This window comes from Pseudomonadota bacterium, assembly GCA_039815145.1.
Classification (GTDB): domain Bacteria; phylum Pseudomonadota; class Gammaproteobacteria; order Steroidobacterales; family JBCBZW01; genus JBCBZW01.
Genome location: JBCBZW010000012.1, coordinates 1 through 57671 on the forward strand (window position 1 = coordinate 1; position 57671 = coordinate 57671).

Consider the following 57671-nt stretch of genomic DNA (forward strand, 5'->3'; position numbering starts at 1 on the left):
CAGCAGCGCATCCGGCCCGAAGCCAATCGCGGCGCGCGGTAGGCACGCGCAGCGACCGGAGCAGGACTTACACCAGGGCGTGCAGCAGACTATCGATCGACGCCTTCGCATCCCCATAGAACATCCGCGTGTTCTCCTTGAAGAACAACGGATTCTCAATCCCCGAGTACCCCGTCCCGCGCCCACGCTTACACACGAACACGTTACGAGACTTCCAAACCTCCAACACCGGCATCCCCGCAATAGGGCTACCCGGATCATCCTGTGCTGCAGGGTTCACAATGTCGTTCGCACCAATCACGATCACCACATCATTGGTGGGGAAATCATCGTTGATCTCCTCCATCTCCAACACGATGTCGTAAGGCACTTTGGCCTCCGCGAGCAGCACGTTCATGTGCCCCGGCAAGCGCCCGGCCACCGGGTGAATCGCAAAGCGCACCGTCTTGCCTTGCTCGCGCAGCTTGCGCGTGAGCTCGGACACCGACCCCTGCGCCTGCGCCACCGCCATGCCGTAGCCCGGCACGATGATCACGCTGTCCGCATCGGTGAGCGCCGAAGCAACCGCGTCCGCATCGGCAGCAATCATCTCGCCCTCCACGGCCTGCGCGGAGGTGGTCTCACCGCCCCAACCGCCGAGGATCACGCTCACGAAGGAGCGGTTCATGCCCTTACACATGATGTAGGACAGGATCGCACCGGAGGAGCCCACGAGTGCCCCCGTCACGATCAGCAGGTCATTGCCCAGGGTGAAGCCGATAGCCGCCGCGGCCCACCCCGAGTAGGAGTTGAGCATCGACACCACCACCGGCATGTCCGCGCCACCGATCGCCATGATCAGGTGCCAGCCGATGGCGCCGGAGATCACGGTGACCGCCAGCATGGTCCACAGTCCGGCGCCCTGCAGGTACAGGAAGCCGAGGACGAGGCAGGTGATCAGTGCCAGAGCATTGATCTGATGGCGCCCCGGCAACGTCAGCGCCGACGAGCTGATCTTCCCCGCCAACTTGCCGTACGCGACGATCGAGCCGGTGAAGGTGATCGCACCGATAAGAATGCCGAGGAACAGCTCCACCTTGAGGATGCTGAGCTCCACGCCGGTCTTCTTGGCGATCGTGGCCGCAAAGCCCGCCAGCTCGGCGACGGTGCCCGCTTCCTTCGCCGCCAGCGCAGCGTTCATCTCGAGATCGGCGTTGATGCCGATGAACACCGCCGCCAGGCCGACGAGGCTGTGGAAGCCCGCGACCAGCTCCGGCATCTGCGTCATCTGCACGCGGTTGGCGACGATCCAACCGCCGACGCCGCCGAGGGCGATCATCAGGGTGATGGTGCCGTAGGAGCCGACGCCCGGCGTGCCGACGGTGGCGCCCACGGCCAGCACCATGCCGATGATGCCGTACCAGATCGCGCGCTTGGCCTTCTCCATGTTGGAGAGACCGCCGAGGGCGAGGATGAAGAGAATCGCGGCGACAACGTAGGCCGCGGTGACCAAACCAGTACTCATCCCTGACCCCTCAACTGCGCTGGAACATGGCGAGCATGCGACGGGTGACCAAGAACCCGCCGAAGATGTTCACCGATGCCATCAAGATTGCTAACGCCGCCATGACCACCACGGCGCTGGTCCCGGACGCCACCTGCAGGAGCGCGCCGACGATGATGATCGAAGAGATGGCGTTGGTGATGGCCATCAACGGGGTGTGCAGGGCGTGGGCCACGCCCCAGATCACGTGGAAGCCCACGAACACGGAGAGCACGAACACGATGAAGTGCTGCATGAAGCTGGCCGGCGCCACGCTGCCCACCAGCAGGGCGGCCGCGCCGCCGATGCCGAGCATCCAGCCCGTACGGTTGAGGGACTTCTTGAGCTCCTCCGCCTCGCGCGCGGCCTTCTCCTCGGGCGTCTCCTCGACCACCTTGGCCTTGGGCTGGGCCGCGATCGCCGCGATCTTCGGCGGCGGTGGCGGCCAGGTGACCTCGCCCTCGTGGCACACGGTGGCGCCGCGGATCACGTCGTCCTCCATGTTGATGACCGGGTTACCGTCCTTCTCCGGCGTCAGGTCATCGAGCATGTGGCGGATGTTGGTGCTGTAGAGGTTGGACGACTGGGTGGCCATGCGGCTGGGGAAGTCCGTATAGCCGACGATGGTCACGCCGTTGTCGGTCACGAACTTCTCGTCCTTCCGCGTCAGGGCGCAGTTGCCGCCGCGCTCGGCCGCAAGGTCCACGATCACCGAGCCGGGCTTCATCGCCGCGACCATGTCCTCGGTCCACAGCTCCGGCGCCGGGCGGTTGGGGATCAGGGCCGTGGTGATGACGATGTCCACCTCCGGCGCCAGCTCGCGGAACTTCTCCAGCTGCTTCTCGCGGAACTCGGGGCTGGACGGTGCGGCGTAACCGCCGGTGGCGGCGCCGTCCTGCTGGGCCTCTTCGAAGTCGAGGAAGACGAACTCGGCGCCCATGGATTCGATCTGCTCGGCCACTTCCGGGCGCACGTCGAAGGCCATGGTGATGGCGCCGAGGGCGACGGACGTACCGATAGCGGCGAGACCGGCAACGCCGGCGCCCACCACCAGCACCTTGGCCGGGGTGACCTTACCGGCGGCGGTCATCTGGCCCATGAAGAAGCGGCCGAAGTTGTTGCCGGCCTCGACCACCGCGCGGTAGCCGGCGATGTTGGCCATGGAGGACAGGGCGTCCATCTTCTGCGCGCGGCTGATGCGCGGGACCATGTCCATGGCGATCGCCGTCATGCCCTTCGCATTCAGGCGCTCCAGGAGCGCCTCGTTGGCGGCGGGCCAAACGAAGGAGATGAGGGTCTTGCCGTCGGGCGCGGCGTCGAGTTCGTCGAGCGACGGCTCGCGCACCTTGACGATGACGTCGGCGCTGGACCAGAGGTCCGCGGCGGAGGCCACCACCTCGACGCCCGCGGCCTGGTAGGCCTCATCCGTGATCGATGCCGCCACGCCGGCGCCGGCCTGCACTACGCACTCGTAGCCTAGCTTGCGCAGCCGACCGGCACTCTCCGGCGTCAGCGCGACGCGCGCCTCGCCAGATGCGGTCTCCTTCAGGGCCCCTACCTTCATCTATACGCTCCTCACAACCTCATCATCGGCCGGGCTGCCACAGCAGGCCGTTGTATTCGCTATTGATCTGGACGATCCCGCGGGCAAGCGGGACACCGGCGCTAGCATGCGCCGCACCATCTACGGCGGGCTCGCATCGTCGCATAGAAATCCATTGCGGTCAGGGGGCTGGCCCGGGAGCGATCGCAAGGAGCACTCTCAACAAAAGATTTGCCGCTCAGCCGTGCGCGGTGTGTGGGGAGTCGGCTCGTCGCTGGCGCCGACCTAGCGCTGCGCGTCGAGGGGCAGGTTGATCGTCAGCCTGGCACCGCCCTCTGGCTGGTTGGATGCCCGGATCGCGCCGCCGTGAGCGGCGATGATGCGATGGGCGACCTGCAGGCCGAGGCCTGCCGAATCGCGCCTTTGGGGATCGGCGCCGATACCGTCGAGCGCGACCTCGCCATCTTGCCCGGGCAAACCTGGGCCGTCGTCCTCCACCAGGATGCGCACCTCGCCGTCGCGGGCAGACACCGAGAGTCGCACCGCCGAGGCCGCGTGCTGCAGCGAATTCATGGTGATGTTCTCGACCGCACGAATGAGGCGTCGCCCATCCGCCCACAGCTCAATCGACTCCGCTGGGCATGTGTACTCCAGGCGCACGCCGCGATGGTCTGCGATCGGTTGAAGCTCCTGCGTTACCAGACGCAACAGCTCCCCGGGCGGAACGCTCTCGAGCGCTAACGCCGCATCGATGTCCAATCTGGCCATCTCGAGCAGATCTTCCGCCAGGTCTCGAACACGACGCGTGTCGAGCTCCGCGGCGTCGAGTAGGGGTCCTAGCCCTTCGGCGAGGCGTTCGGGCGGCGCATCGAGCAGAGATCGCGCTCGGTTGAACACGCCCGTAAGCGCCATCAACGGTGTTCGCAGATCGTGGGAGACGTGACTCACCCACTCGCCCCTGACCCGGTCGCGATCGCGGATCTGCTCGATCAGCTCGGCGATTCGATGACGCATAGCATTCATGCCGTCGGCCAGCAGGCGGATCTCATCGCGTCCACCCACCTCGAAAGGCCCGGGGATGCTCGTTTCATCGTCCAACGGCTGAGTGACCTGATTCGTTAGCTTTCGCAAACGCCGAGTTGCCAGCAGCGACACCAGGACGGCGAACACCGATGCGCTCAGACCGAAGTAGATCAAGGCAGCCATGACGTAGACGGGATCGGTCAACACAGCAAGGGCGGAGAAGCGCTCAGGCTTCTCCACAGGCTTGCCCTCGAGGTAATCCGCATAGTCACGCACATGCTCCGGGTTGCCCCACTCCGAGATACGCGGGGAGAGCGAGTCCCAGACCGGCGTGAGCATCGTGTCGCCTGCCAGAAAGACAAAAAAGACGACGACGCCAATCCGAACGCCAAGTTGGTTCCTTAGAGGAAGCTGCGACCTAGTTTGCATCTCGCATCCGGTAGCCGACCCCGTAGATCGTCTTGATCCAGTGGGGGTCGTTTGTATTGTGCTCGATCCGCGCGCGAAGGCGCCGCACGCAGAGATCGACGGTTCTCGTGGTACCCATGAAATCCTCGCCCCACACATGACGCAGGAGCTGATCGCGTGTCCAGGCACGGCCTGGGTGCTGCAGCAAGAAGTACAGCAAGTCGAACTCTCGGCGGCGCAATTCGAACACTTCGGCGCCCGCGCCCGCTGTGTAGTTCGATGGATCCGCCCACAGCCCGTCCAGCTCTAGTCGCTCTGCCGCCGGGGCTGGATTCGCTCGGCGCAACGCGGCGCGCACGCGCGCCGTGAGCTCTGCCGGATCGCAGGGCTTTACGATGTAGTCCGCCGCTCCAAGGTCTAGTCCACGAACGATCTGGCTCACAGCATCGCGCGCAGTGAGGATCACGATGGGCATCGAGGGGTGTTGCGCCGTCAAGCGCTTGCACAACGTGAGGCCATCGCCATCGGGCAGGCCAAGATCGAGCAGGACTAGATCGAAGGGCCGTTCAATCGCCTTCGCCGCGTCGCGTAGGGAGCCGGCGAGTTCGGTGATGAAGCCCGCTTCGCGCAGCAAGCGAGCGAGTTCTTCGCGTATGCGCGCCTCATCCTCTACCACCAATACTGTGTTTGGTCCCATCCCCAAGCGTCGTCTCCCTCGAATCACGGTGAGCGTAGCAGCTGCCCGCGAGGTACGCGCCGTAGGAAATTCTGAGGACACATTGTTCTGTTACGTTGCCCCCGTCGCCTCCCGTGCGCGCCGCGCTCGGGCCGTATACCAGAAGAATAGCCAAGGAGCAGACGATGGGGTCGATCACCCACCAGGGCCGACGTAGCTTTTTGAAGTCCACCGGGACGGTAGCGGCGGTGGCACCATGGCTACCCACCTTCGCTAGCCCGAGTGACCCCGACGTGGTCATCGTCGGCGCCGGCGCGGCCGGCCTCGCGGCCGCGCGCACGTTGGCACACTTGGGCAAAAGCTTCGTGGTTCTCGAGGCGGCCGATCGCATCGGCGGGCGCGCCTACACAGACACCAACACCTTTGGCGTTCCTTACGACCCGGGCGCCCATTGGCTGCACAACGGCAACCGCAATCCTTTCAACGCCTACGCTCGCCAACGGGGCTTCGATCTGTACCTGCCTAACTCTGATCTTGCGCTGTACGTCGGCGACCAACCGGCGGGCGCCGCCGACTGGCTACAGTTCACCGCATCGCTCAACCAAACCTCCTTCGCCATCGAGGAAGCGGGGCAAGCCGGACTCGACGTGAGCATCGACTCTATCGCGCCACAGGTGAACAGCTGGGACCCGACGACGGAGTTCCTCCTCGCCCAAGTGTCGGGGGCTCAGTTCGAAGACCTCTCTACCCAGGAAGCGGTGAGTTTCGCGGGTGGTCGGGATTGGTTATGTGCGCAGGGCTACGGCGCCGTACTTGCTGACTACGGCGCCAGCGTACCCGTTGAGCTGCAGCGCTCGGTCGAGCGCATCGACTGGTCCGGCACCGGCGTTGAAGTGCACACCTCGGATGGGGTGATTCGCGCAGGCGCAGTGCTAGTTACCGTGTCCACTAACGTGCTCGCAAGCGGCGCGATCGAATTCACCCCTGCCCTACCGGTCGATTTGGAGGAGGCCATCTCGCGGATCGGGATGTCGGCGTACATCCGCGTCGGGTTGCAGTTCTCGGAGAATGTCTTCGGCACTGGGCCTGACAGCTTCGCTTACTACAAGACGGATACGGGGAACGCCGTGAGCATTCTCGCCAACCAAGGAGGTGGCCCGGTCTCCACGGCAGACCTCGGCGGGGACAACGCCCGTGCCATGGCGCAGGCGTCGGACGAGGCGATCATCGACTACGCCCTCGGGGAGCTCGAGGCCATCTACGGCAGCAGCGTGCGGGATCGACTGATCAAGGCTCACGTGGCGAACTGGGAGCAGTATCCACTGGCCCAGGGGGCTTGGTCCCAGGTGCAACCTGGTTTCTATTCGGCACGGCAGGCCTTCCGTGAGCAAGCCGCGATCGGCAATCGTGTGTTCTTTGCCGGCGAGGCGCTGCATCCCGATATGTTCGCGACTGTGGCGGGCGCTGGGATCACAGGGCGCTATGCGGCGCTTCAGATCGCAAATGCGCGCGCCGGCGGGCGCTTCGAACCGCTTCCCTCAACGCCATCGGAAGGCGCATCGCGTATCCTGAGCACAGCGAAGGAGCGCCTACGAGGGTCTGCCCAAGCCAACTCAGGGCTGCGTTGACGAAAAACAGCGCCACTACCTAAGCCGTAGTTGCGCCGTGTAGCGCCAACAGCTGTCGGCGTTGGAGATAACCTACTCGTTCGGCACCCAATGATCGACGGACGCTGAGCTGAGTCCGGCGCTATCGGGAGGGCGGTTGCCCTCCCGTCAGCCAAGTCGCCGCTAGGTTGGCAACGACCCGAGGGAACCGCTCGCCGACGGCGACGCACTCGCTGCCGACACCTCGCGCGTCCCCTCCCCCTCCATCCGCCCGTAGCGCCTCCCCAGGTCGACCCCAACCCACGCCCACAGCGCCGCCACCGCACTGCCAATCAACGCGATCGCCCCCAGGCTCAGTGCCAGCCCCTCACTCAGCAACGCAAACGCGCTGCCACTGATGGCATCGCCACCGCGATACACCACCACATCCAGCACCGGCTTGGCCTTGAACCGCTGATCGGCACTCACCTGGGTGAACAGCATCTCGCGTGCGGGACGCGTCACCGCGTAGTTACCCACCCGCCGCGCCACGTCTGCCGCCAGGAGCAGGACGATCAGCGGTGCGAAGGCGAGCGCCGCCATCGCCACCACCAATGTGACCGGTAGGCAGGCCAAGGTCACCGCCATGCCGCAGCGGCGCACCAATCGGCCCGTCACGAGCAGTGCGCACGCGAACGTGAGCGTGTTCACCAACCAGCTGATGCCGCCCAGAATCTGGGTGCGCTCCACTCGCGTGAACTCGGCGAGCAGGTTCTTCTGAATGAAATACATGAAGGAGCCGATGAACACGTAGAGCAGGATGAACAGCGCGATCGCCAACAGGTAGCGGTTGCGCAGCACATCGTGAAAGCCGCTCCACCAGCGCCCCTCGAGCTTGCCCTGCAGCTGCTCGGCGCTGAGCGCGTGCTGGGCGTTGTCCAAATGCGTGAGCTTCAGGTGCTGCAGGCGCAGGATGATCGGCACGACAGCGAACAGCCCACTGGCGGCGATCAGGAGCAAGGTCTCGAGTCCCACCGCCTGGGCGAAGAGCGCGGGTAAGGCCGGGCCTACGATCGCCCCGGCGCTGGCGCCCGCACCGATGGTGGCGAATAAGCGCTTTGACTGGTCCTGGGTGAAGGTGTCGGCCATGAAGGACCAGAACACCGACACGTTGAAGAGACTGAAGGCGGAGACCCACATGTAGAAGGCCTTCTCCAGCAAGGTGGGATCGCTGACCGCTGGCGTGATCAGGCGGAACGCCATGAAGCTGATCGCGAACACGGCGTAGACGCCGGGCACCACGCGCTTCAGGGGCACTCGAGACACGGCGAAGCTGTAGAGCGCCACCAGGCCTGTGCTCAGAAAGAACTGCAGGTTCCACAACAGACTCACTTCCGCGTCGCTCCAGTCGCTGGCCATCGCATCGCGCACCGGGCGCAGCACGAAGTAGGCCGCCATGAGCAGGAAGACGAGCAGGAAGGACAGGACGGTCGCCTGGCGCTCGTTGGGGCGAATCAAGGTGATGCCCTCGAACCAACCGCGGGCCTGGCTCACCGACTCACCGCCTTGGCGTCCAGGAGATCATCGAGGATGGCGACGAGCTCATCACGGCTCTTGGCAAAGCGGTGATCGCCATTGAGCTCCAGCACCTTGGCAAGCGACCGGGAGATCGCCAGCGTAGCCTCGCGCTCGTTAGGCACGACGAGGTAGCGCATCTTCGGATCCTGCGCCGTGAGGAAATGCAGTACCGCGTCGGCCACGGGCTGTGGGTCGGCATGATGCGAACGATCCTGCTGGGCGAAGGAGGCGAAGCGGGCGATCTCCTCGCGGAACGCGGACGTGCGCTCCCCCCGATCCAACTGCTCCAGGCGCCGGTGCATGTTCTTCATGATGTTGGAGCGGAAGTTGCCGGGCTCGACGATGCTCACCTCCACATCGAACTTGGCCATCTCGCCCGCCAGGGCGTCCGTGTAGGCCTCCATCGCGTGCTTGGACATGCCGTAGGGGCCGAACAGGGTGGCGGAGAACAACCCGGCGACGGAACCGGTGGTGGTGATGCGTCCTTCGCTCTCGATGATGAGCGGCGCGAACGCCTTGGTGACGCGGTAGGGGCCCATCACGTTGACGTCCATGATGAACTGCATGTCGTCTTCGCTCACCTCGATCAGGGGATCGAAGAGGAACACGCCGGCGTTATTGACCAGGCCGTACAGGCCACGGCCGCGCGCACGAATGGTGGCGACGGCGGCATCGATCTCGTCCTGGCGGGTAACGTCCAGGCGGATACCCTCCATGTTCGGGTGGGCACTCAGGGCGTCGATGTCGCGGGCCTTGCGCGCGCCCGCGTAGACGTAGAAGCCCTCGTCGGCCAGGGTGGTGGCGATGCGGTGGCCGAGACCCGAGCTCGCACCGGTGACGAGCACGGCCCGTGGCGAAGGGGCGTTATGGTCATCGGCGTACGCGCTGGAAGCACCAAGGGCGAGCAAGGTCATTAGGGCAACGAGTCGTCTCACGGGGGTTCTCCGGGATAGGGTGTGAGCGCCACACGCTAGCCGGCGACCGGGATCGATCGACCCTTCCTCGACCAATGCGAGGAAACTATCGACGAGGAATTTGGTCGACGAGGGTGGGGCGTTGGTCGACGACAAGGCCCGCTCCGCCGACGCCACCCCGACTTCCGCCGACACCCGTCCCCGCGACCGGGGACGCTGGGCTACGATCGACTACCCCACCACCCCCTGGGTCACGATGACGCCAACAAGCAGTTCGCCCCCCTTCTCCCAGAGATCCGCAGTGCTGATAGCCGGCCTGTTCTGGGCGGTGGTGGTGCTCGTCAATCTGGGGCCGGACTGGCAGCGCTTTGCCACGGCCCGCGAGGCGCTGGAGGTGATCGGCCTCACCACAGTGCTGCAAATGGCGGTGGCCGCCGTCACCATCGCTTACCTCGTGCCGCGGTGGCTCGATAAGGGCGCCACTGGCCGCTTCCTGCTACTGCTGCTGCTCGCCGTGCTATGCGCAGCAGAGGTAAACATCCTCGTCAGCTACTTCTATCTGGAGCCCACCCACACGGAGGGCTACGGCGCCCGCTACCAGGAGATCCTCGGCGACCTCACCCTCGTCGAACGTCTCGGATTCTCCTGGGTCAGCCGCTACATCCTGCTCTCGAAGCTGCCCCACCTCGTGCTGCCGGCGGCCGTACTCATCGCCGTGCGCTACTACCGGCGCCAGCAGTCCCTCCTGCAGCTGCGCGAGCAGCAGCAGGCGGCTGAGCTGAATGCGCTGAAGAGCCAGCTGAACCCCCACTTCATCTTCAACACGCTCAACAACATCTACGCCCTCGCCCTCAAGCGCTCCACGCTGACCGCGGAAGCGGTGGCGCGGCTGTCGAGCATCCTCGACTACGTGTTGTACCGAGGCAGCGAGCGCGTCGTCTCCCTGCGCGATGAGGTGGCGATGATCGAGGCCTACATCGCCCTCGAGCAGCTGCGCTTTGGCGATCGGCTCACGGTGCACTTCTCCCAGCACGCCTCGCCCGACCACCAGGTGCCGCCCCTGCTGTTCCTGACCCTGCTGGAGAACGCCTTCAAGCACGGCGTGGCCACGTCCCTCGATGCGGCGGTGATCGAGATCAGCCTCGTGGAGGAGGCGGGTGCGCTACGCTTTGCGATCAGCAACAGCCGCCCGCCCGCGTCCGCCCCGGCTCGACGCGACGCTGGTGAACAAGCCATCGGGCTTCGCAATCTGCAGCGCCAGCTCGCCCTGCAGTGCCCGGACACGCACGAACTCACCCTGGTGGACGGCGACGACCGCTACACCGCCACCCTGACGCTGACGGACACATGCCCAATCGATACCGCTGCCTGATCGTCGACGACGAGGCCCTCGGCCGCGAACTCATCAGCACGCACCTGGAGCAGTTCCCCCAGTTCGAGGTGGTGGCATCGTGCGCGAGCGCGGTGGAGGCGAGTCGCGTGCTGGCCGAGGAATCCGTGGACCTGCTGTTCCTCGACATCGAGATGCCGGTGATGAAGGGCACGGACTTCTACCAGGGGCTGCGCGAGCGCCCCGCGGTGATCTTCACCACGGCCTATCGCGACTATGCGGTGGAAGGTTTTGAGTTGGAGGCCGTCGACTACCTGCTGAAACCGATCGTCTTCGCACGGTTCTTCACGGCCATCCAGCGGTTCCTTGCCTCACGGGAGGGAGCGAATCTCGCGGAAGATGCCACCCCAACGGCCGGCGACGCGGCTGGCGGCACCATCTTCGTGCGCAAAGACCGCAAGCACCTGCGCTTATGGCTGGACGAGATCCTCTACGTGCACAGCGCGAAGGACTATCTCGAGGTGTACACCAAGACCCAGATGCACATGATCAAGGGCACGATGAACGCCTTCTCGACCAAGCTCGGGTCCGCGTTCCTGCGCATTCACCGTTCTTACCTGGTGAACCACCGGCACATCACGGCGATCACGGCGCACGACGTGGAGGTGGGGAGTGTCGAGCTGCCGATCAGCGATCAGTACCGTGCTGCCGTCATGGCGGTGATAGAAGCACGGTAGACCGCCGCCTAGGTAAGGCGCTGGAACTCCCCCTGCCAGGCCAGGTTCTTCGGCGGCTGGGTGCTGCGCAAGGCCAAGGAACGCTCATCGATGGCCCGTTGGGTGGCGAGCACGCCGTCGAGGTGATCGACCTCATGCTGGAGCAGCGCGGCGTAGTCGCCGGTCAGCCACACGCGATGTTCCCGCCACTCGGCGTCCCGATAGGTCAGTCGACACGCCTTGGGCATCCGCACGCGCACCAGCAGGTTGGGGAAGCTCATGCAGTCTTCCCAGTACTCCATCTGATCGTGATCGTGATCGTCCAGCACCGGGTTGTAGAAGGTCTGCGGCGCATCGCCCCCCACCCTCATGGCGACGATGCGCCACGGCACGCCAATCTGCGGGGCGGCGATGGCACGCCCCCAGCCGTGCTCGGCCTGAAAGGCGCGCATCGTGTCGTGGAGATCTTGCACCTGCGCGGATAGCCGCGGCACGTCGCCCGCGGTGAGCGCTTGGCAGGGTTCGAACAAGCTCGGGGTACCGAGCTGAAGGATCGGTTGCACTGACATACGCTGACGATAGCGCATCGCTCGGCTCGAATGGAGCACGTCACCATCGATCGCAAAGTGCGAGGGGACAGATGCCCCCTCGCATTCAACCGGTCGCCTAGCGATCAGTCCTGCAGCTGCGGGATCGCCTTGCAGTTGGCGTAGAAAGTGGTGGTTGCAGGCCAGTCGTCGAACAGACCGAAGATGCCCACCTGCTGCACCAGCACGTCCAGCGTGCGCAGGATGTCGCCGTCGTTCTGGAGCGCATCCACCGTGGTGTTGTAGTAGAAGGCACCGCCCGAGGGGATGATGTCCTCGTTCACGCGGCCCGAACGCTCGATGGTCCAGCCGATCAGCTTCAGGCCCGCCTCGCGAGCGCGGCGCGCGTACTCCGACGGCAGGATCTCATCCGCCTCCGCATCCACGGTGACCATCGCCGGCATCGGCGGGGCCAGGATGTTGACGCCCTGGTCCACGAGGTCCGTGAACTCCTTGAGCGCCGGCGGGTTGCTGACCAGATCCACCGGGTCACGGCCCTCGAGGTACACGGCCTGCTCACCGAAGTCCGGCGTGTTCTGCACCCAGTACAGCACGTCCGGCAGGTTGAAGGATTGCACCCACACGTCCTCGGCGGGCACGTTGGCGGCGCGATACTCGTCGATCACCTTCTGGCGAATGACATCGTAAGGCAGGAAGCCCTTGTCCTCGTCGTAGGTCTTGAGCTCCGGCGTCATCTTGCGGCCGAGGGACTGGAACAGCGCGATGCTCTCGGCGTGGGAGAGGAGCGTGCCGCCGGTGGCGTAGAGATCCGTGCGGAAGTCGGCGGTGCCGCCGAGGTACTCTTCCGCCGTGGTGGCACGCGAGTCCGCGGCATCCATCTTGCCGACCAGAGACTTGTATTCCTGCAGGCTGATGTCGCTCGTGCAGCAGCGCGCCGTGGCGCCCTGCACCAGCTCGCCGTTCTCATCGAACTGGGCCGGCTGGAAGGGCGCTTCGCACTTGGCGGCGAGGTTCGTGACCAGGATGTTGGTGGTGGTGTGCAGGTCACACTCGGAGTGGCGGCAGACCAGCTCGCCGTCGTTGGTCACGGCGATGTCGCACTCGAGGATGCCGGCGCCCATGCGAGCGGCCGCGAGGTAAGACTCCTTCGTGTGCTCGGGGAACTGCAGCGGGGCGCCGCGGTGGCCGATGGAGAAGTCGCTCGGGAAGTAGCGCGCACGACGTTGGGCGCAGCGGGCGAGCTCTTCCTTGAGCGGACCGTCCTCGAGTTGATCCAGGAGGTAGAACGGACGCGGACCGAGCTGCGCCGTGCGCGGCAGCACCTCGTCGGCAAACGAAGCACTGGCGCCGAGGGTGATGCAAAGGGTGGTGACGGCTAACAAAAGCGATCGCATGAGGTGAAGCTCCCTTAATGGCCATTCGCGAAATGCGATGGCGAGTGTAGGAGCCGAAAAGCGACGCGCTGGTGAACCTTATGTGAAGTTAGTGAGACTGTCCGTGGTCACTCCCGTGACAGGCGCGCGGGCCCGAGGGCACCGCGATCACCCGACCCCCGCAAAGCGAATACCGGCGAGACCTGCCACCTCCCGCTTCCAGCTGGTGATATCCCGGGCGCTGAAGCTGGAGAGCTTGTCGTGGCCACAGGCACGGGCAAGCACCTGCATGAGCGCGGTGCTGGCACTGAAGAACCGGGCCAGACGTTCCGCCCCCACCTGCACGTCGAGGCGCTTGCGCAGCTCAGGCTTCTGAGTGGCGATGCCCACCGGACAGTTGTTGGAGTTGCACATGCGCGCCGCGACACACCCCACCGCCTGCATGGCGGAGTTACTGACCGCCACCGCATCCGCGCCCAGGGCCATCGCCTTGGCAAAGTCCTCAGCCACTCGCAGCCCACCGGTGATCACCAGCGTGACCTCAGACCCGGCCCGCGCGTCCAGATGACGACGCGCCCGTGCCAGGGCGGGAATCGTGGGCACGGAGATGTGGTCGCGGAAGATTAGGGGGGCCGCGCCCGTGCCGCCACCGCGGCCATCCAGGATGATGTAGTCGGCGCTCGCCGCCAGGGCGAAGTCGATATCGTCCTCGATGTGGTTGGCCGAGAGCTTGAAGCCGATGGGAATGCCGCCGGTGCGCTCGCGCACTTGATCGGCCAGGCGCTTGAAGTCGGCCGGCGTGCTCAACTCGGCGAAGGTGGCCGGCGAGATCGCTGCCTGCCCCGGCGCGAGGCCGCGCACCTCGGCGATCTTGCCCAGCACCTTATCGCCTGGCAGGTGGCCACCGGTCCCGGTCTTCGCCCCCTGCCCGCCCTTGAAATGAAAGGCCTGCACGTTGTCCACGCGATCGAGTGACCAGCCGAACTGGGCGGAGGCGAGCTCGTAGAAGTAGCGTCCGTTCTCCGCCTGCTCCTCGGGCAGCATGCCCCCTTCACCGGAGCAGATCCCGGTACCGGCCAGCTGCGCGCCACGGGCGAGGGCGATCTTCGCCTCCTCCGAGAGCGCGCCGTAGCTCATGTCGGACACGAACAGGGGAATGTCCAGCTGCAGGGGCTTCGCGGCGCGCGGCCCGATCGTCACCGACGTGTCGACCGCCACCTCATCAAGAAGCGGCTTGCGCGCCATCTGCGCGGGTAGCACCTGAATGTCATCCCATTCGGGCAGCTGCCGGCGCGGTACGCCCATGGCACCCATCTCGCCGTGATGACCGAGCTTGCTGAGGCCATCGCGCGCCAACGCGTGGATGCGGGCAACGGTCGGCTCCTCCGGCGTCACCTTCGCTTGCGGTATGTCGCTCTCGGGCGCCGGAGCCGGATCGCCGGCACGCTTGTCGCCAAGGCGCGCATGGGAGCCATCGCAGAACGGGGCATTCGCGCTCGCCTTACACTGGCAAAGCGCCACCGATCCGTCCTGCTCGGCCGTGAACTTCAGCGGCGCGATGCCCGTCCCCGCATGAGAGCCGTCGCAAAAGGGTTGGGTCTTGGAGAAGCCACAGCGGCACCAGTAGTAGTCCTTCCCCTTCTCGACGGTAACGGACGCAGGCGTCTTGGCGGCGATAATCGGCGTAGTCATCGTTCGGTCAACTCCTGCGATAGGTGCTCACGACCGTGGGGAGCCTCCAGATCCAACACGGGGCCTACGGGCACCACGCGAGTAGGATTGATGGTCTCGTGGCTGGCGTAGTAGTGCTTCTTGATGTAGGGGATATCCACCGTCTGCGCCACGCCCGGGTGCTGGTAGAGGTCTCGCACGTAGGCCGACAGATTTGGGTAGTCGGCGATGCGCCGCAGGTTGCACTTGAAGTGACCGACGTACACGGGGTCGAAGCGAAGCAAGGTGGTGAACAGGCGCCAGTCCGCTTCAGTCACCTGAGCGCCGACCAGATAGCGTTGCGACGCGAGGCGGGCGTCGAGCCAATCGAGGGACTCGAACAGCGGCCCTAGCGCCTCCTCGTAGGCTTGTTGCGTCGTGGCGAAGCCTGCCTTGTAAACGCCGTTGTTGACCGTGTCGTAGATGCGTTCGTTGAGGGTGTCGATCTCGGCTCGGTGGGCCTTGGGGTAGTAGTCGCCCGGGGTCGCACCCAGTGCGTCGAAGGCCTCGTTGAACATGCGGATGATCTCCGCCGATTCGTTGGAGACGATCGTGCCCTGGGCCTTATCCCAGAGCACCGGCACGGTGACGCGCCCCGAGTAGTGGGGATCTGCCGCGGTGTAGACCTGGTGCATGAATTCAGCGCCGTGGATGTGATCCGCCGTGGCCCCATCACCCGGGGCAAGGGTCCAGCCGTCCTGGCCCATGAACCAATGCACCACCGACACGCTGATCATGTCCTCGAGCCCCTTCAGGGCGCGAAAGATCAACGCCCGATGGGCCCACGGGCAGGCCAGGGAGACGTAGAGGTGGTAGCGCCCTGCCTCGGCCTTGAAACCACCCTCGCCGGTGGGTCCGGGGGCGCCATCGGCGGTCACCCAGTGCCGAAAGGCGGAGGCCTTGCGCACGAAGCGGCCACCGCTCGAGGCCGTGTCATACCATTTGTCGACCCAGCGGCCGTCCTGCAGCAATCCCATCTCGTGGTCTCTCCTGAAGGCCCAGCGGCGGGGCCGTAAATCGTTGCGCAGGGAGTGTAGGGGTTGCCCTATTTCGCATAAAGAACGAGATTTAGGCCCTGATGTTCACAAAAAAAGAACGCCATAATGGGTCAACTGGAAGATCTTCGCCTTTTCGTGTCCGTCGTCGAGAACGGCAGCATCTCGCGCGCCGCTGAGGATCTCTACGTGGCCAAGTCCGCGGTCAGTCGCCGACTCGGCCAGTTGGAGGAGCGCTACGGCGCGCGCTTGATCGAGCGTCAACCACGCCTTTGGAAGGTCACCGCTGCCGGCGAGGAGCTTTACCAGCGCGCGACGAACCTGGTCACCGACGCCGACGATCTGGATGCCGACTTCAAGCATGCCGGCTACATGCTGCGGGGGCCGCTCTCCATCACGGTAGCCCGCGAGTTTGGTCTCTCCTACTTGAGGCCCACGCTCTTCGCCTTCGCCAAGGAGCACCCGGAGATCGATCTAACCCTCGACTTCGATGATCGAACGGTGGACCTCGACAGCGAGAACTACGACCTCGCCGTGCGCATCACCGCGAGCCATCTGAGCGGATTGAAGCGACGCCGCCTGGGCGTAATGCGCCATGGGTTGTTCGCTAGCCGCTCCTACGCCGAACGAGTCGCGCTGCCGGAGGACCCGAAGGCGCTGAGCGAGCACCCGCTCCTGCACTACGGCTCAGCCAAGCGCGCCCGCTGGGAGTATCTCCTCGAGGGCAAGAAACGCTCGATCACCTTTCGGCCGGCGCTCAACTCGAACAACGGGACCTTCCTCGTCGACGCCGCCCTGGAGGACCTCGGCATCATCCACCTGCCCTACTTCATCGTGTCCGATGCGTTGCGCGACGGTACGTTGGTGCCCGTGCTGCCGGCGCTCACCTTCGAGGAGTTCGGCATCTACGTCGTGCACAGCGAGAAGCGACGCCTCAACAAGCGCATGCGCACGCTCATGGATTACCTGGAAGCGAGATGCGCCTCGCTAGCCGATCAGTACACCTGACCGACGAGGACTCGGGGCTCAGCCCAACCGGCTGGGGGTGTAATCGCTGGCAGACACGACCGGGGGCCGCCCCAGCATCACATCCGCCAACAGGCGCGCCGACCCCGCCGCCAAGGTCCATCCCGTGTGGCCGTGGCCCGTGTTTAGGTAGAGACCCTCGACGGCGCTGGCGCCGATCAGTGGTACGCCGTCGGGACACATCGGGCGCAGGCCCGTCCAGCCGTTCGGATCTGCGCCGTTCAAGGCCGCGACGTACTCGGGGTAGAGCTGGCCGAGCAGGCGCTGCAGGTTGGTCACGCGGGTGGGGGTGATGCGCCGATCGAAGCCGGTGAACTCCGCCGTGCCCGCCACGCGAATGCGATCCTCCCCCACGGGCACCACGGCCAGGTGCAGGAACGAGTCCGAGGCCGGCACGTTAGGCGCCATGCCGGAATCGCCCCTCGGCAAGGTGAGCGAGTACCCCTTCACGGGGCGCACGGGCAACTTCATACCTAACATCGCCGCTAGAGGTGTGGAGTAGCTGCCCGCCGCCAGCACCACCCGGTCCGCACGCAACTCCTCCCCATCGGCGAGGCGCACGCCGCGCACTCGCCCGCCCTCGCGGAGGAAGTCGGTGACCGTCTCCTCGAAGCGAAAGCGCACGCCGTGTTCGGCGAGGTGGGCGTGCAGGCCCGCGCAGAAGGCGAAGGGGTCGCCGCTCTCATCGCCGGGCGCGAAGGTCGCGCCCACCAGGCGATCTGCGACGGGCGCGAGCGCCGGATCCATCGCCACCGCCTGCTGCGGGTCGAGCACGTCCGTGCCGAGGCCGTGGCGGCCCAGCTCTTCGTACCAGCGCAAGGCTGCGTCGAAGGTGGGCTGCTCTCGGTAGAGGGCCAGGGAGCCACGCTGGTAGTAGGCGTACTCCACCCCCGTCTGCTCGCGCACCACGCGCATGCAGTCGATGCTGTGCTGGGCCAGGCGCACGTTGCGCAGGGCGTTGGCGAGGTGTCGCTCAGGCGTGGAGTTGCGCAGGAAGCCGATGCCCCAACCGATCAGGGCGGGCAGCGCCTTCAGACGCAGGAGCACCGCCGCGTCTTCGCGGCCGAGGTTGCGGAACAGCACCTTCAAGATGCCGGGCGAGTTCCACGGCTCCACCAGAGACGGGTGGAGCAAGGATCCGTTGGCGCGACTGGTCTCGCTGCCGGGCGCTGGACAGCGTTCGACCACGAGCACCTCTTCGCCCTCGGCGTGCAGGGCTTGGGCCGTGGTCATGCCGACCAGGCCCGCGCCGATGATCAGTGTGCTCATACGCTCGCGGATCCGCCTCTTGGTGGGCGCTATCCTCGCAGGTGCATTGCCTCGCGTGAAGCGTGACCGGCGCTTCGCCGGTGGCTCGGCCGCTTCGCCAGGGCTGTGAACGATTTCATCAGCGCGCCGTCGCCTCCCGGTGCACTCGCGGCAGGGCGAAGGCCAGGAGGTAGTCGCCCCTGCCCTCCCCGTCCACCCGCGTACCGCCCGCGGCGATCACCACGTACTGACGCCCCCCGAAGGCGTAGGACATGGGCGTGGCGTAGGGCTGCGCCGGCAGGGTCGTCGACCACACCTCCTGCCCCGTCGCCGCCTCGAAGGCGGCCAGTCCGTAGTTGTGAGGCGTCGCCAGGAACACGAGCCCACCGCCAACGGCCACCGGCCCGCCGGCGGCGAGGTAACCCCACTTGGCGACGGCTGCCGCTGGATCGACGCCAGGCGCTCGACTCACGGGCGTTTCCCAGCGCACCTCGCCGGTGGACGGATCCAACGCGACCAACGTCGACCACGGCCCGCGTTGGCAGGGCAGGCCCGTCTGCCGATCGTAGACGTCGTAGCGCGCCATGCCGTAGGGCGTACCGGCCTGGGCCGTGAACTGCGCGGGAACGCCGCCCATCTCCCCCTTGCGCGCGGCCGCACGGAACTGCGCCCGGGGAATCAGCCGCACCACGGTGGGGATGCGGTTGATGGCGACGAAGGCCAGGCCGTCGGACGGGGCGTAGGCCATCGACCCCCAATTGGCACCGCCGAAGTTGCCGGGGTAGAGGAGCGCGCCCCGGTCGACGCTCGGCGGGGTAAAGATGCCCCTGTAGTCGACGCCATCGAGCTGACGATCGCAGCGCTCGCGATGCCCGTCATCCGATGCCCAGCGAACGAATTCATCAGGCGTTGTGGGATGCAGGCGGAGCGCCGGGAAGGGCTGCGTCTTGGCGGCCTCCTCGCCCGGTGCGCTGGACGCGGGCACGGGTCGCTCCTGGATCTCGTGCAGCGCCTCCCCAGTCTCGCGATCGAAGACGAAAACGAAGCCCATCTTGGTGGCGAGGACGACGGCGGCGACCGCCTCCCCCTCGTGGGTCACGTCGATGAGCATCGGCTGGGACGCGAGGTCGTAGTCCCACAGGTCGTGGTGCACGAGCTGCCGCGCCCACACGAGCTCGCCGGTGCTTGCGCGCAAAGCAACGAGGGAGTTGGCGTACTTGCCGTCGCCCAGACGGGCGCCGCCGTAGAAGTCCGGCGAGGGCGAGGTGGTGGGCAGGAAGACGAGGTCGCGATCAGGGTCGGCAGCCATGGCGGACCACACGTTCGCCGCCCCCGTATCGCCGGCAGTCCCCGCCACCCAGCTCTGCGCGCCCGGGGCGTCCTCAGAACGCGGCAGGGGATCGAAGGCCCAGCGTTGGCGACCGCTGCGCACGTCGAAGGCGCGCACGGTGCCGCGATCCAGACGCACCCCGCCGTTGTCGCCCACGGAGGACCCGACCACCACCACGTCGCCCACCACCGTGGGCGGCGTCGTCACCGAGTACTCGCCGCGACGGTAGTTGGCGACACCTCGCGACAGGTCGACCTCGCCCTTGGCGCCGAAGTCCTGGCACGGTGTGCCGGTGTCGCCGTCGAGGGCGATCAAGCGCGCGTCGAGGGTGCCGAGGAAGATGCGCGTGCTGCAGTGGCTCGCCGCGTCCGTGACGGGCGTCGCCGGCGCCTGCCAGGCACTCACGCCTCGCGAGGTGTACATCTCCGAGAAGCGCACCTCGAAGTTCACTTCCGGGTCGTACTGCCACAGCGCCTCGCCGCTCGCCGGATCGAGAGCGACGACGCGGTTGAAGCCCGTGCTGATCACGAGCTTGCCGTCCACCAACACGGGGGTGGCCTTGAAGTGGGAGGCCGGGTCGACGCCCTCACCCGTGGCATCCCCCGTGCGAAAGCGCCAGGCCTCGGCCAGGTGAGTGACGTTGGCGGGCGTGATCTGGGAGACATCCGCGTAGCGCGTGCCCGCGGCGGTGCCTCCGTATTGCGGCCAGGGAGAGGCTGCGAAGGGAGGGCCCTCGGCCGCAGTCAGCGAGGTCGCCAGCCACAGCAGCGGCAAGGTCGTCCAAGCGCGATTGTCCATGCGTCGATCCTGAGTGTTCCAACACGAGGCGCAGAGCCTAAGCGCCCGATTCGGATCCCCACAGGGCTTTGTGACGAACGCCGCAATGATGATGCGAAGGGATGAGGGGATGAGCGGAAAATTTGCTGGGAAATCAGCATCTGGCCCGTATAGAGGCCGGCGATAGCACGGTCCAAATTCGTACTTGCGCGCCACTTTCTCGGTTGGTCAGCAAGCGTACGTCCCCGGTAAACTGCGAGTTCACCGTTTCGGAGGGCCCAGCGCATGGGACTATCTTTGAGCGAGCTTCGGCAAGAAATTCAAGCTCTTAAGCCTGAGGAGCGCGAGGAGCTTCTGCGCGGACTCATCGAAGATCTCGAGGGCCGTCCAGACGCGGATGTCGCCGAGGCCTGGGAGACCGAGATCAAGCAGCGAATCGCCGACATCGACGCAGGCCGCGTGGAGATGGTACCCGGCGAGGTGGCTCTTAAACGGCTTCGCTCGGAGGTGGGCTGATCCGCTTCGAGTTTCACCCGGACGCCGACGCAGAGCTTCGAGCGGCGGCGGCGGAGTATGAAACCGAGCAAGCAGGCCTTGGCAAGCAGTTCCGGGAAGAGTTCGAGAGGGTGCTCGGGCTTGCCCTAGACAACCCAGAGCTTGGTACCCCTAGCGCTTTTCGAGTGCGCCGCCTCGCTCTGCGACGCTTCCCCTACCTGTTGGTGTACGAAGCGACCGAAGGGGGTCTGCGAATCGTGGCTGTGGCCCACGGCAAGCGAAAACCCGGGTACTGGTCAAGCAGAACCTGACATCGCCGGCAGGGCTTCGCGCAGCTGCGCCGACAACCGCCGACTCACGGCGATGCGCTCCCCCGAGCGCAGTTCGAGGACGCCGCCACCGCCCGCATCACTGCGCCAATGCGCCACCTGGTCGAGGTTGACGATGGCGGAGCGATGCACGCGCAGGAAGGCCGCCCCTTCGAGGCGCGCTTCGAGGGCCTTCAGGGTGGAGCGCATCATGAAGTTGCCCTCCCCCGTGTGCAGGATGACGTAATTGCCAGCGGCCTCGATCCAATGCACGGCGCCGTGGGCGAGCTGCGTATCCCGTCCGCGACGGGTGACGCGGAAGACCGCCTCCTCCACCGCCGCCCCCGACTCCTTCGGGGACACGTAGTTCGCCTCGCCCTCCGCGCGCTCGCGGAACACCCGGTAAGCGTTGACGATGAAGAGGATGGCGCCGTAGGTCATGAGGTCCTTACGCCATTCGTACACCAACTCCAGCGCCAGCTGGCCGCCACCGAAATCGTAGAAGCTGCCCGCGAACGCGTAAGCCAGCTTACGCAGGCCCACCATCAGCCCCACATGCAGCAGGGAGAACGGCACGGTCGCCAGCAGATGTACGCCCAGATGCCGCCGCCAGCGCTCCGCCGTGAAGGGATAGCGCCGCTCCAGCAGGAGCACCAGGGGCAGCAACACCAAAGTGCTGATGCCACTCGAGAACTCCCACACGAAGGGCTCCCACACGCCTACCTGGCGGCCGATGCGATGGAACTCGATGAGCACGGAGGTGGCGCCGACCGCGTTCGAGAGCGCGAGGTAAGCGATCCAGAGGCCGGCTTCGCGCCGGCGCCGATAGGCGGCTTGCATCAGGGTGCTGAGCGGCACGAGACCTCGCCTGCTTGGAACTCGATGATCGATGAGGCGCTTAGGATCGGCGGCCTTGGCCTCAAACGCAACGCGCAAAGCGTCGCAGTGCGCCGTTCGTTGCCTTGACAAGCACCAAGAGAATTCGTAAGGTCCCGCGCCTCATCCACCGGCCGCCTGGAGGGCGCCATGTTCGATCTTCAACGCTGCGTCAAGAGAGCATTCCCTTGATTGCACCTGCGGACGAGACAACACGCTAGCAGAGCGGCTGCCAGGCCATCGGTGCGAAAGCGCCTCGCTATACCCGGCAGTTGCCGGGTTTTTTGTGCCCGTTTTTCGTGGACGGGCCCCACAGCGAAGGCACCCTCATGGACCTGGATATCGTGGAGGAGATCATCGCGTGCCTGCCCGATGATCGTACGCTGTTTCATTACTACCCCCAGCGTTATGCGCTGGTGTTGCTATCGCATTTGATCGGCGAGCGAACGCCTGTGAGCGATCTGCGCCGGCGCGCCTATCGCAAGCTTCTCGAGCAGCCGGCCGTGAAGGCGGCGATGGCGATGCGCGGAGACGGCCACGTCGACCCCGATACGTTCCGCGCCTACTGGCCCGCCGAGCGACCGCACGGCTTCGTGCTGACGCTCGGCACGTGGGGCGAGCGGGGGCACCACTCGTGGTACCAAACCACGCGCGGCGGCTACAACCTCGTGGTGCAGCTGAACATCAACGCTGGCGACATGGCCTGCCTGAAGCGCTTCACGGACGATCCGACGTGGTTCAACTGCTGGGGACATCCCTCGCGACGCCCCCACCAGCGCCACTATCGGGAGACCCTGGCGTGGGCACGCCTGGACGTGGACTTCGACACCAACGAGGCGCTCATCGAGGAGGTGCAAAGCGATTTCGTTCGCGACTTACAGCGCTACGTAAGCCGAGACGACGAGCCCGCGCCGCCCCTCGCCCGGCTCCTGAGGGAACTGCGCGGCCTGTGGCAGGAAGCGATGCTCACGGCGACGATCGACTTCGTGTGGCGCGAACTCGGCATCGACCACGTGTACTACCACGAGTTCGAGACCGGCAACTGGCTGAAGGACCTGCGCTACAGCCAGCCGCCCCGCTCGCTATACGATCGCTTGCCGCGACGCTTCTGCATGACGCTCACCGGCGACGCGCCGCGAATGCTGCGCGAGCATCGCGCCTGCGCCAAGCGCCTGCGACGCCTGCCGGATGCGAAGTTCTTCCAGCTCTCGCGAGCGGCAGCTTAAGGACCGGGTGCGGCGCGGCTGCGCAACTCCTCCAGCAGGGCAGTCTGTTCGCCCAGCCCGAGCATGATCACCAGATCACCGGGCTGGGCCCAGGCGAGGGCATCGCGCAGGGATGCCACCTCGGTCTGGTGGTAGGCGAGTTGCTCAGTGCTGGCGCCGACGTCGAGGAGCGCTTGGCTAATGATCTGATTCACCTCGCCCGGCGCTCGCCCGCGACGGTAGTCGGGCAGCTCGGACACCACCACCCGTTCGAGGCCGATGCGCCACGCGGCGTGGGCCAGGGCGCGGATATCCTGATCGGGGCGATCCCCCGCCTGGCAGAAGCAGAGGGCGCGGCGCTTCGCCGTGCGTGCCTGGGCGATGTCGAAGATCGCCTGCATCGCATCGACGTTGTGGGCGAAGTCGAGGAGCACTTCCACGCCGTCGTCCACCGTGAAGAGATTGCAGCGTCCGGGGTTGTGATCGGCGGTGAAGTGTCGCAGCCCGGACTCCACGGCTAACGTGTCCAGTCCCAGCGCCTTGCCCATGGCGATGGCGGCCAGGGCGTTGGCCACGTTGTGCCTGGCGGCGCCGCCGAGGGTGATCGGCACATCGTCGACGTCGATGATCTCGCTCTCCGCCTCCCCTTCCGCGAAGCACAAGGTCTTGCCGTTGCGCGCGTAGGCTGCGCTACCGCCGGCGGCCAGGTGCATGTGGATGAATGGCGTGTCGCCGAAGAGCGTGAACCACGTGATCGGCGAGGCGGGTGGGTGAGAAGCGGCACGCGCCACCAGGCGGGCGTCATCAGCGTTCAACACCGCATGACCCGCGGCGTCGAGGGCGTGAGTAACCACCCACTTCACCGCCAGCAATTCATCGACGCTGCGCGAGCCGAAGTCGCCGAGGTGGTCCTCGCCGATATTGGTGATCAGCGCCGCATCAGCGCGCTGCACGCCTAAGCCACGGCGTAGCAAGCCGCCGCGCGCGGTCTCCAGCACCGCGATGTCGACCTCGCGTTGGCGGGCGATCGCGCGGGCGCCACCGGGACCCGCGTAGTCGCCGCGATCGATGATCTGGTCGTCGACGCCGATCCAATCGGTCGAGCTGAGCCCCGCCTTCAGGCCCGCCGCGCGGATCATCTGCGTGAGCAAGCGCACCGTGGTGGTCTTGCCGTTGGTGCCGGTGACCAGCCCGACGGGGATGTCGAAGGTGTTCTCCGGAACCTCCGTAGGCAGGTCGGTCACCGGCCAGGTGTGGGAGCCCCGACCGATCCCCGCGGAGACTTCGTCGTCGTCGCTGAAGAACGCGACGCCGCGCGCGCCGGCCGCGTCGCGCAGGGTGAGCAGGGCCGGATTGCGCTCTTCCTCGATGACCTGCCGCAGGCGCGCGACGGCATCCTCAGTCGCCTCCTCCAGGGTCGTGCCCGCGTAGCGCTCCAGCAGCAGCGCCACCGAGTGCTCGATCAGGTCCACGGCGGCGTAGAGCGCATCGATCGGCGCCGACACGGCCAGGCACAGCCCACCCATCACCTGGTAGGTGGTCGCCCGCTCCGCGGTCCACCCCACGGCGTTGAGGACTTCGCGGGCGATGGCCCGCCAAGCCCCGGCGATCGCCTCGGCGTCTTCGCCCTCGTCGAGGCAGAGGTTGGCCGTGGCACCCGGGTGCGCCCAGACCAGGTTCTTGCCGGTGAGCCGTCGCGCGTCGAGCAGTTCCATGAGGGATCAGCCTTTTAGCGATGATGGGCCTGGCGATATGGTCGCGACCGGAGGCCGCTCATCAGTCGCTGTCCTCGTCCTGCACGGCCGCCAGGCGCACGCCGCGCTCGTCGCGGATCACTTCCACTTCGGCGTCCATCTCGAAGCCCGGCGACTTCGGCAGGGAACGACGCGCAGGCTCGTCCGTGGCCGGTTTGCTCGCCTCGCGCTTGGCCACGCTGTCGAAGTAGATGATCTGCTTCCAGCAACGCTTGATGTTGTCACCCAACACCAGCACCAGGTCGCCGGCACTCGCCACGCTCATGCCGCGCAGGGTCGCCTCCTGCTCGTCGGGCACGATCTCGATCGTGTCCTCGGCGACGCCCTCTTCGATCAGGGTCGCCTTGAGCATCTTCGGCACCTCGTCCGGCTCACGGCCGCGAGGGTTGTCGTCTGACTTACAGATGTAGCGATCGAATCCCTTAGCGGCCGCGCGTGCCACGCTGATGATGTCCTCATCGCGCCGGTCGCCCGGCGCGGCCAGGACCAGGATGCGCTTACCGCTCACGTCGAGCTGCTGCACCAGATCGCAGATGGCGCCGACCGCCGCCTCATTGTGGGCGTAGTCGAGGATCACCTTGAACTCGTGCTCGTCGAACACGTTCATGCGCCCCGGCGCCTGGAAGAAGGACGAGCCGAAGGTGCGCAGACCCTGGCGGATGTCGTCGAGGGCCACGTTCATGTTGTAGGCCATGGCGGCGGCGAACATCGCATTTTGCACGTTGTGCATGGCGCGGCCTTCCATCGTGGCCGGGATCAGGTGGGTCCACAGGAGCGGGATGTGATTCTCCTGATCGTAGAGGGTGATCATGTGGCCGTTGATGCCCTCCTCCAGGGCCACCGCCTGGCCGCCGGCGCGGATGTGCTCCTTCACCAGCGGATGCTGCGGGTTCATCGTGGCGTAGCAGATGCGCTTGGCTTGCGTGTGATCCGCCATGGCGAGGCAGTTCGGATCATCCGCGTTCAGCACCACCGCGTCGCGCGCCACCTCGATGGGGATGCGCTTGATCTCCGCCAGCTGCTCGATCGTGTCGATGCCCTTCATGCCTAAGTGATCGCCGGAGACGTTGAGGCAGCAGGAGACGTTGCACTCGCTGTAGCCCATACCGCCGCGCAGGAGGCCGCCGCGGGCCGTCTCCATCACGGCGACGTCGATGGTGGGGTCGCGCAGCACCATCTGGGCGGACACGGGGCCCGTCATGTCGCCGGTCACGCTGAGCTGACCGTTGATGTACACGCCGTCCGTGGAGGTCATGCCCACCGTGTGGCCCGCGAACTTGAGCACGTGGGCGAGCATGCGCGAGGTGGTGGTCTTGCCGTTGGTGCCGGTGACCGACGCGATGGGGATACGCGCCGGCGTGCCCGGCGGGAACAGCATGTCGATGACGGGGCCCGCGACGTCGCGCGCCTTACCTTCACTCGGCGCCACGTGCATGCGGAAGCCAGGACCTGCATTGACCTCGCAGATGGCCCCGCCCACCTCGCGATAGGACTGGGTGATGTCCGTGGTGAGGAAGTCGACACCGCCGACGTCCAGGCCGACGGCGAGGATGGTCTTGATCGCCATCTCGCGGTTGTCGGGGTGGATCACGTCCGTCACGTCGATGGCCGTGCCGCCGGTGGAGAGATTGGCGGTGGTACGCAGGTAGACGGTCTCACCCGCCGGCGGCACCGTATCCGCCGTGTAACCCAACTCTTTCAGCAGGCGCTCAGCCTGGTGGTCGAACTCCAGGCGCGTGAGCACCTTCTCGTGGCCGACGCCCCGGCGCGGGTCTTCGTTGACGATGTCCACGAGTTGGCGAATCGTGTGCTCGCCATCGCCCACCACGTGACCCGGCACACGCTTGGCCGCTGCCACCAGCTCGCCGTTCACCACAAGCAAGCGGTGATCGAGCCCTTGGATGAAGCTCTCGACCAGGATGTGGCGGCCGTGCTCGGCGGCCTTCTCGAAGGCCACCTCCACATCTTCCGGCGTAAAGAGATTGGTGGAGACGCCGCGCCCGTGGTTGGCCGAGAGCGGCTTGACCACCACCGGGTAGCCGATGCGCTCGGCGGCACGCACGGCACGGGCCGCGGACTGCACGGTGAACTGCTGCGGCACCGGCAAGCCGAGGTCGCGCAGGATGGCGTTGGTCTCTTCCTTGTCCGAGGCCAGCTCCACGGCGATGTTGCTGGTGCGGCCCGTGCACGTGGCCTGAATGCGTTCCTGGTAACGCCCGTGACCGAACTGCACCAGGCTGTAGCGGTTGAGGCGAATCCAGGGGATGCCGCGTTCCTCCGCCGCCTCGACCAAAGACGCCGTGGACGGCCCCAGGGCTCGGCGCTGGGCGAAGCGGATGAAGTCGTCGCGCTCCTCATCGAAGTTCCAGTCCTCACCGGGCGCATCGCTCGGCTTCACCTCGGCGGGCAGCAGGTAGTGCAACAGGTTCAGGGCCAGGCGGCTGGACTCCCGCCCCACGTCGCGGTCCTTGTACTGGAACACCATGGTGTAGTGACCCGGCTGGTTCGGCACGGAGCGGGTGCGCCCGAAGGTCACGGACTGCCCCGCCACCGACTGCAGCTCCAGCGCCACGTGCTCCATCACGTGGCCGAGCCAGGTGCCCTCGTCCTCGCGCAGACGACGCACGAAGCCCCCTGGCTCGCGGTAGGAACACCCGTGCTCATCAAGGCCCGGCAAGGCCTTCAGCAAGCCGTCCACGAAGGTGGGCCCGAGGCGTCCGGTCGGCCATTCCTCGAGCTCGCCCAGATCGAGCACGTGACGGATCACGGGGAAGTGGGCGTACTGGTTCGGGCCGACGTAGACGTTGGTGGAGAGAATCCGCATGGGTACCTTCCATTGGTGAGCCGGGACTTCGAGCTCACCATGATAGGCGCGGGAGACGGCGAGGATGCAAGGGGCCGGCCGGACGCCAGCCTAGAACACCACGCTACGGCATTCGGCGGGCACGAACTTGATGTTCTGCTCCGAGGTGTTGCCGTCCTGGCCGCACTGCCAGCGCACCGCACTGCCGCTCGGCACAGGTCGCAGGCCGAGTTCCAGCTGCCCGCCGATGCCGAGGGCGGCCTCGTCGAACTCGATCTCGATACGCTGGTCGGGATGCCAGTCGATGGACTCGATGTAGGGGCTCTCGCTCTCGGCGCGAAGGCCAGCGCCCTCGTTGTCGCCGCCGGGGGGGAGCTCGGCGAAGACGGAGTAGTACTCGCCGATGACGTTCTTGGCCGAGGCGGCGGCCAGCACGCCGTCGGTGACCTTGGCCCGCACGGCGTAGTCCAGGTAAGCGGGGATCGCGATGGACGCGAGGATGCCGACGATCGCCACCACGATCATCAACTCCAATAAGGTAAACCCGGCTTCTGGTGTCGAACGCATAAGCAAGACGGTAGCACCGGGATGGGACACGCCACACTAGCCCCTACGGGGGTTTGGCCTGACCAAAACGCCAAACTGTGAAGCACGTCACAAGTTTGACCCGGCGGCATCGGGCGTGGCGCAACCGGTAGCGGTGGATACCGGCGCGAGGCCACCGATGGCGCCTGAACGGCAAACTATGCTGAAATCTTGGCCATGTGGTGCAGCACAACACATCGCAGGACGCGCTGGCTGGCGGTTGCCGCATTCCTTTGTGCCCTGGCGCTCTCGGTGGGCCACGCGTCCACCCACGGCGCCCTTGACCACGATCACGACGGCTCCATGTGCGTCATCGGCGCGTGGGACGATGACGTCGAGCACTCTCCCCTCGGCCCCCGACGCACAGCCACGCGCTGCCGCCTGAACCCCACCCACAGGGCGAGCCTCCCGCGCGACGGCAGGCCGCACCCCCTGTCCCGCGTCGTCTCGCCACCCCCCACCGGCCCGCCCGGCATCTAGCGCTCCCCACGCGCGCCGGAGCCACGGCTCGTGCCGGGGGCGATGCATGCGCGTTCCCTGCGAAATTCCAAGATCACCTTGCTGGCCGACGGCACGACGCCCGGTCCCCGTTCTCCCCGTTCAGGAATTGAAGATGCCCTCATCCCCAGCCCCCGGCCCCGCGGACCCCGCCCTGCGCGCCCGGCAACTCACCGTCGAGCGCGGCGGCCACCTGGCCCTCGAAGGCCTCGATCTGGACGTCGCCCCCGGGGAGGTGTTTGCCCTGCTTGGCGGCAATGGCGCCGGCAAGACCACCACACTGCTCACCTTCCTCGGCTTCTGCGCGCCGCAGGGCGGCGAAGCCTGGGTCAAGGGCGTGTCCGTCGCCGACGACCCGGACGCCGTACGGCGCCTCGCGGCGTATCTGCCAGAGACCGCCTCGCTCTACCCGCACCTCGATGCGTACGAGAACCTACGCTACTTCTTAGCTATCGCCGGTGTGAAACCGAGCGCACAGACCATCGATACCGCCCTGGATCGGGTACGCCTGGACGCCGCGGCCCGCTCGCGGCGCCTGGACGGTTACTCCAAGGGCATGCGTCAGAAGGTGGCGATCGCCCTCGCCATCCTCCGCGAAACCCCGGTGCTGCTACTCGATGAGCCCACCTCCGGCCTCGATCCGGTGGCCATCGACGAATTCAACGCCCTCATCGGCCAGCTCTCCGCCGGTGGCACCACCGTGTTCATGGTCACCCACGATGTGTACGGCGCGTGTCAGGTGGCCAAGCGCATCGGCTTGCTGCAGAAGGGACAGCTCGTGGGCACCTTTAGGGCGACGGACGAGGAAGCGATCTCCGTCGACGCCGTGCACGAGGCGTTCGCCGCGGGAGCCGCCTCATGATGGCCGCAGCCCGCCTCATCGCGCGCGACGAATGGCGCTATTGGCAACGCTCGAAGCTGCTGCGGGCAGCCGCGGTCCTGAGTCTCATCCTCCTCGTGAGCGCCATCGCCGTCACCTATGATCGCGTGCAGGCCCAGGCCGCCCAGCGCAGCGAGCTGCAAGCGGCGGCCGAGACCGCGTTCACCACGCAGCCGGATCGCCACCCCCACCGGATGGTGCACTACGGCCACTACGTGTTCCGCGCGCCGCCACCGCTGGCGGTGATCGACCCGGGCGTCGATCGCGTTACCGGCACCGCCCTCTTCCTGGAAGGCCATCGGCAGAACTCCGCCGCCTTCCCACCGGCTCACGCGGACGCCCGCTCGGGAGCCCTCGGCCACCTAACCCCAGCGTTCGTCTACCAGATCATCCTGCCCCTGCTGCTGGTGCTGATGGCCCACGGCGCCCTGACCCGCGAACGGGAGGGCGGCACGGGCATCGCCCTGGTGAGCAGCGGCGTCTCGGCCTCGACCCTGTGGGCGGGCAAGGCACTGGCGCTGCTCAGCGCCGTCGGCTTGCTGCTGGTCCCGCTCCTGCTGGTGTCCCTTGGCGCGGCCCTCGCCGGCGAATCGCTGCCCCTGGTCGGCGTCTACTTCCTGGCCTATGCGCTCTACCTCTCGATCTGGGCCCTGGGCACCCTCGCCCTCTCCGCCGCGGTGACGCGCAGCGCGGTCAGCCTGGCGCTCGCCCTCGGCGCCTGGGCGCTGGTGACCTTGGTGCTGCCGCCGACCACGTCCTCGCTCGTGCGCGCCACGCTGCCGACGGCGAGTCGCCTGGCGGATGATGTGGCCCTCGCCCAAGAGCTGCGATCGCTCGGCGATGGCCACAACGAAAACGACCCCGCCTTCTCCCGCCTGCGCGCCAACCTGCTCGAGGAGTACGAGGTCGAGCGCGTCGAGGACTTGCCCGTCAACTTCCGGGGTGTGGTGGCGCAATCCGCCGAGGCCGATTTGACCGAGCTCATGAATCGCTACGCCGACCAACGTCATGCCTACGAGCAACGTCAGGCAAGGCGCCTCAGCACCTTCGGGCTCCTGTCGCCGCAGCTGGCCCTGCGCCAGTTCTCCCGCGTGGGCGCCGGTACGGATCTCGCCACTCACCATCGCTTCCTGCAAGAGGGCGAAGCCGCGCGCTTCGCGCTGGTTCAGCAGCTGAACGGCCTGCACGCGAACGAGCTGCGCTACACCGACGACATCAACCGCAGCCGCAACGCGGCCGCCGAGCGGCGCTCGCGCATCAGCGCGCACCACTGGCGTGATCTCGAGAGCTTTCACTTCGAGGTGGCGAGCGCCCCGGCACGACTCGCGAGCGCCGCCCCGTCACTGTTGGCGCTGATCCTGTGGGGCGCCCTCACCGCCTTCGCCAGCCTGACCGTCACGAGGCGCTCCTATGGGTGATCTACGACGCGAACTGTGGTGGCTGGGCCGCGACGGCGCCGCCCTCGTCATCCTCGCCCTGGCAGCGCTGCTCGCGGTCCTCGCGGTGACCCTGGGTACGCAGGAGGTGCAACTGCAACGCGAGCACATCGCGGCCCTGCGCAGCGACGATGCGCGCGAACGGGCCGCCTCGCTGGAGGCCCACGCGGAGGATCCGGGGAGCGTCGCGTACTACAGCTTCCACCTCACCTACTCGCCACCGTCTCCCCTCGCCTTCGCCGCCCTCGGCACGAGGGCCACGCACCCCTGGCAACACCGGGTGCGCATGCTGGCCATCGAGGGGCAGATCTACGAGACGGACCCCGGCAATCCGGAGCTCGTGGAAACGGGACGCCTGGACTACGCCTTCGTCGCCGCCATCGTGTTACCGCTGCTGGTGATCGGACTGCTGCACGACCTCTTCGCGCGCGAGCGACGCCATGGCCGACTGGAGTGGTTACTCGCCACCGCCCGGGATGGCCTCGGCGTGTTTCGCCGGCGCGCGCTGGTGCGCGCGGGGCTGCTGTGGATCGCCCTCGGCGTTCCCCTGGTCGGCGGCGCCGTGATCAATGGCACCCCCCTGACACCCACGTTGGGTGTGCTCGGATGGGTCGGCGTGCACATCGCGTTCTGGGCGCTCGTCTGCTGGTTCGTGGCGCGACGGGTCGACCCCGCCGCCACCGTGGCCACGGTGCTCGTGGGCCTCTGGGCGCTGACCGTGATCTGCCTGCCGCCGGTGGGGGCTTTGATCGGCGAGCGCGCCGTGAGCGTGCCGAGCGGCGGCGCCTTGCTCCTCGCCCAACGCGAGAAGGTGAACGACGCCTGGGATCTGCCGAAGGACGCCACCATGACGCCCTTCCTCGAGCAACACCCCGAGTGGACCGACTTCGCTCAGGTGGAGCGGCCCTTCGAATGGAAGTGGTACTACGCGTTTCAGCAGGTAGGTGACCAGGCGGTGGCGGACGACTCCCAGGCCCTGCGCACGGCCCTGCGCAAGCGAGACCGCATCATGGCGGGGATCGCCCTGCTCTCACCGCCCCTGCTGGTCGAGCGGGGCCTCGAACGCCTGGCGCTGACCAACGTCGACGGCTACCTGCGCTACGAGCTGTGCGTGCGAGACTTCCATGCCGACCTGCGCGAACACTACTACCCCGCGCTGTTCCGCGAGGCCCCGCGAGGCCCTACGCCGAACTACACCCCTTGCGACACCCTGCCCCAGGAGCCGCCCGCGTGATCCGTCGCCAGCGCCTGTTGGTCCTGCTGACTGCAGCCCTTGGAATGCTCTCGAGTGCCGTGGCGAGCCCCAACGCCGACCTGCTCGCGAACGCCCTGGCCCGCCACGGTGAACGCACCACCCTCACGCTCACGGTGGATGCGGGCAGCATCGCCACCACCATCCCCATCACGGTGGTGGCAGGCAGTCGGCCAGGGAAGACGCTCCTCGCCCTCGCCGGCGTGCACGGCTCCGAGTACTCGCCCATCATCGCCACCCAGCGCCTCGCCCCTCGCCTCGACCCAACGCAGCTGCAAGGTGCGGTGATCTTCGTGCACACGGCCAACGTGCCGGCGTACTTCGGTCGCACCATCTACTCGAGCCCGGCGGACGGCAAGAACCTCAACCGCGTCTTCCCAGGACGCGCCGACGGCACACTCACCGAACGCATCGCCCACACCCTGACCAGCGTCGTCTACCCCCACGCCGACGCCGCCCTCGACCTGCACTCGGGCGACGGCAACGAGCAGCTGCGGCCCTCGTGGGTGGGTTACTACGCCAAGTCCGGCACGGCGCAGACCATCGCCGCCTCGCGCGCCATGGCCCTCGCCTTCGGCCTGCCGAGCATCGTGGAGTTCCAGTCCACCTTTAGCGGGCCGGAGGAGGCGATCTGGGGTGGATCGGCCGCCGTGATGCAGGGCATCCCCTCCATCGACGTGGAGGCGGGCGGCATGGGCATCATCGACGAAGTCGCCATCGCACAGATCGAAGACGGGCTACTGCGCGTGATGGACCACCTCGGCATCCTGCCGGCTGACCTCGATCCGCCGCCACCCGCGCGCTTCATCCGCGAGCGCGGATCTATCAGCGCTCCCGCCGAGGGAGCGTGGGTGGCGCTGATCGACGCTGGGACACCGGTAACCGAAGGCGAACTGATCGGTTACCTGACGAATTTGCATGGCGAGCGGATCTTCGAAGCGCGGGCGCCGATGGCCGGCACGCTGCTGATTCGCTTGGAAGCGCCCCCGGTCTTACGTGGGGAAACACTAGCGGTGATCGGCCGCTACGAGGCTCCCTGAGCCGCGAGAACTCCTCGCATGGATCGGACTGGAGACTAGCGCCAGCTGTCCGCGCCCAGCCCACTCGCTCCCCGGCGCGCGGGCATTACGGTCATGTTGAGCGCCAGACTCACGCGCGTTCCCTCTCCACGATAGGGCTGCACCTTGTGGAACAACCACGAAGGGAACGCGATCAACATCCCAGCGCGCGGTCGCACACTCGAGAACCAATGCTGCGGACGCCCGGATGAGGCCAGAGGCACGAGCTCGCTCGAAAACATGCGGTTCATCGGGAATCGCGGGTCTTGAAACACGATCTCGCCGCCGAGCGCAGGATCGTCGGCACTGGCGTAGCCATCCGCCACGTAGTAAACGGCAGACCAGAAGGCCTGCGGGTGCACGTGCCAATTGTTGGAGGCGCCCTCGCGATTGACGTTGGCCCACATGTCGGCGGTCCATTCGAAGCGAGGCGTGTCCGCCGGCTTGAGATCGGTGGAGTAGCGATTGCAAGCGCCCAGCGCGAACTGCGCCACCTGCACGGCACTCTCGCCGCCCCAGCGCCCACTCAGCATATCGGGTGCGGACTGCCACCCCCGGACATTGGAGTGTTCGACGCCGGCATCCCCACCCATTCGATCGAGCACGGTTTGGAGCAGCTTCGCGTTGAGTGCCTCGGCGTTGGGCAGCTGCGCCGTGAGCATCGTGGTTTCGAACAAACCAGTGGCCTGGACGTGCTTCGCGCCCGCTTCGATAGGATCCAAGGCGATCTCCGGAGGACTCGCCCGATCCGGACGCCCGATCGATCATACGAGAAAGGCAATCGCGGCGCTTACCGACATCTTGGGAAACCGCCTGAGCGGGAGCTAGACCGATCGGTCGCGATAGATTGCGCGGCACCCGATGACGCGATAACGCCGCGCGCTACGCATTTAGCGCGGGGCGCTCGGCGGAGGATTCCCCGAGTACGGTCGGAATGACCATCGTCTGATTGCGACCGGCCTGCTTGGCGCGGTAGAGGGCTTGATCCGCAAGCTCCAGCAGCATCGACATGGACGCGTGCTCATCCCCAGGCGCCGCGGTTGCCGCGCCAACGCTCATCGTCACATGCTGGCTCAAGGGTGAGGCCGGATGGGTGAGCTTCTCGTCTTCGAGCCCCTGGCGAATGCGCTCGGCGACCGTCTTCAGGTGCGTATCGCTCTGCACCTCGCGCAGCAGCACGACGAACTCCTCACCCCCCAGACGCGCGGGAACGCCTTCGCCCCGCCGGTGCAGATCCTTCAACACGTTGGCCACCTGCTGCAGGCATTCGTCACCGGCCTGATGGCCCAGGGTGTCGTTGTAGGCTTTGAAGTGATCGACGTCGCCGATCAGCACGCCCACCCGACGATCGCGCCGCTCGGCCGCGACCCACGCCGACTCCAGTTCGTCCTCGAAGCGACGGCGGTTGTAGAGGCCCGTGAGGGGATCGCGTTCGGCCAGGCGACGCAACTCGTTGGCCAGCTCCTCATTGCGCAGGCGCGAGCGAACGGCGTCCACGAGCGTGGTGTTGACCACCCGCGAGCACATGAAGATGAATCCGAAGAACACCGTCCACAGGGCGAGGGTGCCCGCCCACTGACCGGACGCGAGGTCCACGGTGCTCAAGGTGGCGACGGCGAACGGCGCCACGAAGGCCGCGAACATGCTGCGCCAGGCCGCCATGGAGCCCAGGGAAGCCCCGGCCATACCCGTCACCGACAGCACGGCGTAGATGTGCATGGATGCCTCGTCCAGGCTCAGCGCGCCGTGGATGAGGGGCGTCCAGGCGATGCCGTGCAGCGCCACACAACCGGTAAACAACCACCGATAGGTGGACGGCGCTAAGCGCTCCGGCGAGCGCAGGTAGAGTCCGTAGATCCAGAAGCGAGCGACGAACGCCAGCGCGAAGAGCGCCCCCCAGGCGATCAGCACGGCGCCCGGCAGGGCCTCGCGATACAGGTACAGATCGATCAGGAACACCAGCAGCGCGCCCACGCTGGCGGTGGGCGTGTGCTTGAACATGATCTGCAGCAGTCGGCGCTCGAGCTCGTCTGCGGGGATCGCGTTGTCGTGGTCAGCCGTAGCCATCATGACCCGGTATCACGGTTGCGGCGGTGTATTCCCCAAGGTACGCAAGCCCGTGGCTCTCACCCGGACGCACGACTCGTTTCCACACCCTGGCGCATCGCCTTCCCGCGCGAACCGCGAACTGGCGCACGGTTCGTTGCGCAACACGCCCCAGCCGGCGCTCCCGCGCCTATCGCTACTGCGGATGCGCCTCGCGCGTGGAAATATCGAAACGTCCGCCGTGCACCAGGATGTGCAGACGCACGTTGATCAGGCTCACGGGCTCGCCGCGTCGCGCACTGTCCATGGAGGAGTGGCTGAGCTCGGTGGGATCGACGATCGTGATGCCCCCGCTGCCGACCACTTCCAGCGAATCGCCGGGACGGATGAACGCCGCCGTGTCCTCGTCGAGCCCGATGCCCACCACGAAGGGGTTGTAGGCCAGGGCGGTGAGCAGGCGGCCCAGGCGATCGCGCTGGCGGAAGTGCTGGTCGATCATGAAGGCATTGGTGAGGCCGAGGCCCGGCGCCAGGGTGACCATGTCGGGCATGGGCGTCGAGCCCTCGTAGCCGCCGGCGATCATGTGCTCGGGCATGAAGGCGGCGCCGGCCGAGGTGCCCGCCACGTGCATGCCCTCGGCGTTGCGGCGGCGGATGAGGCGCGCCACTTCCGTGCCGCCCAGGGTCGTCGACAGGCGCAGCTGGTTGCCGCCGGTCATGAACACGCCGTCGGCGCGCTGGATGTATTCGAGATCTTCCCCATCGGTGCATTCGGCGCGGGTCTCGAACTTGAGCACCTGCGCGTGGGGAATGCCTAAGCGGCGGAATAGCTTCTCGTAGTTACGCCCCGTGTCTTCGAGTTCCGAGGCCGTGGGGATGATGGCGATGCGCGCATTGCCGCCGCCGCACTCCTCCACGAAACGGTCCAGGATCTTCGGGTCCTGCAGCTTTTCCTCCGCGCCGCCGATCGGAATGATCAGGCCGCGCTCGGTGTTCTCTACGCTCTTCGCCGGGGGCATCGGTGTCGCAAGTCCTCGTTGCTATCGCTGTTCGAAGGGGCCGCGGATGAGCTGCTCGCCGTGGCGGCGGTGCCAGGTGCCACCCAGCATCACCGCGTCGATATCGTACTGCGCATCGAGCACCACCAGGTCCGCATCCGCGCCCGGTGCAATCACGCCCTTGCCGGGCAGGCGCAGCAGGCGCGCCGGGTTGGCGGTGAAGGCTGCCACCGTTCGCTGCAGGTCCGCGCCGTGCTGCAGCAGGGCCTTGAGCGTGCCGGCCAGGGTCGCGGGGGTGCCGATATCCATGTGGGTGAGCACGCCCTCGTCGTCGAACTGGGGCAGGCAGCCGCCGCCGTCAGAACTGATGGTGATGCGATCGGGCGGCGCATCGCTCGCGAGGTAGCGCTCCATCGCCTCCACGGCGCCGTAGCCGGCTTCGCCATCGGCGAGCTCGTAGGCCGTGATGTCGACGTAGCAGCCGCTGCGGGCCAGGGTCAGGGCCTCTTCGAAGAGCGCCACCTGACGATTGATATGCGTCGGATTGAACACCCGCGGCGGCAGCTCGCTCATCGCCAAGGCCTCGCGCACCAGGGCGAGGCCGCGCGGACCATCGCCGAGGTGGAGGTGGCAGATGCCCGCCTTGCCGGTGATGAGCCCTGCGACGTGGCAGTCGCTGGCGATGCGCAGCAGCTCCTCCACCGTCGGCTGGCTCGAGCGGTGATCGCTCAGGGCGAGTTCGCCCACGCCGAGGATCGGATCGATGTTGACGATGTCGCCGCGCACGCTGCCCGTGAGGGTGACGGGCGGCACGTGGTAGCCGCCCGTGTAGCACCAGGCGCCCAAGCCGAGTTCGCGCAGGCCGCGAGCGGCCGCCACCAGGGATTGGGTGTCGCGGGTGGTGTCGTCCGTGCCGAGCAGGCCCACGGCGGAGGTCACCCCCGCAGAGGTGTAGTGGCTCAGGGCTACCGGCGGCACGCGGCTCGAGAAGCCCGATTCGCCACCGCCCCCCGTCATGTGCGTGTGCCCATCGATGAGGCCCGGCAGGGTCAGGGCACCGTCCAGATCCACCACGTCCACTTCCAGCGCGTCGTCCAAACGCGGCGCGTGGGTGCCGAGCCACAGCACCTTGCCGCCGCCGATCAGGAGCGTGTGCGCGGCGTCGGCAGGCTGCACGGTGGCGAGCCGGGCGTTGAGCAGGAGGGTCAGCACAGGGCGGGTCAAAGTGCGGTGGCGAGGGGGCATCATGGTATCACCGCGGCTCGCCGATTCGCCGCGTGGTCAGCACCTTGCGAGGCGGATGGCAGCGCCTGTCAGACCAGGTGCGCGGCACAACACCGGCTCGCCGGGGATGGCCGTTGACACATAGCCATATGGTTATATATTGTTCGACGCATGGACACCGTGTTTCGCGCCGTTTCCGATCCCAGCCGCCGCGCCATCCTCGACCTGTTGAGCGAGGGCGAGCGCACGGTCAACGATCTCCTCGCCCACTTCCGCTTCAGCCAGCCCGCCCTCTCCAAGCACCTCAAGGTGTTGCGTGAGGCCGGCCTGGTCGAGGCCCGCTCCGCCGGCCGCCAACGGCACTACTCGCTGCAAGCCGAAGGCCTGCGCTCGGTGGCCGACTGGGTGGCGCACTACGAACGCTTCTGGAACGAGCGCCTGGACGCCCTCGGCGCCGTGCTCGACGAGGAAGCCGCGCCATGAGCACGGGAGGAGGCGTATGCCGCGTCGACCGCTTCTACCCGCACCCGCCCGAGGCCGTCTGGCGCGCACTCACTACGCCGGAGCTGCTCGCGCGCTGGCTGATGCCCAACGACTTTGCGCCGGTGATAGGCCATCGCTTCACCTTCCGCACGGAGCCCGGCCCCGGCTTCGACGGCGTCGTGCACTGCGAAGTGCTCGAGCTAGACGCCCCCAGCACCCTGGCCTTCTCCTGGCGCGGCGGCCCCCTCGACACGCACGTGCGCTTCACGCTCGCGCCCGAAGGCGACGGCACCCGCCTGCACATGGAGCACTCCGGCTTCCGCGGCCTCAAGGCGCGCCTCGTGCAACGGATTCTGCAGATCGGCAATCGCACGCTCTACGGCAAGCGACTGCCCGCCCTGCTCGACGACACCGCCGGCCCCACGCCGACCGATCAGGCCTGCATGGAGAGCGAACAAGGCCTTTGGGTTCGCATCCTGCGCCTATTCTCTAGTGGGCCGTTTGGTAAATAAGGTAGCGCTCAGCGAGCGGGACTGGCGTCAGGGCAAGGCGGGCGAGCGCAGGCATAGCAGCGCTATGGCTGCGCTTGACCAACACCGCCATGGCGTCAGTCCCGCTCGCTGAGCGCTACCTTATTTACCAAACGGCCCACTAGGAGACGATGATGAGTGAGACGACCGAGGAACGCGTCATGACCCTGCACCCCCAAGGCAAGCAGGGGGTGAACATCGAAAAGACCAAGTACGACGGCATGCGCGCGGCACTGCTGCGGGTCATCCCCAAGGACGACGAGGGCGTCGCCTTCGGTGATCTCAAGACCCTGGTGGAGCCTCACCTCGATCGGCAGGTGTTCACCGCCGACGTGTCCCGAGGCTGGTACGTCACCACGGTGAAGCAAGATCTGGAGGCGCGCGGCGAGATCGTTCAGGTGCCGCGGTCACGCCCGCAGCGGTTGCGTCGCAGCTGACCGGTGGAGAGCCCACCGGGTCGACGTGATCCCGGCGAGCGGTGGTGGGTATGCCTACTGGCGTTGCTTGTGCCTGGTCGACTGCGAGCTGGTCGAGCGCTTGGGCTGAGCCCGACTACTGCTACTGCTCGACGAACGCGGCTTAGCGCGCGGCGCGGACCGGCTCGAGGAGGACGAGGCCTTCGGCTTCGAGCGTGAGGAAGAGGACGCGCTGGCGCTGCGACTCGACGACGCACTACGGCTCGACGACGCACTACGGCTCGACGACGCACTGCGACTCGACGACGCACTACGACGGGACGACGACCGCGCCTCCTCCCGCGTCGACCGCTGCGGCCGCGCATCACGCTCCACCGCCGTCGACCGCGACGACGTCAGCGTCGACGACGCCCGCTGCGGCTTCACCTCACGCGGCACCCGCACGGTCTGCGGCTTCGACTCACGCGTCGTTGACGACCGCGCAGACCGCGAGCTCGCCGTGGCCGACGCGGTCCGCGGCACCGTGCGCAAGCGCGGGACGTCCGGATCACGCTCACCGCGCACGCTGAAGCGCTCCACGCCACCATCACGCGTATCGCTGTCGTAGCGGCGGGTATTCACGGTGCGCGCCGGCGTGGGTGCACGGGTCGGCGAAATCGCCCGCGACGGCGGCGGCACCGCATCGCGCACCTCACGACTGCGGTCACGGCCGCGCGGACGATCCCCGTAGCGCGGCCCCGGCCGCCAACGGTTGGCGCCCGGATTCACGATCACCGGCTGTACCACCACCGGCGCGGCCACGATCGGCGTGCGGTAGAAGGGCGACGCGTAGCGGTAGCCGTAGAACGGGTGGGTGAGGTGATAGCGATCATGCACGAACAGGCTCGATGCGCCCCAGCCGATACTGAACCAGCTGGTCACGCCCCAGAAACGTGACGATGAGAAACGATAGCTCGCGGGGTATGGGTAGTAGTAGATCGGGCACGGCCGCGGGTAGTAGCGGAACACGCGCGTGGGCTGGCGCTGATACACCACCACCTGGTTCGGCTCGTAGTCGGGCACGTAGAGCACCTCATCATCCACCGGCTCCACCGTGATGATGTCGTCCTCCACGTTCACCAGCTGGTGCTGATCCGAGCGCAGGTTACCGGCGTCGTAGGCGCGCAGGCGGAACTGCTCCACGGCGTCCAGCACGTCCTCGCGCTGGTGCACCACGGCGTCACCCAAACGCCAGGTGGCGTCGAGGTCCTGGTCCATCAGCTCGATCACGTCGGGGTAGTTCAGCAGCGCCACGATGGCGTCGTCCCAGTGCGCAGGCACGTCGGCCTGTGCGCCGAGGTCCACGTTTTCCAGGAAGCGCTTCGCCTCCACCAATTGTAACGGGTAGGTGGACGCGGGAAGGACGATCGCGAGGAGATCGTCGGGGTACAGGGCGTAGGGGCCGACCAGCGTCTCCAGCTCGGCGAAGGAATAGCCGCGGACGGCGCGATCGTTCGCGTCCTGGCGGTCCGAAGGCACGCGCGCGTCGGCATCCACCCAGACGGTATCGACCTCGTCGCCGTAGGTCGGCGGCGGATGATCGACGATCACCTCCTGGGCGAGGACGGGGCTCAGGGTCGCGAGGGCGCCCAAGCACACGGCCGTGGCCTCGCGTAAACGTTGAGGTATCTGCATTTGCCCTCCCTTGCGGGGCAGTCGGGGTAGCTTGGGGACAGCATAGGCGCGTGATTCTGAACACCGCCTGAACTGGCGGTCACCTGCCCCTGAACGGTTCGGTCCTGGGGCGTCGGATACGCCGAGATAGGCGATAATTCACGCCGAAACCACCCATCTATCGCACATTTCGGGAGATCTCGATGCGTTTTACGGCCCTCGCCGCGCCCGCTCTCGCCGCCTGCCTGAGCACCGCCGCCGCCCTCGCCGACGACGACGTGATGGCGGGCGCCTGGGACGCCGCCACGGCGGCGCCCGTCCTCGAGAAGACGCTCTACCTGCACCTGGACTACGACGCCGCCGGCTACACGGAAGCCGAGCGCGCCGCCGCCCAGCAACTCATCGAGGCGGGCCATCGCTTGCATACCCTGTACCTGGAGCAACGTCACCCGCAGGGCCGTGCCGCGGAAGCGGCGGTGGCGAGCGAGGGGACGCCCGCCTATCTGCGCGACCTGTTCCGCGTCATGAAGGGCCCCATCGCCACTACCTTAAGCAACGAGCGCCAGCCCTTCCTGGCCGTGTCCGCGGAGGCCAAGGGCAAGAACGTCTACAGCCAAGGCCTCGATCGCGCCACGCTCGACAGCTACTTCGAGGCCAACCCGGGCGAACGGGACGACCTACTCCACCTGCGCGCCGTGGTGCAGGCCGCCACCCCGGAGAACCGGCAGGCAGCCCTCGATACCCTCGACCGCTACCCGGCGCTCGACACGCTCCACCCCGGCCTGCGCCTCACCGTGCAGACCGCCGAGAACTACTTCCCCCTGCCCTACTCGGTGGCCTACGCAAAGGACATCTTCTACGTCTACCAACGCCTGCACGCCGCCGCGTCCCTGATCGCCGCGGAGGACCCGGCCTTCGCCCGCTACCTGCGCCTTCGCGCCCGCGATCTGCTCGCCGACGACTACGACGGCGGCGACGCCTCGTGGGTGACGGGCGACTTCAAGGGCAACCTCAACGCCCAGATCGGCGCCTACGAGACCTACGACGACGCCCTCTACGGCGTGAAGAGCTTCTTCTCCCTCTCCCTCCTGCAGCGCGATCGCGCCAAGAGCGACGAGCTAGCAGAAGCGATCGGTGACATCCAGGCGATCGAGAACGCCCTGCCCTACGACGCCCACAAGCAGGTGCGATCCAGAATCCCCGTCGGCGTCTACCGCGTGGTCGCCGACTTCGGCCAGTCCCGCGGCACCAACACGGCCACGATCCTGCCCAACGAAGGCCACCTCTCGCGCCAATACGGGCGCACGATCCTGATCCGCGCCAACATCCTGCGCAATGAGCAGCTCTTCGCCGAATCGCGCAAGGCCTTCCTCGCCGCCACCGCGCCGGCCCACCACGACGACCTCGACATCGACGGCAACTTCTACCGCACCCTCTGGCACGAGATCGGCCACTACCTAGGGCCCGACCAGACCCGCGGCGGCGGCGATATCGACGCCGCTCTGCAGGATGCGGCCGACCTCTTCGAGGAGATGAAGTCCGACCTAGTGTCCCTCTTCGCCGCCCCTCGCCTCGCCGAGACCGGCTACCACTCCCCGCAACGCCTGCGCTCGATCTACGCCGGCGGCATCCGCCGCGTGCTGCAGAAGAACCGGCCACGGCGGGATCAGGCCTACGGCACGATGCAGCTCATCCAATGGAACTGGTTCCTCGATCAGGGCCTGCTGCGCTTCGAGGACGGACAGCTCGCCATCGACTACGCGCGCTACCCGCAAGCCGTCTCGTCGCTGCTCGAAGAGGTGCTCGCCATCCAGTACGTGGGCGATCGCGACGCGGCCAACGCCTTCGTCGACCGCTGGACCGCCTGGGACGAGGAACTCCACGGCGTGATCGCCGAGCGTATGCGCGCCGCCGAGGGCGCCCGCTTCCGCCTGGTCACCTACGGCGCCCTCGGTGAGACACCGCGATCGTCGAAGTAAAGGTCGTTGCAACCGTGGTCAATGGCGAAAGTCGCCTTGCCTCAAGGCTTGCGCCCTGACCCCAGCGAGCCTTCGTGTACACTCCGCCGCTATGCAGCAGACACGTCAACGAGTCCATCGCGCACGCCGCTCATGGGCCCTGAACGCCTTCCCGTTGCGTGCGATCGGCGCAGCGGTGGTGGGCGTGATGTGGGTGACCGGTGCGTCGGCACAGCCGGGGAGCGGCGCAGCGACACCCGTCATCGCGGCCGACGTGGAGCGCGCACCGACCGCCGCTGAGGTGCCCCTCACGGGCACGGTGCTGGCCCGTCGCGTCTCGCAGATCTCCGCCGAGCTGGCCGGCTACGTCGCCTCCCTCGCCGTCGACGTCGGCGACGAAGTGGCCGCCGGCGATGCGATCGCCCAGCTCGACGCCACGATTGCCCTGACCAATCTGCAGGCCGCCCAAGCCACGGTCGCCCAGTCTGAAACGGCCCTTGCCGATGCCGAACGGCGCCGCGATGAAGCGCGCGAGTTGCTGGCTAAGAGCAACGTGGCCGAGAGCCAGTACGAGTCCCTCGTCGCCGAGGTGGACCAGGCCGGCGCCGTCCTCGCCCGCAACCAGGCGGCCCTCGCCCTGCGCGAAGCGCTGCTCTCGCGCCATCGCATCGCGGCGCCCTTTGCCGGCGTGGTCGCCACGCGCAGCACGGAGGCCGGCGAGTGGCTGCAGCCGGGCGCGACGGTGGTGGAGCTGCAGGAGTTGGACGTGGTGCGGGTCCGCGTGGACGTACCGCAGGCCCTGTACCCGCGCGTGGCCGTCGGCACCAACGCCGAAGTCACCTTCGACGCCTACCCGAACGAGCCCTGGCGTGCCGCCGTGAGCATTCGCGTGCCGGTGGCGAGCGCGTCCAGCCGCGCCTTCCCGGTGCTGCTCGAACTCGACAACCGGGACCGTCGCCTCACGCCGGGCATGTCCGCCCGCGTGTCCCTGCAGGTCACCGGTGAGCGCCGCGGCGAAACCCTCGCCGTGCCCCGCGACGCCGTCGCCCGCGGGCCGGACGGCGTGACGCGCGTGTGGGTCATCCGCGGGGGCAACAACGGCAATCGCACGGTGGAGCCGGTGGCCGTGCGCTTAGGGCGCAGCTTCGACGCGCTGGTGGAGATCGTCGGCGGGGATCCCCTGCAGGCCGGCGAGCAGGTGGTGATCCGCGGCAACGAGACCCTGCGCGCGGGGCAGTCCGTGCGCCTCGTCAACACGCCGTCGGGCAGCAGCTAGCACAGCTAATCGTTCGACTAACCGGCCAGGAGGGTCGCCGCTCGTGTTCCAGTTTCTCCTGCGCAACCCCATCCTGGTGGCGGTCGGCACACTCCTCGCCTGCCTGTTCGGTGTGCTCGCCCTGGTGCGGGTGCCGATCCAGCTGATCCCCGACCTCGACGTGCGCGTCATCTCCATCGTCACCGGCTGGCCCGGCGCGACGCCCCAGGACGTGGAGCGCGAGATCCTCATCGAGCAGGAGGACTACCTGCGCGGCATCACGGGCATCGAGCGCATGATCTCCCGCGCCTCCATGGGCCGCGCCGAGATCGAACTCGAACTCGCCCGCGGCACGGACCTCAACGAGGCCCTGATCCAGGTCAACAACAGCCTCTCCCAGGTGCCGTCTTACCCCGAGAACGTGGACGAGCCGCGCATCGTCGCCGACGCCTACTCCAACAGCCCCTTCATCTTCGTCGGCATCACCACCCTGCCGGGCAACCCCTTCGGCCTCGACCTCTACTCCATGCGCGACTACCTCGACGACAACGTGCGCCCGCGCCTGGAGCGCGTGGCCGGCGTCGCCGAGGCCGAGCTGCGCGGCGGCGCCGAGCGCCAGATCCACATCCGCGTCGATCCCGCCCGCCTGGCCGAGCGCGGCATCAGCCTCGCCGCCCTGCGCACGGCAATCCGCAACCGCAACCGCGACACCTCCGGCGGCGACCTCGACGCCGGCAAGGCACGCTACCTGATCCGCACGATAGGTCGCTTCGAGACCCTGAACGACATCGAGGACATGATCGTCGCCCAGCGCAACGGCGCCCCGGTCTACCTGCGCGACGTGGCCACCGTCTCCCTCGACCAGTCCGAGCTGCGCTACGTCAACCGCGTCGACACCCTGCCCGTGCTCAGCATGGCCGTGCGCCGCATCCCCGGCGCCAACGTGGTGGGCGTGCGCAACGCCGTGCGCGACCAGCTCGAGCGCCTCAACGAGGGCTACCTCGGCAGCATCGGCCTGCAGGCGCGCATCGTCACCGAGGATGCGCGCTACGTGGAGGACGCGGTGGTGAACGTGCGCAGCAACCTCGCCCTCGGCGGCGTGCTGGCGACGCTCGTGTTGTTCGTCTTCCTGCGCTCGATCGGCGCGACGCTGGTCGGCGCCATCGGCATCCCCGTGTGTACCCTGGCCGCCTTCATCGGTCTGCTGCTCACAGGCCGCACGGTGAACGTGATCTCTCTGGCCGGCGTGGCCTTCGCCATCGGCATGACCCTCGACAACTCCATCGTGGTGCTGGAGAACATCGCCCGCCACCTGTCGCGGGGGCAGGATCGCCTGCAGGCCGTGCTGGAGGGGGTGAGCGAGGTGTGGCGCGCCGTCCTCGCCTCCACCCTCACCACGGTGTTCGTGTTCCTGCCGGTGCTGTTCATCCGCGAGGAGGCGGGGCAGCTCTACTCGGACATTGCCGTCGCCATCTCCAGCTCCATCCTCATGTCGATGCTGGTGGCCATCGCCGTCGTGCCGTCCGCCGCCAAGGCGCTCAGCTTCCGCCCGACGCAAGCGCCCGACGATGCGGGCGAAGGGCGCACGAAGGGGCTCACGGCCATGGTGTTGGCCAACGCGCGCTGGGTCGCCGACCGCCCCATGCGTCAGCTAACGCTGGTGATCGCCCTGCTTGCCACCACCGGCGCGGTGCTCGCCTTCCTCACGCCCCAGGCCGAGTACCTGCCCGAGGGCGAGGAGAAGAAGGCCTTCGCGCGCCTCTTCCCGCCGCCCGGCACCAACCTCGAAGAGATCCGCGCGGTGATGGACGAGATCGGCGATGAGCTCAAACCGCACCTGGGCCGCGACCCCGGCGAGTTCGATCGCGGCGAGATGGACTACCCGGCGATGGACTACATGTTCCAGTTCGCCCGCCAGACCGGCGTCACCTTCGTCATCGAAACCACCCGCCGCCAGGACATGGGCGCCCTGATCGAGAAGCTCACGGCGCGCTTCGAGCAGGTGCCGGGCATGAACGGCTTCGTCAGCCGCGGCTCGATCTTCGCCGGCAACGAGGGCGGCACGCGCAGCATCAACGTCGACATCACGGGCCCCGATCTCGCCGGCCTCTACGACGCGGCCCTCGCCTTGTTCAACGGCGCCAAGAATGAGTTCCGCCAGCCACAGGTGCGCGCCGAACCCTCAGGGCTCACGCTGGGCCAACCGGTGCTGGAAGTGCACCCGGACTGGACCCGCGCCGCGGAGCTCGGCTTCAGCGCGCCCGAACTCGGCTACGCCGTGTGGGCGCTCACGGACGGCGCCTTCGTCGACGAGTTCTTCCTCGACGACGACAAGATCGACATGTACCTCTACGGCACCCAGGGCACGGTGCGCCAACCCCAGGACCTCGCCGACATCCTCGTGTTCGCCCCCGTGGGCGCCGTGGTGCCCTTGAACGCCATCGCCCAGGTGCGCGAGACGCGCAGCACCGACGTGATCCGCCGCGTGGACGGCTTCCGCACGGTCACGGTGTCGATCGTGCCGCCGCGGGAGGTGCCGCTGGAGGGTGCCGTCGCGCGCGTAGAGGAAAAGCTGATCCCCGCCTTGCGGGCCGAAGGGCTCATCGCCAGCAACGTGGACATGCGCCTCTCCGGCGCCAGCGATCGCCTCGCCGCCACCCAGCGTGCCCTCGCCAGCAACTTCGCCATCTCCGCCCTGATCGCCTACCTGCTGCTGGTGGCTATCCTGCGCCACTGGGGCTTCCCCCTGGTGATCATGCTGGTGGTGCCGATCGGCATCTCCGGCGGCATCGTCGGGCTCTGGCTATTGAATCAATTCGGTGCCGCGCTGCCGCTCGTGGGGCTGGAGGGCTTCGCTCAGCCCTTCGACATGATCACCATGCTCGGCTTCCTGATCCTCATGGGCACGGTGGTCAACAACCCCATCCTCATCGTGGAGAAGACCATGAGCGGGGTGCAATCGGGGCTCGCGCCACGCCAAGCGATCCTCGAGGCCACGCACTCGCGCCTGCGCGCCGTGATGATGTCGACGATCACCACCGTGATCGGCATCTCACCGCTGGTGTTCATCCCCGGCGCCGGTTCGGAGCTCTACCGCGGCGTGGGCGCCGTGGTGCTCTTCGGCCTGCTGTCCTCGGCCGTGATCACGCTGTTCTTCCTGCCCGCGGTGCTCGGGCTCGTGTACGGCGTCGCGGGTCGCTTGCGCCCCGCCGCGGCGGGGGCGGCGGTGCCTAGCCCAGGTAGCGGCGCCGCCTGGTCGCCGGCAGATCCGCCAGCGAAACACTGAGCAGCAGGCCCGGTGTCGCCGCGAAGGTCTCGTCCACGGCCACGGCGTGGAAGCGGGCATTCAGGGCCACGTAGTGGCGCAGCAGCACCGGCACGCCCTTGCCGTCCGGTTCGCGGGCGGCGATGAGGGCGTTCAGCGTGGTGAGGTCCAGCGGGTGCTCGCGGCGGAACTGATGCCATTCCGGCGGCAGCACGTTCGCCAGGGGCACGCGAGCGGACACCCCCTCCGGCGCATCGATCAGCACATCACACATCATGGCGATCGAGACCGGATCGTACCGACGGGTCAGTGACACCGTGCCGTACATGAGCTCGTAGCGAGGGTGGGCCTTGAGGTAGCCGCCGATGCCACGCCAGAGCAGGTCCAGCGCGTAGCGACTGCGCTGGAACTCGGGCACCACGAAGGAGCGGCCGAGTTCGATCGCCGGTGCCCGCGAGGCGATGAAGGTGTCATCGAAGGCAAATACGCGACTTAGGTACGTCCCGCCGTCCGCAGCCAGGGTCTCGCGGCAAGCGATACGATAGGCGCCGACCAGGGCCTGGGCCTTCGTGTTCCAGCAGAACAGATGCGTCACGCGGTCATCGAAGTGATCCGTATCGACCGGCTCACCGCTGCCCTCGTCTTCGATGCGATAGGTGCGCTCGCGCTCACGGGTGATCTGCGCCACCAGCGTCGGCAGCTGCGCCGCGCGGCCGTAGGCGACGATGCAATCGTGCGCCTTCAGCAGACGCTGGTCGGCCGGCAGCGCGGCGATCTCCCGCTCGATCGCGGTCGGCGATTGTCCAGGTGCCAAAGGCGCTTCCTTTACCGCTGCAGGCCCAGGGCAGCTTGGCGCGGCGAGGGCCGCGCTCTCCACCTGCAGGTAATGCGTGAGCCCGGCGCCGTCGAGGCGATCGAGGTCGCGCGCTGCGATCGGCTGGCCCGCGCGCAGCTCGATGGTCTGCCCGGCCTTGTTCATCAACTCCCGTGCGAGCATCAGCAGGCGGAAGCGATACCAGAGGCTGCCGAGGCCGTAGAAGAGCCGGCTGTTCTTGCCCATGAAGCGCATGGGCAGCACCTGCGCATCGGTACGGCGCGCCAGACGGCCCAGGGCGGTGTTCCACGAACTGTCCGCGATGTAGCCAAGTTCTGGTTGGTAGAAGGAGGTGCGACCGGCCGGAAATATGAGCAGCAGGCCACCGTCGTTGAGGTGATCGAGGCAGGCGCGCAGACCCTTGCGGTTGGCGGGATCGCCGGGCGCGAGGGGGTTCACGTAGATGGAGAGGGGCGCGAGCTCGGAGAACACGCGCAGCGCCGTGTTCGCCATGATCTTCACGTCCGGGCGCAGGGCCGTGAGCAGTCGCACCAGCACCAGCCCCTCGATGCCGCCGTGGGGATGGTTGGAGGCCACGATCACCGGGCCCTCGCGCGGCACGCGCTGAGCGAGCCCATCGCCGCCCTCGATCGTCACGCCGAGCGCATCGAGGGCCCGATCCGCAAAGGTGGTGGGCGACAAGCCGTAGAGGCGATGATCCTGACAGAAGCGGTCGATGGCCTGGATACCCAACAGGCGATCCAGCACCGGCGCGAAGGTGCTCAGGCGTCGACCGAGCTGCGTCGAACGGTTGGCCACGGTGCGCACGGAGATGCGCTGGGGCAGATGGGCGTTGGCGCTCATGACATCTCACCCGCCGCCGCCGTCTCTTCGCACTCGCGGTCGCCGCGAGACAGGGCCATGGCGTAGGCCACCGCGTAGGCGGAGCCGAAGATCCAACTCGGCAACACCGTCAGCCAGAGTTCGGCGGTGCCGGCGAGCAGGTGGATGCCCACGGAAGAGACGACGAGCAAGACCACGCTCCCAATCACGCAGCGGGCGAAGCGCACGCGCCGCGGCTGGCGCCCGCGGTAGAGCAGCTCCACCACGGAGGTGAGCGCGAGCGTCACCGACGCGCTGTAGGCCCCCTGCGTGAGGGCGGCCATCAGCTGAGCGCTGGGGGAGTGCATGCGGTTCGCCCACCAGGCCCAGGCGGCGTAGAAAGTGAAGGCGACGGCGGCCGCGACGAGCGAGCGCACAATGGGGGAGTGCTGCAACTGCACGATGTTCGATTCACACCTTGGCGGCTGGCGAAGCGTGGCGCGGCGGCTGGCCGCTGCGGACACTAGCCCGACACGCATTGGATCGCTACCCCCTGGAGTCGTTCCAAGCACGTGGCATTCACGTTTCCTCGGCAAACGGTGAACTCTCGAAGGCCGTGGGGGTACCTACGAGGGGCGGCCGTGCCCACACGACTTGTCAGGCCCGTGGGGCGACGTAACATCGGATTATCGCGTTAGCTCCAGCGAGGCGTGGCGCGGTTTGCGCAGACCACGCGTGAGGGAGCCTGCCAGCCCCCAGCGCTGTAGCTCAAAGGACCCGAAGGATCACCCGGCGTGAGCACCCCGACCGACGAGGCCCCCCGCCCCGACATCTTCCTGAGCTACAAGCGCGAGGAACGCCGCGAGGCCGGTCGCGTGGCGCAGGCGCTCGAGCAGGTGGGCTGGGACGTGTGGTGGGACCCGGAGCTGCGCGGCGGCGAGCGCTTCGACGACGTGATCGGCAACGCGCTCGCGCGCAGCCGCTGCGTGGTGGTGCTGTGGTCGCGGGCGGCGGTCGAGTCGCGCTACATCCGCGATGAGGCGTCCTTCGGCCTCAAGGAGCGCAAGCTCGTGCCCCTGTGCCTCGATGATTGCGAGCTGCCGTTTCGGTTTCAGGGCTTGCACACGCTCGATTTCTCGCGCTGGTCCGGCAAGGCGGACGCGCCCGAGTTCACTCTCCTGCGACGCGACCTCGAGGATCGTATCGGCGCGCCTGGTAGCGGCGGGGCGCACACCCAGGACCCACAGGTAGTGGACCCTCCACCACCCAAACGCCACCTAGCGTTGATCATCGCCGGCGCGAGTGCCGCACTGCTGGCCGTGGTCATCGCCTGGGTGGGCATCGGCGGCGATACGCCGACGGGCGAATGCGTCCTACGTCTTACGGTCTCCGTCGACGGTCCGCGCACCTCACCGCGCGAGCTAGAGCCACGCGCACTGGAGGTAACCAATGATGCGGATCGTGTCCGCCCCCTATCCCTGCAGCGTGACCCACAGACCAGTGCCCGGGTGGCCACCACCAGCTTCGACCGACGCAAGCTGACCACGTGGCGCGTCGTTTTGAGGTGGCATGACGGCACCCAATCTCAGTTTCCAGTACGCACAGGCTGCGAGAGCGGCGAGGAAGTCTCCGACGATGGACTGGCAAGACTACGCATCACCACGCTCTAGGCGCGTGCCGCCGCTAGGGAGGTTGCTCGCCACGTGCGCGTTCCTAGGCCCCTGGTTCAGCGCCCACGCCGTCGAAGCCCTGCTCGCCGGCGACCTCACCAACGCGGCCACCGGCCAACCCGTGGTGGGCGCCACGCTCACGGTGAGCTTCGAAGACGAACGTTGGCAGGTGGCCAGCGACGAGCAAGGCCAGTTCAGCGCAAACCTAGACTTGCCCGGCGGACAACGCCTGCACATCGTGCAGATCAGCGCCGAGCACCCGAACTTCGCAGCCAAGACGCTGGAAGTGGCGATCGTGGACGGCGCGCCGGAAGAGCCGATCACGCGCCTGGACCTGTTCCCCGCCGCGCTCGCCGAGTGCTTGCTGAAGAAGGATAACCTGGTGGTGGTGGGCTTTTTTCGCTCGCCCCTCGGCGAGGACATCCCGGACCTCCCGGACCGCCTCGCGGAGGCGCTGCAGTTCGATCTGCTCACGGTAATGCAGCAACTGCACCTGCCGCCCGCCCTGCAACCCGTCTTCGCTCCTTGCCGCGATGCCAAGCCGCGGGTGGTCACCCAGGCCGGCACCCTGGCGCGTGCGCTGCGGGCCCATGCGGTGGTGCACGGAGACGTTAGCCGCAGCACTGGCGACTTCCTGGTCCGCTCCCACGTGAGCGACGCCTACGATATCGCGTCGCCCCCCATCACCACGCAGAACCCGGCGGTCGATCTGGCGAACCCCAGCGCCGCGCAATTGAACCCCCAGACCTACGGTGCGGTGCTCATGGCGGTGGCCGCCGGCATCGCCAACCGACGTGACTGCCCCGGCGCCCGCACGGTGATCGCCGCGGCCGAAGCCCTCGGTGAAGACGTGTCCGCCCTGAGCACCCTGATGGAAGGCAACTGCGGGGCGAGCGAATGAACATCCTGCGGAATCTGTCACCACCCCGTCTGACCTGCACAGTCGTGGCGTTCGTGATGGTAACCCTGTTGACCGCCTTGCCCAGTCACGCCATCGGCGACGTCTCTCTGGAGGAGGAGCTCAGCCGCCTCGAGGAGATTCGATCGCTGATCGCGGACATCGAAGCCGCGCATAGCGATGAAGACCTGAGCGAGCTGCAACGACGCCTGGACAAGTTGGATCGACAGCTCGACCGCGCGGGCAACAGCACGTCGCGCCGCCAAACACGCCAGCTAGCCAATGCGGATGTGGCACTGGATGCGCTCGCCGCCGATGCCCGCGCCTTGAAGGACGAACTTACCCTCTACTTCCCGCAGGCACGCAACCGCGTCGCCGTGTTCACCCTCGATGACCCTGACGGCCTGGGCGTGGGCGACGACCTGAGCTACCTGCTCTCTCGCGAGCTCTTGTTCACGGCACGCGCGCGGTCCTTCGCCGTGGTCAACTTCCAGCAGGGCGTGGCCCCCGCTCGCTCCGGCGACCTCGGGTATTTCGATAAGGTCGAGCGGCTCACGCGTGATCAGGACTACTCGATCGCGCTGTGGGGTCGGTTGGTCCGCGCGCGCGATGGCGTGCGCCTCAGCCTATTCGCCCAGGCCTTTCCCACCCTCGATGAGCGCGTGCGCTTCGCACACCGCGTCGACATGCCGACATCGCGCGGCAACCAATGGCTCACGGCTGAGCTGACGCACGATCGCTTCAAGCTCCTCGACGTGGTCTTGCCCCACTCCTTCGTCGACCGCCTGCCCGCCCTCGCCGAGGAGGTCCGCACCCTCCGCGCCAGGGCCAATCTCAGCGCCCGACGCGTCGGCCGACTCACCGGGGACGCCCCCCACTACATCGCCGAGGCGGCGGGCGATTGGGTGCGCATGCAGGAGCGCGGCGGCGACAGCGGTTGGACCTCGGTGCGCGCACCGTGCCGCGGTGAGTGCGACGTGCTCCTAGACGCCATGACCTTTGCCAACGAGGTGGTGGCCGCTGGGGCGGGGCTCGCGCCGCGCGCACCGGCGCCGTCCCTGAGCACGGACACCAAGATCGTGTTCGAAGAACTCTCCGCGCTGCACGCCCTCTCGCGGGAGGACTACGCCACCGCGCGAACTTACGCGGCGAACAACGACGCGCCGGCGAGCCAGACCGCCGGCCTTACCAACATGGCCACGATCGCTCAGCTCGCCGAGCGCCTGCGCACCGACAGCACGGTGGATACGCCGACCCTGATCGCGCAAGCGGATACTTTAGCTAAGCTGCGCACCTACGCGCCCGAGGCGAGCCGCAATCTGCGGGTGCTCGCCGATGCCGTGCCGCCGAGCGTTGGCGACCCCCAGTCGGTGACGTGGAAGGCGACCACCGAACGTCAGGCTTTCCTCGCCCAACGCAAGTGGGCCCTGGTGATCGGGGTCGGCGACTACGCCCACGCCGGTCCGCGTAAGCACTCGGAGGAGGATGCGCGACGCGTCGCCCAGGTGCTCCAGGACAGCGGCTACCGCACCGATCTGCTGATCAACCCCTCGCGACGCGAAGTCACCGCCGGGGTGCGCGCCCACGCCAGCGACGCGGAGGTAGTGGTGTTCGCCACGGGCTACGTGCGCATGGTGGATGATGCGCCCTCGCTGTTGCTGCCCTCCTACGATCCCTCCAGCGTCCGTGCTGCCGATGCCGTTCCCCTCGCCACCCTGATCACCGGCAACGGCCATCGCACCCTGGTCGTGGCCCCGCCGCTGGGGCCGACCCTGCGCGAGCGCCTGCCCCTCGATCAAGGCGACCTCCTGGTGAACGTCACCCCCCTCGACGCCCCGCGGGTCTCCATCGGGGCCGGCCCCTTCGCTTACTTCCTGAGCCGCAGCCTGCGCGCCCAGGGCAATCGCGGCGGCGGCCACGACGGCCTGGTGACCCTGCAGGACCTCGCCGAGCAGATGAACGCCGACGCGTCTCGCCTGGGGGTGCCCCTCGAGGCCATGGCGCTGGTGGGCAACGGCCGCGCCTCGACGGCGACGGGACTACTCGCTACCCCTCGCAACGTTCGCACCCGCGCCACGGGGGCGGCCAGCGACTAGGGAACGAGACTATCGAGTGCTCTAGGCGCCTGTGGCGAGAAGTGCCTTCGCTGCCGACAGTGCTCGCCGCTCCCGCATCCACCGCCAGAGATCGAAGGCGATGGCCGGCGCCAGCCACCAGGGCAACCCGTGCAGGGAGGCCTGGCGACCGCCAGGCAGCGGTATCGACACCGAGGCGGCCCACCACATTAGCCCTGTCAGGAGCAGGTAGACGCCGAGGTTGAGCACGATCGTGTAGTGACGTAGACGTATCGCCCGATACTGGGCTTGCAAGTATGCGCGGGGCGTAGCGAGGGCATCGCGGTGCAGGCGGAGGAGCGCCGGGTCGGCTACCACCGTCGCTAGCGTCGCTACCAGAGCCAAACCCGCGAGGAAGGCAAAGCTCACCCAGCTGAATGCCACCACCGTAGCGTAGGCCCACAGGGCATAGATCAGAGCGGTGGACACCTTCGACAGCCACCAGTGGGCATATCGCCAGCGATCGAGCATGGCGAAGCGCCGGGCAAGACCCCCCACATCGTGCCCCTCCATCGGCTCACCGCGAGCGTGCCAACGATCCGCGAGCGGTTGCCATTCCTCCATCATTTTCCAGTGCTCTCCACGCAACGGGTGAGCTGCAGGCGGGAGCGGCGCAGTTTGACGGTCACCGTGTTCGCACGCTCGCCCAAGGCGTTGGCGATCTCCGTGTTGCCCAATCCCTCCAAGGCCAGCACGGCCACTCGCTGGAGCGTCGGCGCGAGACGCGCCAGGCACCGTTGCAGCAGCGATCGACGTTGATCAGCATCCACTTGCTCCAGCGCGGACGGCGCTTCATCGGCGAGACGCTCCAGCGCCTCGTCCCCACTGCCTTTGGGCTGTCGGGCAGCCACGCACACGTGGGTGGCTGCCCGGTTCTGGGCGATGCGCGCGACGTAGGCTCTCAGGGTGTTCGGATCCTGCAACTTCGCGAGCGCACGCCAGACCGCCAGCAGGATGTCCTGCTCCAGCTGTTCCGCCAGAAAATCGTCCCGTTCGTAGGCACGGGCGATCCCCCTGATGAGCGGGAGGTGATCAGCGCACACGCGCTCGAAAAGCTGTTCTTGCGTCATGTTCTTCAGCGACTGTGCAGCGGCCGGGGATGGCCCTAGACCATCGAAGGCCGTCGGTGGGCTGAGTGCGAGGTCGGGGGCAGCCCCAGCGCCGCCACGGTCAAGGGAAGCAGAGGGAGCAGGATGAGGGACCCGGCCCATGCAGGGGAACGCCCCATGTCTCGCAATCGCTTCGTGGCGACGATCCACGTCGGGTACAGCCACAGGAGCGTCGCGATGGCCAGGGCCGACTGGCGCAACGGAGGACCGCCATGCGCCAAGGCCGTGGCGAGGAGATAGGCGTGGACCCCGTACACGAGCCAAGAGGCGAACCAATAGCGGGCGCGAGAGAGGGTTCCATTAGGGGAGAACAGATCGGCAAAGAATGCTCGCGAGGACAGGGGCTCTGCGGTGCAGCGTTCGATCAGGTAGTGGCCGATGCCAAGCCCGGCGGCGGTGGTGACACAGACATAGGTGGCCAAGGACTGTAATTCCATGGGAGGGCTTCTCCTGCAGGTGGTGGGTGGAAAGCAGACTTGCCTTGCAGTCCACGACCCTGTGGAAAAAGTGACAAGGGATTTTGCTATCGGCGACCAACACAAGAGTCAGGGCGTGCCTTCTGAACGCCAGATCAACAATAGAACAATGATCCAATTGATATTTAAAGAATATTTTTATACTAGATAATATTATTTAGTTTTGCTTCTCTACTACTGCCAGATCACCTACTGCCAGATCACCGAACCTCCGAGCAACGTTTGCCTTCCAGCCGTAGGCACGACGACTCCGGCTGCGGCGGTGGACAGGGTCCAAATAGCACCCATCCAACGCCTGCGGCACACTTGCCGCGATATTGATCGCACACGTCGCCTGCGCTTCGATTCCCCCCAGGGAGGGTCACCATGCACACCCACTCACCCCTCGGCGCGACATTGACCCGCGCCATCGCCGCTTTCCTCTCACTGATCGCCGCCGAGAGCCTGGCCCACGATGCCTCGGCCAGCCATACGGCCACCAGCGCGCCGCTCATCGACCGCGCCGGCGAGACGATCCCGGCCCACCTCATCGCGGCCGTCTGCGGCATGCCGGGTCGTACCGGGGACCAGGGCTTCGAGCGCCGCCTCGAACTGGCCGAGTTCCTCCTCGCCAAGGCCGAGCGAGCCGAAAGCGACCCAGCGCCCGCCCGCACGCCACTGCTCGAGGGCATGGGCGCCTACCATCGCGAGATCACCACCGACCAACCCCTCGCCCAACGCTACTTCGACCAAGGCCTGCTCCTCACCTACGCCTTCAATCACCCCGAAGCCGTCGCCTCCTTCCGCGAGGCGCGGCGTATCGATCCCGGGTGCGCCCTGTGCTGGTGGGGCGAGGCCTACGCCCTCGGCCCGAACATCAACGCCGCCATGGATCCCGAGGCCGCCACGCCAGCCATCGAGGCCCTGGCCCACGCCCAGGCAGCCGCGGACGGCGCCACCCCGGTCGAACGCGCCCTCATCGCGGCCATGAGCAGCCGCTACGACGACTCACCGCAAGCCGATCAGGGCGAACTCAACCAACGCTTCGCCAGGGCCATGGAGGAGGTCGCCGAACGCTTCCCCAAAGACGCCGACGTCCTCGCCATCTACGCCGATGCCCTGATGAACACCCAGCCCTGGGACTACTGGGAAGCCGACGGCAGAACCCTGCACCCCTCCCTCGAGGCGCTGGTGCCGACCCTCGAAGCCTCCCTCGCCCTCGACCCCGACAACCCGATGGCGATCCACCTCTACATCCACGCGGTGGAGGCCTCGAACCGCCCCGAGCTCGCCGCCCCCCACGCGGACAAGCTGGTGACGGCAGCACCGGGAGCCGGCCACCTCGTGCACATGCCCTCGCACCTCTACATTCGCTTAGGTCGCTTCCGCGACTCGATCAAGGTCAACCGCCTGGCGATGGTGGCCGATGAGGCCTACCTGGCGCAGAAGGACGAGGACACGCCCTACCGCTACACCTACTACCCCCACAACGTGCACTTCGTGCTCGAGTCGGCACGCCTGATCGGGGATCGTGCGAGCGCGTTGGCCGCGGCGGAGAAACTGGGCGGCCTCACCGACCTCGAGATGTCCCTCACCCTGCCCTGGGTGCAGCTGATGGACGCGGCACCGTACTTCGCCCACGCCCAATTCAGCGCGCCTGAGGACGTCCTCGCGTTGGCACCGCCGAACGAGTCGCTCGTATACGTGACCGGTGCCTGGCACTACGCGCGCGCCCACGCGCTCACCGCCCTGGGACGTCGGGATGAGGCACGCGCCGAAGTCGCGTCCATTCGCGAGATCGCACGGATGCACGATTGGGAGACCCTGCTCCCCGACACGCCGGGGGAGGCCCTGCTCAACCTCGCCGCGTATGTGATCGAGGGCCGCCTAATGCGTACGACAGGCAACCCAGAAGGAGCGATCGATGCCTACAGCAAAGCCGTCGCCCTGCAGGACGAACTGCCCTACCTGGAGCCGGCGATGTGGTACTACCCCGTGCGCCAGTCGCTCGGCGCGGCGTTGGTGGAGGCGCAGCGACCTGAGGAGGCGGTGGAGGTGTTCAAACGAGCGCTCGCACGAGACCCTGAGCAAGCCCTGATGCTCTTCGGTCTGGCCGAAGCCCTCGCGGCCGCCGGCATGACCGGAGAAAGCGCGAGGGTCACCACACGCTTCGCGCAACGGTGGGCGGGATCCACGGACAACACGCCGGTCCTCGCCGACTTGTAGCCGCAGGGGAGCGCCGGGTTCCGCCTCCTAGCGGCCGCCCGCCGGGCACCCCGCCAACGGTGGCTCCACGGCCCACGGTTCGCCGATCCCCGGCGCTTCCAGGAACCACTCGATGTCCGCCCCCGCCGCGGCCAGCAGACCGTTGTTACGCGCAACGTTCCCGCCGAGGCTTCGATCGAACGCGTAGATCCCCTGGGCGAGCGGTGGCGCCGACCCATCCCCAGCACGGCGCGCGATCACGCAATTGTTTTCCAAGGTCACGTCCTGGTACTCGCCGAAGAGC

At 67.3% G+C, this 57671-nt stretch carries 48 protein-coding genes (1 of these 48 running past the window's edge); 21 read left to right on the top strand and 27 right to left on the bottom strand.

Going from position 1 to position 57671, the window contains the following annotated elements; all coding sequences use genetic code 11:
- Positions 1-67 precede the first annotated feature (67 nt).
- From AAF184_05385 to AAF184_05400, 4 genes are all read right to left on the bottom strand, one after another.
- Positions 68-1504 carry an NAD(P)(+) transhydrogenase (Re/Si-specific) subunit beta gene (locus AAF184_05385; GenBank protein MEO0421745.1) on the bottom strand — a complete coding sequence of 479 codons (1437 nt, stop codon included), beginning with the start codon at positions 1502-1504 and terminating at the stop codon, positions 68-70.
- Positions 1505-1514: 10 nt separating this feature from the next.
- Complete coding sequence (locus tag AAF184_05390; protein ID MEO0421746.1) at positions 1515-3086, bottom strand: Re/Si-specific NAD(P)(+) transhydrogenase subunit alpha; 1572 nt, start codon at positions 3084-3086, stop codon at positions 1515-1517.
- 264 nt (positions 3087-3350) lie between these two features.
- Entirely contained in the window at positions 3351-4427 is a 1077-nt protein-coding gene (locus tag AAF184_05395; protein MEO0421747.1) for a HAMP domain-containing sensor histidine kinase, read from the bottom strand.
- 79 nt (positions 4428-4506) lie between these two features.
- Complete coding sequence (locus AAF184_05400; protein MEO0421748.1) at positions 4507-5193, bottom strand: response regulator transcription factor; 687 nt, start codon at positions 5191-5193, stop codon at positions 4507-4509.
- Between the two features lie 164 nt (positions 5194-5357).
- Between AAF184_05400 and AAF184_05405 the strand changes: the two genes are divergently transcribed.
- Positions 5358-6800, top strand: coding sequence for an NAD(P)/FAD-dependent oxidoreductase (locus tag AAF184_05405; protein MEO0421749.1), 1443 nt, complete (start codon positions 5358-5360; stop codon positions 6798-6800).
- 162 nt (positions 6801-6962) lie between these two features.
- Here AAF184_05405 and AAF184_05410 read toward each other — a convergent pair whose 3' ends face one another.
- Positions 6963-8312, bottom strand: coding sequence for an MFS transporter (locus AAF184_05410; GenBank protein MEO0421750.1), 1350 nt, complete (start codon positions 8310-8312; stop codon positions 6963-6965).
- Positions 8309-9271, bottom strand: coding sequence for an SDR family oxidoreductase (locus AAF184_05415; protein ID MEO0421751.1), 963 nt, complete (start codon positions 9269-9271; stop codon positions 8309-8311). The genes AAF184_05410 and AAF184_05415 overlap by 4 nt, the downstream gene beginning before the upstream one ends.
- A 280-nt stretch (positions 9272-9551) precedes the next feature.
- Here AAF184_05415 and AAF184_05420 point away from each other — a divergent pair, with 280 nt between their 5' ends.
- Complete coding sequence (locus AAF184_05420; GenBank protein MEO0421752.1) at positions 9552-10622, top strand: sensor histidine kinase; 1071 nt, start codon at positions 9552-9554, stop codon at positions 10620-10622.
- A complete protein-coding gene (locus tag AAF184_05425) occupies positions 10598-11317 on the top strand; it encodes a response regulator transcription factor (protein ID MEO0421753.1) in 720 nt (239 codons plus the stop codon). Before AAF184_05420 ends, AAF184_05425 begins: the two co-directional genes overlap by 25 nt.
- A gap of 8 nt (positions 11318-11325) precedes the next feature.
- Here the strand turns inward: AAF184_05425 and AAF184_05430 are convergent, their stop codons facing one another.
- From AAF184_05430 to AAF184_05445, 4 genes are all read right to left on the bottom strand, one after another.
- Positions 11326-11883, bottom strand: a complete 558-nt coding sequence (locus tag AAF184_05430) for a peptide deformylase (GenBank protein ID MEO0421754.1) — start codon at positions 11881-11883, stop codon at positions 11326-11328.
- An 86-nt stretch (positions 11884-11969) separates the two neighbouring features.
- The gene (locus AAF184_05435; GenBank protein MEO0421755.1) at positions 11970-13238 is read right to left on the bottom strand and encodes a glycerophosphodiester phosphodiesterase family protein; all 1269 of its coding nucleotides are present in this window, start codon (positions 13236-13238) and stop codon (positions 11970-11972) included.
- A gap of 147 nt (positions 13239-13385) precedes the next feature.
- The gene (locus AAF184_05440; GenBank protein ID MEO0421756.1) at positions 13386-14909 is read right to left on the bottom strand and encodes a glutamate synthase-related protein; all 1524 of its coding nucleotides are present in this window, start codon (positions 14907-14909) and stop codon (positions 13386-13388) included.
- The gene (locus AAF184_05445) at positions 14906-15904 is read right to left on the bottom strand and encodes a glutathione S-transferase family protein (GenBank protein MEO0421757.1); all 999 of its coding nucleotides are present in this window, start codon (positions 15902-15904) and stop codon (positions 14906-14908) included. The genes AAF184_05440 and AAF184_05445 overlap by 4 nt, the downstream gene beginning before the upstream one ends.
- A gap of 126 nt (positions 15905-16030) precedes the next feature.
- On the opposite strand from AAF184_05445, the gene AAF184_05450 reads away from it, so the two are divergent.
- Positions 16031-16930: a LysR family transcriptional regulator gene (locus AAF184_05450; protein MEO0421758.1), complete on the top strand. Its 900-nt coding sequence runs from the start codon at positions 16031-16033 to the stop codon at positions 16928-16930.
- An 18-nt stretch (positions 16931-16948) separates the two neighbouring features.
- On the opposite strand, the gene AAF184_05455 is transcribed toward AAF184_05450, so the two are convergent.
- Both AAF184_05455 and AAF184_05460 read right to left on the bottom strand, forming a co-directional pair.
- Positions 16949-18217: a D-amino acid dehydrogenase gene (locus tag AAF184_05455; GenBank protein MEO0421759.1), complete on the bottom strand. Its 1269-nt coding sequence runs from the start codon at positions 18215-18217 to the stop codon at positions 16949-16951.
- A gap of 118 nt (positions 18218-18335) precedes the next feature.
- Complete coding sequence (locus AAF184_05460; GenBank protein ID MEO0421760.1) at positions 18336-20324, bottom strand: PQQ-binding-like beta-propeller repeat protein; 1989 nt, start codon at positions 20322-20324, stop codon at positions 18336-18338.
- A 264-nt stretch (positions 20325-20588) separates the two neighbouring features.
- Here AAF184_05460 and AAF184_05465 point away from each other — a divergent pair, with 264 nt between their 5' ends.
- Entirely contained in the window at positions 20589-20819 is a 231-nt protein-coding gene (locus tag AAF184_05465; GenBank protein MEO0421761.1) for an addiction module protein, read from the top strand.
- On the top strand, positions 20819-21109 hold the full coding sequence (locus tag AAF184_05470; protein MEO0421762.1) for a type II toxin-antitoxin system RelE/ParE family toxin: 291 nt from the start codon (positions 20819-20821) through the stop codon (positions 21107-21109). The genes AAF184_05465 and AAF184_05470 overlap by 1 nt, the downstream gene beginning before the upstream one ends.
- On the opposite strand, the gene AAF184_05475 is transcribed toward AAF184_05470, so the two are convergent.
- Positions 21095-21964 carry a LytTR family DNA-binding domain-containing protein gene (locus AAF184_05475; GenBank protein ID MEO0421763.1) on the bottom strand — a complete coding sequence of 290 codons (870 nt, stop codon included), beginning with the start codon at positions 21962-21964 and terminating at the stop codon, positions 21095-21097. The two genes, AAF184_05470 and AAF184_05475, sit on opposite strands and share 15 nt — an antisense overlap.
- Before the next feature lie 347 nt (positions 21965-22311).
- Here AAF184_05475 and AAF184_05480 point away from each other — a divergent pair, with 347 nt between their 5' ends.
- Entirely contained in the window at positions 22312-23208 is an 897-nt protein-coding gene (locus tag AAF184_05480) for a hypothetical protein (protein MEO0421764.1), read from the top strand.
- On the opposite strand, the gene AAF184_05485 is transcribed toward AAF184_05480, so the two are convergent.
- The 3 genes from AAF184_05485 to AAF184_05495 form a co-directional block, all read right to left on the bottom strand.
- Entirely contained in the window at positions 23205-24902 is a 1698-nt protein-coding gene (locus AAF184_05485; GenBank protein MEO0421765.1) for a Mur ligase family protein, read from the bottom strand. The genes AAF184_05480 and AAF184_05485 overlap by 4 nt on opposite strands.
- A gap of 61 nt (positions 24903-24963) precedes the next feature.
- Positions 24964-27765: a cyanophycin synthetase gene (cphA, locus tag AAF184_05490; protein ID MEO0421766.1), complete on the bottom strand. Its 2802-nt coding sequence runs from the start codon at positions 27763-27765 to the stop codon at positions 24964-24966.
- Between the two features lie 90 nt (positions 27766-27855).
- Positions 27856-28311, bottom strand: coding sequence for a pilin (locus AAF184_05495; protein MEO0421767.1), 456 nt, complete (start codon positions 28309-28311; stop codon positions 27856-27858).
- Between the two features lie 631 nt (positions 28312-28942).
- Here AAF184_05495 and AAF184_05500 point away from each other — a divergent pair.
- The 4 genes from AAF184_05500 to AAF184_05515 are packed head-to-tail and all read left to right on the top strand — an operon-like array spanning position 28943 to position 33435.
- A complete protein-coding gene (locus AAF184_05500) occupies positions 28943-29689 on the top strand; it encodes an ABC transporter ATP-binding protein (GenBank protein ID MEO0421768.1) in 747 nt (248 codons plus the stop codon).
- Complete coding sequence (locus AAF184_05505) at positions 29686-31125, top strand: DUF3526 domain-containing protein (protein MEO0421769.1); 1440 nt, start codon at positions 29686-29688, stop codon at positions 31123-31125. Before AAF184_05500 ends, AAF184_05505 begins: the two co-directional genes overlap by 4 nt.
- Entirely contained in the window at positions 31118-32377 is a 1260-nt protein-coding gene (locus AAF184_05510; GenBank protein ID MEO0421770.1) for a DUF3526 domain-containing protein, read from the top strand. Before AAF184_05505 ends, AAF184_05510 begins: the two co-directional genes overlap by 8 nt.
- Positions 32374-33435: a succinylglutamate desuccinylase/aspartoacylase family protein gene (locus AAF184_05515; protein ID MEO0421771.1), complete on the top strand. Its 1062-nt coding sequence runs from the start codon at positions 32374-32376 to the stop codon at positions 33433-33435. Before AAF184_05510 ends, AAF184_05515 begins: the two co-directional genes overlap by 4 nt.
- 35 nt (positions 33436-33470) lie before the next feature.
- Here AAF184_05515 and AAF184_05520 read toward each other — a convergent pair whose 3' ends face one another.
- The 4 genes from AAF184_05520 to iadA all read right to left on the bottom strand — a co-directional run bounded on the left by AAF184_05520 (position 33471) and on the right by iadA (position 37744).
- On the bottom strand, positions 33471-34175 hold the full coding sequence (locus AAF184_05520; protein MEO0421772.1) for a TIGR02466 family protein: 705 nt from the start codon (positions 34173-34175) through the stop codon (positions 33471-33473).
- A gap of 160 nt (positions 34176-34335) precedes the next feature.
- On the bottom strand, positions 34336-35523 hold the full coding sequence (locus AAF184_05525) for a diguanylate cyclase (protein MEO0421773.1): 1188 nt from the start codon (positions 35521-35523) through the stop codon (positions 34336-34338).
- Between the two features lie 172 nt (positions 35524-35695).
- The gene (locus tag AAF184_05530; GenBank protein ID MEO0421774.1) at positions 35696-36517 is read right to left on the bottom strand and encodes a cyanophycinase; all 822 of its coding nucleotides are present in this window, start codon (positions 36515-36517) and stop codon (positions 35696-35698) included.
- Positions 36518-36538: 21 nt separating this feature from the next.
- Positions 36539-37744, bottom strand: a complete 1206-nt coding sequence (gene iadA, locus AAF184_05535; protein ID MEO0421775.1) for a beta-aspartyl-peptidase — start codon at positions 37742-37744, stop codon at positions 36539-36541.
- Between the two features lie 147 nt (positions 37745-37891).
- On the opposite strand from iadA, the gene AAF184_05540 reads away from it, so the two are divergent.
- The 3 genes from AAF184_05540 to AAF184_05550 all read left to right on the top strand — a co-directional run bounded on the left by AAF184_05540 (position 37892) and on the right by AAF184_05550 (position 39170).
- Complete coding sequence (locus AAF184_05540) at positions 37892-38203, top strand: metalloregulator ArsR/SmtB family transcription factor (protein MEO0421776.1); 312 nt, start codon at positions 37892-37894, stop codon at positions 38201-38203.
- Positions 38200-38715, top strand: coding sequence for an SRPBCC domain-containing protein (locus AAF184_05545; protein MEO0421777.1), 516 nt, complete (start codon positions 38200-38202; stop codon positions 38713-38715). The genes AAF184_05540 and AAF184_05545 overlap by 4 nt, the downstream gene beginning before the upstream one ends.
- Before the next feature lie 152 nt (positions 38716-38867).
- On the top strand, positions 38868-39170 hold the full coding sequence (locus AAF184_05550) for a hypothetical protein (GenBank protein MEO0421778.1): 303 nt from the start codon (positions 38868-38870) through the stop codon (positions 39168-39170).
- A 54-nt stretch (positions 39171-39224) separates the two neighbouring features.
- Here the strand turns inward: AAF184_05550 and AAF184_05555 are convergent, their stop codons facing one another.
- Positions 39225-40823 carry a DUF3300 domain-containing protein gene (locus AAF184_05555; GenBank protein ID MEO0421779.1) on the bottom strand — a complete coding sequence of 533 codons (1599 nt, stop codon included), beginning with the start codon at positions 40821-40823 and terminating at the stop codon, positions 39225-39227.
- 182 nt (positions 40824-41005) lie between these two features.
- Here AAF184_05555 and AAF184_05560 point away from each other — a divergent pair, with 182 nt between their 5' ends.
- The 3 genes from AAF184_05560 (at position 41006) to AAF184_05570 (ending at position 47301) form a co-directional block, all read left to right on the top strand.
- Complete coding sequence (locus AAF184_05560; protein ID MEO0421780.1) at positions 41006-42781, top strand: NUDIX hydrolase; 1776 nt, start codon at positions 41006-41008, stop codon at positions 42779-42781.
- A 154-nt stretch (positions 42782-42935) separates the two neighbouring features.
- Positions 42936-44036 (top strand): efflux RND transporter periplasmic adaptor subunit, encoded by a 1101-nt coding sequence (locus AAF184_05565; protein ID MEO0421781.1) that lies wholly within the window; start codon positions 42936-42938, stop codon positions 44034-44036.
- A gap of 43 nt (positions 44037-44079) precedes the next feature.
- On the top strand, positions 44080-47301 hold the full coding sequence (locus AAF184_05570; protein MEO0421782.1) for an efflux RND transporter permease subunit: 3222 nt from the start codon (positions 44080-44082) through the stop codon (positions 47299-47301).
- Here the strand turns inward: AAF184_05570 and AAF184_05575 are convergent.
- A complete protein-coding gene (locus AAF184_05575) occupies positions 47246-48958 on the bottom strand; it encodes a lysophospholipid acyltransferase family protein (GenBank protein ID MEO0421783.1) in 1713 nt (570 codons plus the stop codon). The two genes, AAF184_05570 and AAF184_05575, sit on opposite strands and share 56 nt — an antisense overlap.
- Complete coding sequence (locus AAF184_05580) at positions 48955-49377, bottom strand: hypothetical protein (protein ID MEO0421784.1); 423 nt, start codon at positions 49375-49377, stop codon at positions 48955-48957. The genes AAF184_05575 and AAF184_05580 overlap by 4 nt, the downstream gene beginning before the upstream one ends.
- A 333-nt stretch (positions 49378-49710) precedes the next feature.
- On the opposite strand from AAF184_05580, the gene AAF184_05585 reads away from it, so the two are divergent.
- The 3 genes from AAF184_05585 to AAF184_05595 are packed head-to-tail and all read left to right on the top strand — an operon-like array spanning position 49711 to position 53580.
- Positions 49711-50586, top strand: a complete 876-nt coding sequence (locus AAF184_05585; protein MEO0421785.1) for a toll/interleukin-1 receptor domain-containing protein — start codon at positions 49711-49713, stop codon at positions 50584-50586.
- Positions 50552-51487: a carboxypeptidase-like regulatory domain-containing protein gene (locus AAF184_05590; GenBank protein MEO0421786.1), complete on the top strand. Its 936-nt coding sequence runs from the start codon at positions 50552-50554 to the stop codon at positions 51485-51487. Before AAF184_05585 ends, AAF184_05590 begins: the two co-directional genes overlap by 35 nt.
- Before the next feature lie 56 nt (positions 51488-51543).
- The gene (locus AAF184_05595; protein ID MEO0421787.1) at positions 51544-53580 is read left to right on the top strand and encodes a caspase family protein; all 2037 of its coding nucleotides are present in this window, start codon (positions 51544-51546) and stop codon (positions 53578-53580) included.
- Positions 53581-53601: 21 nt separating this feature from the next.
- On the opposite strand, the gene AAF184_05600 is transcribed toward AAF184_05595, so the two are convergent.
- The 3 genes from AAF184_05600 to AAF184_05610 are packed head-to-tail and all read right to left on the bottom strand — an operon-like array spanning position 53602 to position 55144.
- Positions 53602-54165: a hypothetical protein gene (locus tag AAF184_05600; protein MEO0421788.1), complete on the bottom strand. Its 564-nt coding sequence runs from the start codon at positions 54163-54165 to the stop codon at positions 53602-53604.
- Positions 54162-54668: a sigma-70 family RNA polymerase sigma factor gene (locus AAF184_05605; protein MEO0421789.1), complete on the bottom strand. Its 507-nt coding sequence runs from the start codon at positions 54666-54668 to the stop codon at positions 54162-54164. The genes AAF184_05600 and AAF184_05605 overlap by 4 nt, the downstream gene beginning before the upstream one ends.
- 35 nt (positions 54669-54703) lie before the next feature.
- Positions 54704-55144: a DUF805 domain-containing protein gene (locus AAF184_05610; GenBank protein MEO0421790.1), complete on the bottom strand. Its 441-nt coding sequence runs from the start codon at positions 55142-55144 to the stop codon at positions 54704-54706.
- Between the two features lie 405 nt (positions 55145-55549).
- Here AAF184_05610 and AAF184_05615 point away from each other — a divergent pair, with 405 nt between their 5' ends.
- Positions 55550-57388 (top strand): tetratricopeptide repeat protein, encoded by a 1839-nt coding sequence (locus AAF184_05615; GenBank protein ID MEO0421791.1) that lies wholly within the window; start codon positions 55550-55552, stop codon positions 57386-57388.
- Between the two features lie 27 nt (positions 57389-57415).
- Here the strand turns inward: AAF184_05615 and AAF184_05620 are convergent, their stop codons facing one another.
- A protein-coding gene (locus AAF184_05620; protein MEO0421792.1) for a glycosyl hydrolase family 28-related protein crosses the window boundary here: on the bottom strand, positions 57416-57671 show its end. It continues 1382 nt past the right edge of the window; the window shows 256 of its 1638 coding nt (coding positions 1383-1638); the start codon falls outside the window, past its right edge; it ends in the stop codon at positions 57416-57418.

What these genes read in the sequence shown, in the direction of transcription:
- AAF184_05385 (MEO0421745.1), bottom strand. Translation starts at nt 1,504, where the DNA reads ATGAGTACTGGTTTGGTCACCGCGGCCTACGTTGTCGCCGCGATTCTC.
- AAF184_05390 (MEO0421746.1), bottom strand. Translation starts at nt 3,086, where the DNA reads ATGAAGGTAGGGGCCCTGAAGGAGACCGCATCTGGCGAGGCGCGCGTC.
- AAF184_05395 (MEO0421747.1), bottom strand. Translation starts at nt 4,427, where the DNA reads ATGCTCACGCCGGTCTGGGACTCGCTCTCCCCGCGTATCTCGGAGTGG.
- AAF184_05400 (MEO0421748.1), bottom strand. Translation starts at nt 5,193, where the DNA reads ATGGGACCAAACACAGTATTGGTGGTAGAGGATGAGGCGCGCATACGC.
- AAF184_05405 (MEO0421749.1), top strand. Translation starts at nt 5,358, where the DNA reads ATGGGGTCGATCACCCACCAGGGCCGACGTAGCTTTTTGAAGTCCACC.
- AAF184_05425 (MEO0421753.1), top strand. Translation starts at nt 10,598, where the DNA reads ATGCCCAATCGATACCGCTGCCTGATCGTCGACGACGAGGCCCTCGGC.
- AAF184_05430 (MEO0421754.1), bottom strand. Translation starts at nt 11,883, where the DNA reads ATGCGCTATCGTCAGCGTATGTCAGTGCAACCGATCCTTCAGCTCGGT.
- AAF184_05435 (MEO0421755.1), bottom strand. Translation starts at nt 13,238, where the DNA reads ATGCGATCGCTTTTGTTAGCCGTCACCACCCTTTGCATCACCCTCGGC.
- AAF184_05440 (MEO0421756.1), bottom strand. Translation starts at nt 14,909, where the DNA reads ATGACTACGCCGATTATCGCCGCCAAGACGCCTGCGTCCGTTACCGTC.
- AAF184_05445 (MEO0421757.1), bottom strand. Translation starts at nt 15,904, where the DNA reads ATGGGATTGCTGCAGGACGGCCGCTGGGTCGACAAATGGTATGACACG.
- AAF184_05450 (MEO0421758.1), top strand. Translation starts at nt 16,031, where the DNA reads ATGGGTCAACTGGAAGATCTTCGCCTTTTCGTGTCCGTCGTCGAGAAC.
- AAF184_05455 (MEO0421759.1), bottom strand. Translation starts at nt 18,217, where the DNA reads ATGAGCACACTGATCATCGGCGCGGGCCTGGTCGGCATGACCACGGCC.
- AAF184_05460 (MEO0421760.1), bottom strand. Translation starts at nt 20,324, where the DNA reads ATGGACAATCGCGCTTGGACGACCTTGCCGCTGCTGTGGCTGGCGACC.
- AAF184_05465 (MEO0421761.1), top strand. Translation starts at nt 20,589, where the DNA reads ATGGGACTATCTTTGAGCGAGCTTCGGCAAGAAATTCAAGCTCTTAAG.
- AAF184_05480 (MEO0421764.1), top strand. Translation starts at nt 22,312, where the DNA reads ATGGACCTGGATATCGTGGAGGAGATCATCGCGTGCCTGCCCGATGAT.
- AAF184_05485 (MEO0421765.1), bottom strand. Translation starts at nt 24,902, where the DNA reads ATGGAACTGCTCGACGCGCGACGGCTCACCGGCAAGAACCTGGTCTGG.
- cphA (MEO0421766.1), bottom strand. Translation starts at nt 27,765, where the DNA reads ATGCGGATTCTCTCCACCAACGTCTACGTCGGCCCGAACCAGTACGCC.
- AAF184_05495 (MEO0421767.1), bottom strand. Translation starts at nt 28,311, where the DNA reads ATGCGTTCGACACCAGAAGCCGGGTTTACCTTATTGGAGTTGATGATC.
- AAF184_05500 (MEO0421768.1), top strand. Translation starts at nt 28,943, where the DNA reads ATGCCCTCATCCCCAGCCCCCGGCCCCGCGGACCCCGCCCTGCGCGCC.
- AAF184_05505 (MEO0421769.1), top strand. Translation starts at nt 29,686, where the DNA reads ATGATGGCCGCAGCCCGCCTCATCGCGCGCGACGAATGGCGCTATTGG.
- AAF184_05510 (MEO0421770.1), top strand. Translation starts at nt 31,118, where the DNA reads ATGGGTGATCTACGACGCGAACTGTGGTGGCTGGGCCGCGACGGCGCC.
- AAF184_05525 (MEO0421773.1), bottom strand. Translation starts at nt 35,523, where the DNA reads ATGATGGCTACGGCTGACCACGACAACGCGATCCCCGCAGACGAGCTC.
- AAF184_05530 (MEO0421774.1), bottom strand. Translation starts at nt 36,517, where the DNA reads ATGCCCCCGGCGAAGAGCGTAGAGAACACCGAGCGCGGCCTGATCATT.
- iadA (MEO0421775.1), bottom strand. Translation starts at nt 37,744, where the DNA reads ATGATGCCCCCTCGCCACCGCACTTTGACCCGCCCTGTGCTGACCCTC.
- AAF184_05540 (MEO0421776.1), top strand. Translation starts at nt 37,892, where the DNA reads ATGGACACCGTGTTTCGCGCCGTTTCCGATCCCAGCCGCCGCGCCATC.
- AAF184_05545 (MEO0421777.1), top strand. Translation starts at nt 38,200, where the DNA reads ATGAGCACGGGAGGAGGCGTATGCCGCGTCGACCGCTTCTACCCGCAC.
- AAF184_05550 (MEO0421778.1), top strand. Translation starts at nt 38,868, where the DNA reads ATGAGTGAGACGACCGAGGAACGCGTCATGACCCTGCACCCCCAAGGC.
- AAF184_05555 (MEO0421779.1), bottom strand. Translation starts at nt 40,823, where the DNA reads ATGCAGATACCTCAACGTTTACGCGAGGCCACGGCCGTGTGCTTGGGC.
- AAF184_05560 (MEO0421780.1), top strand. Translation starts at nt 41,006, where the DNA reads ATGCGTTTTACGGCCCTCGCCGCGCCCGCTCTCGCCGCCTGCCTGAGC.
- AAF184_05575 (MEO0421783.1), bottom strand. Translation starts at nt 48,958, where the DNA reads ATGAGCGCCAACGCCCATCTGCCCCAGCGCATCTCCGTGCGCACCGTG.
- AAF184_05590 (MEO0421786.1), top strand. Translation starts at nt 50,552, where the DNA reads ATGGACTGGCAAGACTACGCATCACCACGCTCTAGGCGCGTGCCGCCG.
- AAF184_05595 (MEO0421787.1), top strand. Translation starts at nt 51,544, where the DNA reads ATGGTAACCCTGTTGACCGCCTTGCCCAGTCACGCCATCGGCGACGTC.
- AAF184_05600 (MEO0421788.1), bottom strand. Translation starts at nt 54,165, where the DNA reads ATGATGGAGGAATGGCAACCGCTCGCGGATCGTTGGCACGCTCGCGGT.
- AAF184_05605 (MEO0421789.1), bottom strand. Translation starts at nt 54,668, where the DNA reads ATGACGCAAGAACAGCTTTTCGAGCGCGTGTGCGCTGATCACCTCCCG.
- AAF184_05610 (MEO0421790.1), bottom strand. Translation starts at nt 55,144, where the DNA reads ATGGAATTACAGTCCTTGGCCACCTATGTCTGTGTCACCACCGCCGCC.
- AAF184_05615 (MEO0421791.1), top strand. Translation starts at nt 55,550, where the DNA reads ATGCACACCCACTCACCCCTCGGCGCGACATTGACCCGCGCCATCGCC.